At 64.1% G+C, this 56,401-nt stretch carries 53 protein-coding genes (2 of these 53 cut by a window edge); 25 read left to right on the forward strand and 28 right to left on the reverse strand.

Annotated features, from left to right (window positions below):
- The 11 genes from purQ to JHL16_RS02645 form a co-directional block, all read left to right on the forward strand.
- Positions 1-133, forward strand: the 3' end of a protein-coding gene (purQ, locus tag JHL16_RS02595) for a phosphoribosylformylglycinamidine synthase subunit PurQ (protein ID WP_200183339.1). It extends 530 nt beyond the left edge of the window; only the last 133 of its 663 coding nucleotides appear in the window; the start codon falls outside the window, past its left edge; it ends in the stop codon at positions 131-133.
- Positions 130-765: a glutathione S-transferase N-terminal domain-containing protein gene (locus JHL16_RS02600; protein ID WP_200183340.1), complete on the forward strand. Its 636-nt coding sequence runs from the start codon at positions 130-132 to the stop codon at positions 763-765. Before purQ ends, JHL16_RS02600 begins: the two co-directional genes overlap by 4 nt.
- Complete coding sequence (locus JHL16_RS02605; RefSeq protein ID WP_200183341.1) at positions 762-1,415, forward strand: Pr6Pr family membrane protein; 654 nt, start codon at positions 762-764, stop codon at positions 1,413-1,415. Before JHL16_RS02600 ends, JHL16_RS02605 begins: the two co-directional genes overlap by 4 nt.
- Before the next feature lie 77 nt (positions 1,416-1,492).
- On the forward strand, positions 1,493-3,697 hold the full coding sequence (gene purL / locus JHL16_RS02610) for a phosphoribosylformylglycinamidine synthase subunit PurL (protein WP_200183342.1): 2,205 nt from the start codon (positions 1,493-1,495) through the stop codon (positions 3,695-3,697).
- A 69-nt stretch (positions 3,698-3,766) separates the two neighbouring features.
- Positions 3,767-4,003, forward strand: coding sequence for a BolA family protein (locus JHL16_RS02615; RefSeq protein WP_137856951.1), 237 nt, complete (start codon positions 3,767-3,769; stop codon positions 4,001-4,003).
- A gap of 26 nt (positions 4,004-4,029) precedes the next feature.
- A complete protein-coding gene (gene grxD, locus JHL16_RS02620) occupies positions 4,030-4,350 on the forward strand; it encodes a Grx4 family monothiol glutaredoxin (RefSeq protein ID WP_137856952.1) in 321 nt (106 codons plus the stop codon).
- Between the two features lie 67 nt (positions 4,351-4,417).
- Positions 4,418-5,326: a DMT family transporter gene (locus JHL16_RS02625; RefSeq protein WP_200183343.1), complete on the forward strand. Its 909-nt coding sequence runs from the start codon at positions 4,418-4,420 to the stop codon at positions 5,324-5,326.
- Between the two features lies 1 nt (position 5,327).
- Entirely contained in the window at positions 5,328-6,236 is a 909-nt protein-coding gene (locus JHL16_RS02630; RefSeq protein ID WP_200183344.1) for a DMT family transporter, read from the forward strand.
- A gap of 48 nt (positions 6,237-6,284) precedes the next feature.
- The gene (locus tag JHL16_RS02635; RefSeq protein WP_200183345.1) at positions 6,285-7,529 is read left to right on the forward strand and encodes an MFS transporter; all 1,245 of its coding nucleotides are present in this window, start codon (positions 6,285-6,287) and stop codon (positions 7,527-7,529) included.
- The gene (locus tag JHL16_RS02640) at positions 7,526-7,909 is read left to right on the forward strand and encodes a hypothetical protein (protein ID WP_200183346.1); all 384 of its coding nucleotides are present in this window, start codon (positions 7,526-7,528) and stop codon (positions 7,907-7,909) included. The genes JHL16_RS02635 and JHL16_RS02640 overlap by 4 nt, the downstream gene beginning before the upstream one ends.
- Positions 7,910-8,044: 135 nt before the next feature.
- Entirely contained in the window at positions 8,045-8,314 is a 270-nt protein-coding gene (locus JHL16_RS02645; protein ID WP_200183347.1) for an usg protein, read from the forward strand.
- A 121-nt stretch (positions 8,315-8,435) separates the two neighbouring features.
- Here the strand turns inward: JHL16_RS02645 and JHL16_RS02650 are convergent, their stop codons facing one another.
- The 9 genes from JHL16_RS02650 to JHL16_RS02690 all read right to left on the reverse strand — a co-directional run bounded on the left by JHL16_RS02650 (position 8,436) and on the right by JHL16_RS02690 (position 18,061).
- Positions 8,436-9,194 carry an SDR family NAD(P)-dependent oxidoreductase gene (locus JHL16_RS02650; RefSeq protein ID WP_200183348.1) on the reverse strand — a complete coding sequence of 253 codons (759 nt, stop codon included), beginning with the start codon at positions 9,192-9,194 and terminating at the stop codon, positions 8,436-8,438.
- Positions 9,195-9,205: 11 nt separating this feature from the next.
- Entirely contained in the window at positions 9,206-10,696 is a 1,491-nt protein-coding gene (locus tag JHL16_RS02655) for an FGGY-family carbohydrate kinase (RefSeq protein ID WP_200183349.1), read from the reverse strand.
- Positions 10,697-10,716: 20 nt separating this feature from the next.
- Positions 10,717-11,052: a carboxymuconolactone decarboxylase family protein gene (locus tag JHL16_RS02660; protein ID WP_137856961.1), complete on the reverse strand. Its 336-nt coding sequence runs from the start codon at positions 11,050-11,052 to the stop codon at positions 10,717-10,719.
- A complete protein-coding gene (locus JHL16_RS02665) occupies positions 11,045-12,541 on the reverse strand; it encodes an acetoin dehydrogenase dihydrolipoyllysine-residue acetyltransferase subunit (protein ID WP_200183350.1) in 1,497 nt (498 codons plus the stop codon). The genes JHL16_RS02660 and JHL16_RS02665 overlap by 8 nt, the downstream gene beginning before the upstream one ends.
- On the reverse strand, positions 12,538-13,512 hold the full coding sequence (locus tag JHL16_RS02670) for an alpha-ketoacid dehydrogenase subunit beta (protein WP_200183351.1): 975 nt from the start codon (positions 13,510-13,512) through the stop codon (positions 12,538-12,540). The genes JHL16_RS02665 and JHL16_RS02670 overlap by 4 nt, the downstream gene beginning before the upstream one ends.
- Positions 13,513-13,515: 3 nt before the next feature.
- On the reverse strand, positions 13,516-14,538 hold the full coding sequence (locus JHL16_RS02675; protein WP_246770743.1) for a thiamine pyrophosphate-dependent dehydrogenase E1 component subunit alpha: 1,023 nt from the start codon (positions 14,536-14,538) through the stop codon (positions 13,516-13,518).
- 15 nt (positions 14,539-14,553) lie between these two features.
- Positions 14,554-15,546, reverse strand: a complete 993-nt coding sequence (locus JHL16_RS02680) for an ABC transporter permease (protein WP_200183352.1) — start codon at positions 15,544-15,546, stop codon at positions 14,554-14,556.
- On the reverse strand, positions 15,543-17,048 hold the full coding sequence (locus JHL16_RS02685) for a sugar ABC transporter ATP-binding protein (protein WP_200183353.1): 1,506 nt from the start codon (positions 17,046-17,048) through the stop codon (positions 15,543-15,545). The genes JHL16_RS02680 and JHL16_RS02685 overlap by 4 nt, the downstream gene beginning before the upstream one ends.
- 68 nt (positions 17,049-17,116) lie before the next feature.
- Positions 17,117-18,061 (reverse strand): substrate-binding domain-containing protein, encoded by a 945-nt coding sequence (locus JHL16_RS02690; RefSeq protein ID WP_200183354.1) that lies wholly within the window; start codon positions 18,059-18,061, stop codon positions 17,117-17,119.
- Positions 18,062-18,268: 207 nt separating this feature from the next.
- Here JHL16_RS02690 and JHL16_RS02695 point away from each other — a divergent pair, with 207 nt between their 5' ends.
- Positions 18,269-19,261, forward strand: coding sequence for a sugar-binding transcriptional regulator (locus JHL16_RS02695; RefSeq protein ID WP_348647156.1), 993 nt, complete (start codon positions 18,269-18,271; stop codon positions 19,259-19,261).
- Between the two features lie 288 nt (positions 19,262-19,549).
- On the opposite strand, the gene rpsD is transcribed toward JHL16_RS02695, so the two are convergent.
- Positions 19,550-20,167, reverse strand: a complete 618-nt coding sequence (gene rpsD / locus JHL16_RS02700) for a 30S ribosomal protein S4 (RefSeq protein WP_137860384.1) — start codon at positions 20,165-20,167, stop codon at positions 19,550-19,552.
- A gap of 319 nt (positions 20,168-20,486) precedes the next feature.
- Complete coding sequence (locus tag JHL16_RS02705) at positions 20,487-22,295, reverse strand: PHA/PHB synthase family protein (RefSeq protein WP_200183355.1); 1,809 nt, start codon at positions 22,293-22,295, stop codon at positions 20,487-20,489.
- 115 nt (positions 22,296-22,410) lie between these two features.
- Between JHL16_RS02705 and JHL16_RS02710 the strand changes: the two genes are divergently transcribed.
- Entirely contained in the window at positions 22,411-23,229 is an 819-nt protein-coding gene (locus JHL16_RS02710; RefSeq protein WP_200183356.1) for an RNA methyltransferase, read from the forward strand.
- Positions 23,226-24,047 carry a glutamate racemase gene (gene murI / locus JHL16_RS02715; RefSeq protein ID WP_200183357.1) on the forward strand — a complete coding sequence of 274 codons (822 nt, stop codon included), beginning with the start codon at positions 23,226-23,228 and terminating at the stop codon, positions 24,045-24,047. The genes JHL16_RS02710 and murI overlap by 4 nt, the downstream gene beginning before the upstream one ends.
- Positions 24,048-24,170: 123 nt before the next feature.
- On the opposite strand, the gene glpX is transcribed toward murI, so the two are convergent.
- From glpX to JHL16_RS02740, 5 genes are all read right to left on the reverse strand, one after another.
- Positions 24,171-25,130, reverse strand: coding sequence for a class II fructose-bisphosphatase (glpX, locus tag JHL16_RS02720; RefSeq protein WP_137860380.1), 960 nt, complete (start codon positions 25,128-25,130; stop codon positions 24,171-24,173).
- An 18-nt stretch (positions 25,131-25,148) separates the two neighbouring features.
- Positions 25,149-26,444, reverse strand: coding sequence for a homoserine dehydrogenase (locus tag JHL16_RS02725; RefSeq protein WP_200183358.1), 1,296 nt, complete (start codon positions 26,442-26,444; stop codon positions 25,149-25,151).
- Between the two features lie 194 nt (positions 26,445-26,638).
- Positions 26,639-27,640 carry a cytochrome d ubiquinol oxidase subunit II gene (gene cydB, locus JHL16_RS02730; RefSeq protein WP_200183359.1) on the reverse strand — a complete coding sequence of 334 codons (1,002 nt, stop codon included), beginning with the start codon at positions 27,638-27,640 and terminating at the stop codon, positions 26,639-26,641.
- A complete protein-coding gene (locus JHL16_RS02735; RefSeq protein ID WP_200183360.1) occupies positions 27,637-29,061 on the reverse strand; it encodes a cytochrome ubiquinol oxidase subunit I in 1,425 nt (474 codons plus the stop codon). The genes cydB and JHL16_RS02735 overlap by 4 nt, the downstream gene beginning before the upstream one ends.
- A 107-nt stretch (positions 29,062-29,168) precedes the next feature.
- Positions 29,169-30,419: an MFS transporter gene (locus JHL16_RS02740; RefSeq protein WP_200183361.1), complete on the reverse strand. Its 1,251-nt coding sequence runs from the start codon at positions 30,417-30,419 to the stop codon at positions 29,169-29,171.
- Between the two features lie 118 nt (positions 30,420-30,537).
- Here JHL16_RS02740 and JHL16_RS02745 point away from each other — a divergent pair, with 118 nt between their 5' ends.
- A complete protein-coding gene (locus JHL16_RS02745) occupies positions 30,538-33,600 on the forward strand; it encodes a CHAT domain-containing protein (RefSeq protein WP_200183362.1) in 3,063 nt (1,020 codons plus the stop codon).
- Between the two features lie 191 nt (positions 33,601-33,791).
- Here the strand turns inward: JHL16_RS02745 and tmpB are convergent, their stop codons facing one another.
- Positions 33,792-34,382 carry a (R)-1-hydroxy-2-trimethylaminoethylphosphonate oxygenase gene (gene tmpB, locus JHL16_RS02750; RefSeq protein ID WP_200183363.1) on the reverse strand — a complete coding sequence of 197 codons (591 nt, stop codon included), beginning with the start codon at positions 34,380-34,382 and terminating at the stop codon, positions 33,792-33,794.
- Positions 34,382-35,533 (reverse strand): 2-trimethylaminoethylphosphonate dioxygenase, encoded by a 1,152-nt coding sequence (gene tmpA / locus JHL16_RS02755; RefSeq protein ID WP_200183364.1) that lies wholly within the window; start codon positions 35,531-35,533, stop codon positions 34,382-34,384. The genes tmpB and tmpA overlap by 1 nt, the downstream gene beginning before the upstream one ends.
- A gap of 122 nt (positions 35,534-35,655) precedes the next feature.
- Here tmpA and JHL16_RS02760 point away from each other — a divergent pair, with 122 nt between their 5' ends.
- The 3 genes from JHL16_RS02760 to JHL16_RS02770 all read left to right on the forward strand — a co-directional run bounded on the left by JHL16_RS02760 (position 35,656) and on the right by JHL16_RS02770 (position 38,377).
- Positions 35,656-36,525, forward strand: coding sequence for a LysR family transcriptional regulator (locus JHL16_RS02760; protein ID WP_246770744.1), 870 nt, complete (start codon positions 35,656-35,658; stop codon positions 36,523-36,525).
- 75 nt (positions 36,526-36,600) lie between these two features.
- The gene (locus tag JHL16_RS02765; RefSeq protein WP_137860153.1) at positions 36,601-37,812 is read left to right on the forward strand and encodes an NADP-dependent isocitrate dehydrogenase; all 1,212 of its coding nucleotides are present in this window, start codon (positions 36,601-36,603) and stop codon (positions 37,810-37,812) included.
- Between the two features lie 88 nt (positions 37,813-37,900).
- Entirely contained in the window at positions 37,901-38,377 is a 477-nt protein-coding gene (locus tag JHL16_RS02770; RefSeq protein ID WP_200183366.1) for a GFA family protein, read from the forward strand.
- Here JHL16_RS02770 and JHL16_RS02775 read toward each other — a convergent pair.
- Positions 38,325-38,612, reverse strand: a complete 288-nt coding sequence (locus tag JHL16_RS02775; protein ID WP_200183714.1) for a DUF6356 family protein — start codon at positions 38,610-38,612, stop codon at positions 38,325-38,327. The genes JHL16_RS02770 and JHL16_RS02775 overlap by 53 nt on opposite strands.
- Before the next feature lie 111 nt (positions 38,613-38,723).
- Between JHL16_RS02775 and JHL16_RS02780 the strand changes: the two genes are divergently transcribed.
- The gene (locus JHL16_RS02780) at positions 38,724-39,179 is read left to right on the forward strand and encodes an Lrp/AsnC family transcriptional regulator (protein ID WP_200183367.1); all 456 of its coding nucleotides are present in this window, start codon (positions 38,724-38,726) and stop codon (positions 39,177-39,179) included.
- 117 nt (positions 39,180-39,296) lie between these two features.
- Here the strand turns inward: JHL16_RS02780 and JHL16_RS02785 are convergent, their stop codons facing one another.
- The gene (locus tag JHL16_RS02785) at positions 39,297-40,103 is read right to left on the reverse strand and encodes an IclR family transcriptional regulator (RefSeq protein WP_200183368.1); all 807 of its coding nucleotides are present in this window, start codon (positions 40,101-40,103) and stop codon (positions 39,297-39,299) included.
- A 106-nt stretch (positions 40,104-40,209) separates the two neighbouring features.
- Here JHL16_RS02785 and JHL16_RS02790 point away from each other — a divergent pair, with 106 nt between their 5' ends.
- Complete coding sequence (locus JHL16_RS02790; protein ID WP_200183369.1) at positions 40,210-40,974, forward strand: SDR family NAD(P)-dependent oxidoreductase; 765 nt, start codon at positions 40,210-40,212, stop codon at positions 40,972-40,974.
- A complete protein-coding gene (locus tag JHL16_RS02795; RefSeq protein ID WP_200183370.1) occupies positions 40,971-41,861 on the forward strand; it encodes a hypothetical protein in 891 nt (296 codons plus the stop codon). Before JHL16_RS02790 ends, JHL16_RS02795 begins: the two co-directional genes overlap by 4 nt.
- A gap of 12 nt (positions 41,862-41,873) precedes the next feature.
- Here the strand turns inward: JHL16_RS02795 and JHL16_RS02800 are convergent, their stop codons facing one another.
- The 5 genes from JHL16_RS02800 to JHL16_RS02820 form a co-directional block, all read right to left on the reverse strand.
- The gene (locus JHL16_RS02800) at positions 41,874-42,605 is read right to left on the reverse strand and encodes a phosphotransferase (protein WP_200183371.1); all 732 of its coding nucleotides are present in this window, start codon (positions 42,603-42,605) and stop codon (positions 41,874-41,876) included.
- A 149-nt stretch (positions 42,606-42,754) separates the two neighbouring features.
- A complete protein-coding gene (locus JHL16_RS02805) occupies positions 42,755-44,371 on the reverse strand; it encodes a GMC family oxidoreductase (RefSeq protein WP_200183372.1) in 1,617 nt (538 codons plus the stop codon).
- Positions 44,371-45,342 (reverse strand): mannonate dehydratase, encoded by a 972-nt coding sequence (locus JHL16_RS02810; protein ID WP_200183373.1) that lies wholly within the window; start codon positions 45,340-45,342, stop codon positions 44,371-44,373. Before JHL16_RS02810 ends, JHL16_RS02805 begins: the two co-directional genes overlap by 1 nt.
- A 14-nt stretch (positions 45,343-45,356) precedes the next feature.
- A complete protein-coding gene (locus JHL16_RS02815) occupies positions 45,357-46,835 on the reverse strand; it encodes a M81 family metallopeptidase (RefSeq protein WP_200183374.1) in 1,479 nt (492 codons plus the stop codon).
- A gap of 14 nt (positions 46,836-46,849) precedes the next feature.
- Positions 46,850-48,145: an aspartate aminotransferase family protein gene (locus JHL16_RS02820; RefSeq protein ID WP_348647157.1), complete on the reverse strand. Its 1,296-nt coding sequence runs from the start codon at positions 48,143-48,145 to the stop codon at positions 46,850-46,852.
- Between the two features lie 259 nt (positions 48,146-48,404).
- Between JHL16_RS02820 and JHL16_RS02825 the strand changes: the two genes are divergently transcribed.
- From JHL16_RS02825 to JHL16_RS02840, 4 genes are all read left to right on the forward strand, one after another.
- The gene (locus JHL16_RS02825) at positions 48,405-49,205 is read left to right on the forward strand and encodes an ATP-binding cassette domain-containing protein (RefSeq protein WP_200183376.1); all 801 of its coding nucleotides are present in this window, start codon (positions 48,405-48,407) and stop codon (positions 49,203-49,205) included.
- Positions 49,202-50,257: an ABC transporter permease gene (locus JHL16_RS02830; protein ID WP_200183377.1), complete on the forward strand. Its 1,056-nt coding sequence runs from the start codon at positions 49,202-49,204 to the stop codon at positions 50,255-50,257. Before JHL16_RS02825 ends, JHL16_RS02830 begins: the two co-directional genes overlap by 4 nt.
- A 120-nt stretch (positions 50,258-50,377) precedes the next feature.
- Positions 50,378-51,352 (forward strand): ABC transporter substrate-binding protein, encoded by a 975-nt coding sequence (locus JHL16_RS02835; RefSeq protein ID WP_200183378.1) that lies wholly within the window; start codon positions 50,378-50,380, stop codon positions 51,350-51,352.
- A 66-nt stretch (positions 51,353-51,418) separates the two neighbouring features.
- A complete protein-coding gene (locus JHL16_RS02840) occupies positions 51,419-52,213 on the forward strand; it encodes an SDR family NAD(P)-dependent oxidoreductase (RefSeq protein ID WP_210345935.1) in 795 nt (264 codons plus the stop codon).
- Positions 52,214-52,230: 17 nt separating this feature from the next.
- Here JHL16_RS02840 and JHL16_RS02845 read toward each other — a convergent pair whose 3' ends face one another.
- The 3 genes from JHL16_RS02845 to recA all read right to left on the reverse strand — a co-directional run.
- Entirely contained in the window at positions 52,231-53,394 is a 1,164-nt protein-coding gene (locus JHL16_RS02845; RefSeq protein ID WP_200183380.1) for a cyclic nucleotide-gated ion channel, read from the reverse strand.
- A gap of 62 nt (positions 53,395-53,456) precedes the next feature.
- Positions 53,457-56,114, reverse strand: coding sequence for an alanine--tRNA ligase (alaS, locus tag JHL16_RS02850; RefSeq protein WP_200183381.1), 2,658 nt, complete (start codon positions 56,112-56,114; stop codon positions 53,457-53,459).
- A 261-nt stretch (positions 56,115-56,375) separates the two neighbouring features.
- Positions 56,376-56,401, reverse strand: partial view of a recombinase RecA gene (gene recA, locus JHL16_RS02855; protein WP_200183382.1) — the 3' end only. The gene runs 1,036 nt beyond the window's last position; 26 of the gene's 1,062 nt are visible here — the last part of the coding sequence; the start codon falls outside the window, past its right edge; it ends in the stop codon at positions 56,376-56,378.

Raw genomic sequence — 56,401 nt, forward strand, 5'->3', positions numbered from 1 at the left:
GAACGACATCGCCGGCATCACCAACCGGGAGCGCAATGTCATCGGCATGATGCCGCATCCCGAGAACATGATCGAACCGCTGCACGGCAACAGCGATTGCCGTCCCCTGTTCGAGAGCCTGCTCGCGGCGTGAGCGCCGAGGTCACCCTCTACGGCGCTCGCTACAGCGTCTATGTGCGCGCCGCGCTGATGGCGCTCGAGAGCAAGGGCGTCTCCTACGATCTCGTTCCGGTCGACATCTTCTCGGGCGCCGACGATCTCGCGGCCTATCGCGAGATCCATCCTTTCGGCCGCATCCCGGCTCTGCGCGACGGCGACTTCATTCTTTATGAGACCGCCGCCATCAACCGCTACATCGATGAGGGTTTTCTGGGGCCGCGCCTGCAACCGGCGGAAACCCAGAGCCGCGCGCGCATGACCCAGATCATGTCGATGACCGATTCCTACGCCTATCGGCCGCTGGTCTGGGACGTCTATGTCGAACGCGTCTCCAACCCGCAGGAAGGCAAACCCACCGACGAGGCGCTGATCTCAGCCGCTCTGCCCAAGGCACGAACTTATCTCAAGGCCCTGCATTATCTCATGGGCCGCCAGGCTTTCCTGGCCGATGAGACGCCGACGCTCGCCGATTTCCACGCCGCGCCGGTGTTCGCCTATTTCCTCGAGGCGGCGGAAGGCCGCGCCGTCCTGGCGGAATTTCCGCGCGTCCAGAACTGGTGGTCGCGCATCCAGGCGACCGACGCCTTCAAGCGCGCGCACGCATGAGGCCGACGCTCGGCAGATATCTCGCGCTTCTGGGCCTCCTCATCGGCGCCGGCACCCTCCTCGCCCAGTTCGCGCTCACAATGTCCTTATCGCAGGCCAACGGCCGCACCGTGCTGGGATCGGTGATCTTTTTCTTCAGCTTCTTCACCATTCTCAGCAACCTGCTGGCGGCTTCCTGCTTCGCCGCTTTCGCCTTCCCCGGCTGCCGGCACGTCGCCGTCTTCCGCGCACCTAAGGTCGCGACCGCCATCGCGCTTTATATGCTGGTGGTCGCCGCCATCTATATCGCCATCCTCGAGGGCCTATGGGCGCCCCAGGGCCTCATGCGTGTCCTCGACACGCTTCTCCATTATGTGATGCCGGCTCTCTTCCTCGTCTTCTGGGTGGCGTTCGTGCCCAAGGGCGGCACCGCCTATGCCGATATTCCCGGATTTCTCGCCTTTCCGGCGCTTTATGGCGCCTATGTCATGATCCGCGGCGCCCTCACCGGCGACTATCCCTATCCGATCCTCGATGCCGGTACGCTGGGCTACCCCGCGGCGCTCGCCAATATGGCCGCCATTCTGGCCCTTTTCCTGATTCTCGGGCTGGCTTTCATCGCCGTCGACCGCTGGGCCGGAAAACGGGCCGGAACCGCCTCATCCGTTTGAGCTTTTTCGCGTGTTGTTATCCCCAGCCAAGCCCGCTAAAGCACGTCCTTCCCGTCACGCCCGTATCAGCCAAGGCCATGATCCCCAACGATATCAAGATCACCCCTGAACTCGTTGCCCAGCACGGGCTCAAGCCCGACGAATATGAGCGCTTCCGCAAGCTCATCGGCCGCGATCCGTCCATAACCGAGCTCGGCATCGTCTCCGCCATGTGGAACGAGCACTGCTCCTATAAATCCTCCAAGAAGTGGCTGAAGACGCTGCCGACCAAAGGCCCCAAGGTCATCCAGGGTCCGGGCGAGAATGCCGGCGTCGTCGATATCGGCGACGGCCAGGCCGTCATCTTCAAGATGGAGAGCCACAACCACCCCTCCTTCATCGAGCCCTATCAGGGCGCGGCGACCGGCGTCGGCGGCATCCTGCGCGACGTCTTCACCATGGGCGCCCGTCCCGTCGCTGCGCTGAACGCGCTGCGCTTCGGCAGCCCCGATCATCCCAAGACCCGCCATCTCGTCTCCGGCGTCGTTGCCGGCATTGGCGGCTATGGCAACTCCTTCGGCGTGCCGACGCTCGGCGGCGAGGTCAATTTCCACCCGCGCTACAATGGCAACATCCTGGTCAACGCCATGGCGGTCGGCCTCGCCGACACCAACAAGATCTTCTATTCCAAGGCCGAAGGCGTCGGCCTTCCCGTCGTTTATCTAGGCGCCAAGACCGGGCGCGACGGCATCCATGGCGCCACCATGGCGTCGGCCGAATTCGACGACAAGGCGGAGGAGAAGCGCCCGACCGTGCAGGTCGGTGATCCGTTCACGGAGAAATGCCTGCTCGAAGCCTGCCTCGAATTGATGGCGTCAGGCGCCGTCATCGCCATCCAGGACATGGGTGCGGCCGGCCTCACCTGTTCGGCGGTCGAAATGGGCGCCAAGGGCGATCTCGGCATCGAGCTCGATCTCGACAAGGTGCCGTGCCGCGAAGACGGCATGACGGCTTACGAAATGATGCTGTCGGAATCGCAGGAGCGCATGCTCATGGTGCTGCGCCCCGAGCAGGAAGAGGAAGCCGAGGCGATCTTCCGCAAATGGGGGCTCGACTTCGCCATTGTCGGCCAGACCACCGACACGCTGCGCTTCGTCATCAAGCATGAGGGCGAGGTGAAGGCCGATCTCCCGATCAAGGAGCTCGGCGATGAGGCGCCCGAATATGACCGCCCCTGGGTCGCGCCCAAGGTTAAGCCCCTCCTCAAGGCCGAGGACGTGCCGGCGCCCAACGATCTCAAGGCGGCGATCCTGAAGATCCTCGGTAGCCCCGACATGTCGTCGCGCCGCTGGGTGTGGGAGCAGTATGATCATCTGATCCAGTCGAATTCGGCGCAGATCCCCGGCGGTGACGCGGGCGTCATCCGCCTCGACGGCACGCCCAAGGGCCTCGCTGTTTCGACCGACGTGACGCCGCGTTATGTCGAGGCCGATCCTTTTGAGGGCGGCAAGCAGGCCGTGGCCGAATGCTGGCGCAACCTGACCGCCGTTGGCGCCGACCCGATCGCCGTCACCGACAATCTCAATTTCGGGAACCCTGAGCGCCCCGAGATCATGGGCACCTTCGTGAAGGCCATCGAAGGCATCGGCGAGGCCTGCCGGGCGCTCGACTTCCCGGTCGTCTCCGGCAATGTGTCGCTTTACAACGAGACCAACGGCCAGGCGATCCTGCCCACCCCCGCCATTGGCGGTGTCGGCCTTTTGCCTGATCTGACCAAGATGGCGACGGTTGCCTTTAAGGCAGACGGCGAAGCCGTTCTCCTCGTCGGCGGTCACGGCACCCATCTCGGCCAGTCGATCTATCTGCGCGAGGTGCTGGGCCGCGAGGAAGGCGCTCCGCCGCCCGTCGATCTCGCCCGCGAGAAGCGCCATGGCGACTTGATTCGGTCTTTCATCAGATCCGGCCAAGTCACTGCAGTACATGACATTTCCGACGGCGGCCTCGCTTCTGCCCTCATCGAGATGGCGCTCGCGTCCAAGACACTTGGCGCGTCAGTCGGTCCCCTGGACCATGTCGCCCTCTTCGGCGAGGACCAGGCCCGTTACGTGGTGACATGCCCGGCCAAGGAAGCCGCCAAGATCATCACCCAGGCCCATGTGAAGGGCGTCGATGTCATCCGCATCGGCACCGTGACGAAGGACGCCGGATTGATTGTCGAGGGTGCCGCTTCTATATCCTTGGACGACCTGCACAAAGCGCATGAAGGCTGGTTCCCGGCTTTCATGGGCGCCAAGGCAGCCTAAGCATCGGCCCGAAAAGCTGCAGACTTTTCGGATAAGCCGGTGCGAGAAACGATGAAGGAGACCTGAAGCATGGCCATGAACGCGTCCGACATCGAGCGGCTGATCAAGGAAGCTCTTCCGGATGCGCAAGTGGAGATCCGTGACCTCGCCGGCGACGGCGACCATTACGCGGCCAACGTGGTTTCGACCTCCTTTAAAGGCAAGTCACGTGTGCAGCAGCATCAGATGATTTACGCTGCGCTCAAGGGTAGAATGGGCGGCGAACTCCATGCCTTGGCGCTGCAGACCAGCGCGCCTGAAGATTGAGACCGGAATTTTATAGCGAGCGAAACATGACCGACATCAACACCTGGATCGACACCGAAGTGAAATCGAACGACGTCGTGCTGTTCATGAAGGGCACGCCGGACGCGCCGATGTGCGGCTTTTCCGGCCGCGTCGTGCAAATCCTCGACCATCTGGGCGCCGACTACAAAGGGATCAACATCCTCGAGTCGGGTGAACTGCGCCAGGGCATCAAGGACTATTCCAACTGGCCGACCATCCCGCAGCTCTATGTGAAGGGTGAGTTCATCGGCGGCTGCGATATCGTCACCGAGATGTTCCAGTCGGGCGAGCTCAAGACACTTCTCGCCGAGAAGACCGCCGCCTGACGCATGGCAGGCCCCAGAGGCCGCCAATTGACGTGACTTGAGGGTTCGGGCACTCGTTGCCCGGCCCATGGCCGTTCCTGCTTCAACCAGTCCCTCCTCCGCGTCGACGCTCGCTTTCCTGGCCTTGCTCGGAGCGGGTGTAGCGGTCGGCTTTTCGCCTAATCTGGCCCGTCTGTCGGACCTGGCGCCGCTCGCCTCAGGCTTCTACCGCCTCGCTCTGGCGGTTCCCGCCATCTGGCTCGCCATCATTCTGACCGGCAGCAAGCTCGAGCCTCTCTCCAGCATGCCGGTCAAGCATCGCTGGCGGCTATTCCTGGCCGGCCTCGCTTTCGCCGCCGATATCGCCTTCTGGCATCTGGCCATCGCCGAGACCACCATCCTCGAGGCCACGCTGCTCTCCAGCACCGTGCCGATCATGGTGTCCTTCGTCTCGGTCTTCGTCTTCGGCGAGCGGCCGAAACCCCTTTTCGCCCTCGGCCTGGCGCTGGCGCTGGCCGGTGTCGTGGTTCTGGCGCTGCAGAAGACGGGCGCGCCGCAGACGCCGCCCAACCGTCTCATGGGCGGCATCTTCGCACTGCTCGCCGCCTCCTTCTTCGCCCTCTATCTGCTGCTCATCGCCACCGTCCGCCAGAGCAGCTCGACCGGCACCGTCATGTTCTATACGAGCCTGATTTCGGCGCTGGCGATGCTGCCTTTCGCCCTGGCCATGAGCCCGACCATGCTGTCAGGCTCCCTCAATGGCTGGCTCACGCTTATCGGTCTCGCCGTCATCAGCCACGCCGGCGGCCAGGGACTGATGACCTTCGCCCTCGCCCATCTGCCGACTTCCTTCTCCTCGATGATGGGGCTGATGCAGACCGCGGTCGCGGCGATCGTCGCCTGGGTGTTGTTCTCCGAGCCTTTGACCTTGCTGATGCTGGTGAGCGGCGCCGCGATCCTCGCCGGCATCTGGATCTGCCGCAAGGCGACGGCGTGACATGACGCGGCTCAAACCCTTGGCCGCCTTGCTCTTCACCATGCTGATCTGGGGCGTCACCCCGGTATTCCTGCGCTCGCTTTCGGTGGGCCTCGGGCCAGCCGACGCGCTGGTCATCCGCTACACGCCGGTGGCGCTCCTGTCGCTGGCGATCCTGCTGGCGACCGGGGGCTGGCGCATCGCGCGCGCCGACTGGCCCCGCCTCCTCGTCATCTCGCTGCTCGGCCTGTTTGGCTACAGCCTCACCTCGGTCTATGGCTTCGCCAGCGTACCGGCCGGCGTCGGCGGTCTCATTTACGCAACACAGCCGCTGTTCATCGCCCTACTGGCCGCCATCATGCTGGGTGAGAAGCTCACGCCTCAGGTGATCGCGGGCTTCGCCCTGGCCCTCATCGGCACCAGCCTCCTCTTCTGGGACGATCTCGCCGGCGGCGGGACGGCGGGCTCCTCGATCACCGGCATGCTGCTCCTGGTCTTCGCCTGCTTTATCTGGGGCTTCTATTCGGTGCCGGCCAAGGCGCTCGTTCTGCGCTACGGCACCTTGAACACGACCACCTTGAGCCTGTTCATCGGCACCTTGCCGATGCTGGCGCTCGCGTCGCCGCGCACGCTGGAAACGGTCGCCGCCATGACGCCGCGGCTATGGGCCGAAATCGCTTTCCTGGCTTTCGCTTCGACCTTCATCGCGATGTTCTCCTGGACCTATGCGACCTCCCGCCTGCCGGCCGCGACCACCGGCGCCTTTCTTTATCTGATCCCGGTCATCGCGGTTCTCGCCGGCACCTTGATGCTGGAAGAAGCCGTGACGCTTAACATGGTCCTGGGCGGGCTGCTCATCCTGGGCGGGGTCGCCTTTGCCCAGCTCGGGCAGCGCCTGAGGCGGGTCCGGCATGAGCAGAACGCAGTTTGACCAACCTGCGGCTGCGCCTATCTTGCGTCGCCCAACTTTGAGGCAGTCATGACCGAAGCGTCCCTGAAGCGGCCCACGCCCTGGTATTACCTTCCCGCCGTAATCATCGTTTCCGGCTGCCTTGTCGCCATGGTCAATTTCGGCGTGCGCTCGACCTTCGGCCTGTTCACGACGCCGATCTCCGAATTGCATGCCTGGCCGCGCGAGATCTACAGCATCGCCATCGCGCTGCAGAATCTCCTCTGGGGTGTCGCCACCCCGATCGCCGGCGCCTTCGCCGACCGTTACGGCAGCGCCCGCGTTCTCATGGTCGGTGCCGTTTTCTACGCCATCGGCACCCTCATCATGGCAAGCGCCGGCACCCCGGCCATGCTCTATCTGGGCGGCGGCGTCCTCGTCGGCATCGGCATCGCCGCCTCGTCCTTCGGTATCGTCATGGCCGCCTTCGGCCGCCTGGTGCCGCCGGAGAAACGCTCCTGGGCCTTCGGCATCGCCACCGCCGCGGGCTCGATGGGCCAGTTCGTCTTCGCCACGTCGGGGGGCGCCCTCATCTCGGTCTTCGGCTGGTACGAGGCCTTGAACATCCTGGGCCTGTGCTCACTGCTCATCATCATCTTCGCCTATCCCCTGATGGCGCAGAACACGTCGAAAAGTGCGGTGCCTTTGGGCGAGACCGAAATGAGCATGCGCGAGGCCATCCGCTATGCCTTCCGCAACCGCTCCTACAATCTTCTCACCGCCGGCTTTTTCGTCTGCGGCTTCCAGCTCGCTTTCGTCACCGTGCATCTGCCGCCCTATCTCGCCGAGCACGGCATCAGCGCCAGCTTCGCCGGCATCGCCATGGGCGCCATCGGCCTGTTCAATGTCGTCGGGTCCTATTACTCGGGCGTCATCGGCGGCAAATATCCCAAGCGCATCCCGTTGAGCATCATCTATGTGCTGCGCTCGATCGCCGTGGTGGCCTTCATCACCATGCCGATCACCAATGTGTCGACGATCATCTTCACCGCTTCGCTCGGTGTCTTGTGGCTGTCGACCGTGCCCCTGACCATGGGCCTCGTCACCGTGATGTTCGGCACCCGTTACATGGCGACGCTTTATGGCTTCGTTTTCCTCAGCCATCAGGTCGGCTCGTTCTTCGGCGTCTGGCTCGGCGGCCGTCTCTATGACCAGTTCGGCTCCTATGATCCGGTCTGGTGGATGGGCGCAGCGCTCGGCATCTTCGCGGCGATCGTGCATTTGCCGATCCGCGAGCAGCGCTCCGACAAATTCGCGCAGCCGCAACCGGTATGACGGCGGACTGGCCCGGTCATCGCTTCGCGCTGGCCTTCGGCGCCATCATCCTCGTTCTGTGGCTCGTGGTGATGGCCGTCATGATGCGCCAGGCGGCCCTGCCTCCCGAGGCGGCGGGGCCCCTGCTCGCCGTCTTCGAGCCGGGCACCAGCCAGGACGACATCTTCACGCGCATCGTCGCCGCCAACGGCAAGCCGATGCGTAGCGCCGGTTTCGACTTCGTCTGGCTGGTCCAGGGCGCCGAGCCCGGCCTCGCCGGAAGGCTCGAGGCGCAAGGCGCCATCGGTACCTATGGCGAATTGCCCTTCAACACCTCGCTCGCCGGCTGCTTCGCTTTCGCCGACGCCAAGGTTGTCGAGGTCTTCTCGCTCCGGCCTTGACCGAGTTGGCAGCACTCTTCAAGGCACGCTGCCAACCTCTTGAAAAACAATTGTTAAATCAATCTTCATGACCTTGACCTAAGATCATCGCCGCAACATGTTTGGTTCGGCGCTGCTTATCCAGGAGGATTGGCGATGATCGACAGAGCCTTTGAAGGTCAGTTGCGTGGCTGGTCGCTGACGACCGCGGAAATCATGTACCGTCTCCCCGATCATCGCGACATCGTGCAGCTGTTCCTCTGGCAGGACTACGACATGGCGCCAAAATTCCCGCGCCTCATCAAGTTCCTGGATTTCTGGGCGCATAATCTCGACGGCCCCCTCTGCGAGGTCCGCGTTGCGCATTCCGCCATCGTCGGTCCGGCGGAGATGCGCTATGTCGGCAGCGAGTGGCGGCTTCACTAGCACAAACAACTCGTCATGGCCGCCCTTGAGGCGGCCATCCAGCGTTTCAATACAACAACCGCATGGCGTCAAGACTGGATGGCCGGGTCGAAGCCCGGCCATGACGGGCTGAGAGATCGCCTCAGGAGAACACGATTCCACCATCGACATTGAGCGTCTGGCCGGTGACGAAGGCGCTGTCGTCAGAGCAGAAGAAGGCGACCGGGCCCACCACGTCTTCGGGATCGCCGATGCGCGCCATGGCGGTCTTGGCGGACCAGGCGGCGCGGATCTGCGGATCGTCGAGATTGACGCGCCCCATGTCGGTGAGAATGATGCCCGGGCACACGCAATTGGCGGTGATGCCGATCGGTCCGAGCTCCTGCGCCAACACGCGGGTGAAGCCCATCACCGCCGCTTTCGACGCCGAATAATGCGCCTGCTCCGGCGCACCGTGTTTGCCGCCGATCGAAGCGATATTGCAGATCCGGCCATAGGCCTGTTTTTTCATCAGCGGCAATACCGCCTGGATGACCAGGAACGTGCCCTTGGCGTTCACATCCATGACGCTGTCCCAATGCGCCTCGGCGAGAGTCTCGACCGGCGAGGCGATGAGAATGCCGGCATTATTGACGACGGCGTGGATGGAACCAAGCTCAGCCACGGCTTTCGCCACCATCGCCTCGACCTCGGCCTTCGCCGATACATCGGCGTGAAGAGCCACGGCGCGAACGCCGGATGAGCGCGCTTCGGCGGCGACCTCATCGAGTGCCTTCGCCTGGCGCGGAATATCGTTCAAAGCGAGATCATAGCCGCGTTTGGCGAGCCCTAGCGCAATAGCGCGTCCAATGCCCCGGCTCGCGCCCGTCACTAGCGCCACACGCTTCTGTCCACCGCTCATTATTTTCTCCTTTACCCAAGCACGGATTTGAGCGCCGGATAGAGCGCCTTGTACCGTTGGTAGATGTCTTCATAGAGCTTCGCCTCGCGCGCGCGGGGTTCGACCATCCGGCCCGGCCGGACCATCGCCGCGATGCCGTCATCGATCGAGGCGAAGCGCCCTGCTCCATGTGCGGCCAATACCGCCGAGCCGGTCGAAGGCGCATCGGGCGATGCCGGAATGCGCACCGGCACGCCCGCCGTGTCGGCATGGATCTGAATCCACAAGGGCGACGCCGTGGCGCCGCCGCCGGCGGTGATTTCAGTGCTGCTGTAACCGCCGGCCTTGAAGGCATCGAGAATGGTGCGGGTGCCGAAGCCGATGCCTTCCATGACGGCGCGGAAAATGTGATGCGGCTCATGCGCCAGCGTCAGGCCGACAATGGCGCCGCGTGACAAAGGATCGGTATAGGGCGTGCGGTTGCCCTGGAAATGATCCTGCACGATGACGCCGTCACAACCGGGCTCAAGCGTCTCGGCCTTGCGGTTCATCTCGGCGAGATCGAGCGTCCCGCCGGTGAGGCGTTTCAGCCAGTTGATGATCGATCCGGTGGAGGTCTGGCCGCCTTCGACGATCCAGCGCCCCGGATAGACGATGTCGGGATAAGCGCCCCACACGCCCGGCGCATGGATTGGCGCTTCGGTGACGCCGAACTGCAGATGCGACGACCCGGTGATGAGCGCGAGTTGACCGGGCTTCGCGACACCAAGCCCGATCATGCCGATCAGCGCATCGGCGCCACCCTGTACGACCTTCACCTTGGTGCTCAAGCCCAGCTCGGCCGCCGCCGCGAGCGTCAGCGTGCCGACCACCTGGCCCGGCGCGATGACGCGTTGTGGCCATTTGCGTTCGAGCTCGGCGAGGTCCAGCTTCTCCAATATGCCGCGCGCCCAGCCGCCATCGCGGCTCGAATAATGCCAGCGCAGGCCGGCGTTATCGAGCGAGGCGCAGCGTTCGCCGGTGAGCCTGAGATTGAGGAAATCCTGATATTCGCAGATCGTCTCGGCGGCGGCGAAGATGGTCGGCTCGTTGCGTTTGAGCCACAACGCCTTGGGGATCATCCATTCGGCGGAGACCGGCCCCTTGCCGGCGCCATTGAGGGCGAGCCTGGTATCGCCGGTGGCGAGCACCGCGTCGGCCTCGGCATAAGCGCGCACATCCATCCACAGGAGCGCGGGTCTGAGAGCCCGTCCCTGCTTGTCGAGGGCTACGACGGTGCAGGATGTGGTGGCGAAGGCCATGGCTTCGATCTGGCCCGAATCGATACCCGCTTCTGCGATGGCGCCGCGCGTCGCCTGGATCAGCGCCCGCCACCAGTCTTCGGGATTCTGCTCGGCCCGGGCGCCCGGAGAGAATTTGGTCTCATAAGGCACCGCCTTGGAGCCGAGACAGGTACCGCTAAGATCATAGATGCGCGCCCTGAGGCTTTCGGTCCCGCCATCCGCCGTCAGATAATAGGCCATTCGCTCCTCCCTCTATTTTCTCACGCCAGGCCGCGAAATGCCTCCAGCGCCTTACCCGCATACATCACGGCAGGGCCGCCGCCCATCTCGACTGCCACTTCGAGCGCTTCGACGAGAGAGGCTTCCTCCGCCCCATGCCGGCGCGCCGCATCGACATGATAGAGGATGCAATCCTCGCAGCCCTTGGCGACCGAGATCGCCACCGCCATCAGCTCCTTCTGCGCGGCGCTGAACTGACCGGGCGTCGTGGCGACGCGGCTCACTTCGGCGAAACCTTTCATCACACCGGGGCTCGTTTTGGCGAAGAGGCCGAGCCGCGTCTTGGCGGCGGCGAGCGCTTGCTTGGGATCAGCCATGGGCAACTCCTGTCAGAAGGGAAATGGTTTCACGCGGCAGGTCCCAATGCGGCATGTGGCCGGCGGGAAGGAAATGTATTGCGACCGCCGACGGCAGGTTGAAGGCGTGGTTTGCCGGAATGACACGATCGTCCGTACCGATCAGCGCCTTGACCGGCAGGGTCTCGGCGAGCTTGGCGAGCGGCCTCAATATGTCGACCTTCTGACCTTGCGGCCCGACCAGAGCCTGCGCCAGCGCCTTGAGCCGGCCTTGCGCCAGCTGCGCCGCCAGCGTGGTCAGCGCCTTGTCGGACAGGCCGTCAGCCTTAGGCCCGAGCAGACGCAGAAGATGTGCCACTTCGCCCGAGGTCGTCGCTTCCGCCATGCCGTGGATGAAGCCGCCGTCGATCTCGCGGCCGGTGCCGGCCGGCGCGATCAGCGTCAGGCTCTTGATCTTGCCGCCGAGGCGCTCGGCGATCCCTGTCGCAACGGCGCCGCCCAGCGAATGGCCGACGAGATGCAACCCGCCCGGCAATCCATTGGCGAAACCTGTCATCGCCGTGACGAGATCATCAAGGCCCTGCGCTTCGGCCTCGGTCGCACCATGTCCCGGCAGATCCGGCACGATCGCCGTGTGCCCGGCACGCGCAATGCCGCTCGCTGTCGCCACCCAGCTGCTGCGGTCACCGGCGAAGCCATGGATCAGCAGGAAGGTCTCTCCCCCTTCTCCGAGCTTGTCGAAGGCGATGCCTGTCGGCGCCTGCGTGGCTTGTTCGACGTCACGCTGCTCGATGCGGCCACGCCGCCCCGTGCCTTTGATGTTATCAAGCGAGACACCGGCCTTGCGCGCCATGCGCCGGGCCACCGGCGTCGCACGCTGGCGGGCATCCGCCGCGGCCGGCTTGTATGTCTTGGGCGACGGTACCGGCTTGGCTTCCACTGGCGCGACCGGCGCGCTCACCGGTGTTTCCACCTCGCCGATCACTTCCGCGATCGGTGCGCCCACCGGCTGGCGCGACCCTTCCGCCGCCAGGATCTTCACGAGCTTGCCGTCGGACAAAGCCGGCACTTCCGCCGCCGTCTTGTCGGTCTCGATCTCGAGAATGGCTTGCCCGCGCGCATACGGAGCGCCCTCCGCCACCAGCCAGCGGATGACGACACCTTCCGTCATCGTCTCGCCGAGCCGCGGCATGGCGAGGATCGCCGTGCCGGCATCCGGCTGGGACTGCTGAGGCGCCCCCGCGGCCTCGCTATCCCACTCTTCGGATGCCGTCACGGTGACCTCGGCGATCGGCGCGCCGACAGCAACGCGATCGCCAGGAGCAACCAATGTCTTTTCGATAGTGCCGTCGCCGAGGGCCGGATATTCGACCACGGTCTTGTCGGTCTCGATCTCGAGGATCGCCGCGCCGCGCTGAAACTTCTGTCCCGGCGCCACCAGCCAGCCGACGATGGTCCCCTCATCCATCGTCTCGCCGAGGCGCGGCATGGTGAGTGTGCGCTTCGTCATGCGAGCATCCGTCCGGCCGTCTCGGCGATGAGCTGCGGGCCCGGCACCGAGCCGGTCTCGAGGCCCGTCGACACCGAGATCGGAATATCCTCGCCCGCCACCCGGATCACCGGCTCCTCCAGGAAATCGAAACATTCTTCCGAGATGCGTGCCGCGAGCTCGGCGGCGACGCCGGCGGTCATGGCCCCTTCCGACACCACCATGGCGCGGCCGACACGTTCGACATGTTCGCGGATCGTATCGAAATCGAGCGGATTGAGGGTTCGGAGATCGATGACCGTCGCCTCGATGCCCTTGGCCGCGAGTGTCTTGGCCGCCTCCATCACATAATGGAGCTGGCGCGAATAGGTGACGATGACGAGATCCTTGCCGTGCCGCCTGACCGCCGCCTTGCCCCAGGGCGGCACCGGCGCGTCGAGATCGACATCTTCCTTCATCGTATAAAGCGCCTTGTGCTCGATGAAGACGACCGGATCGGGCCTGGTCAGCGCCTGGCGCAGCAGATGATAGGCGTCCGCCACCGTCGCCGGCATCGCGAGGCGCAGGCCCGGCGTATGCATCACATAGGCTTCGAGGCTCTGCGAATGCTGGGCGCCGGCCGAGCGCCCCGTTCCGCCTTGCGTGCGCAGCACCATCGGCACGCCGATCTGGCCGCCGAACATGTAGCGGATCTTGGCTGCCTGGTTCGCCAGCTGGTCCATCGTCATGCCGAGGAAGTCGACATACATGAGCTCGGCCACCGGCCGGAGGCCCGTCATGGCGGCACCCACCGCCGCGCCGACGATCGAGGGTTCCGAGATCGGCGTGTCGATCACCCGCTCCGGGCCGAATTCCTTGATCAGGTCCTTGGTCACGCCATAGGCGCCGCCATAGCGGCCCACTTCCTCGCCGATGAGAATGATATCGGGATTCTCGGCCATAGAATCCGCCAGCGCCTTGCGCAATGCGTCGCGATACGTCAGTTCAGGCATTCTCTACTCCGTTGCGAGCACGCGGTTGAGACGGGTGCGGACCGGCTCGGGCTCCGGTTCCTCAGGGTCGAAGACATCGCGGAACATCGAGGCGAGCGGCGGCTCCTTCTGCGCGATGGTGAAGTCGATGGTGGCGTCCATCTCGGCGCCGATCTCGGCATCGAGCGTATCGAGGTCGGCTTCCGGCGTGAGCCCGCGCTCGATCAGCCGGGCGCGCGTGAAGGCGACCGGATCACGCTGCCGCCCCGTCTCCTCCTCACCAGCATCGCGATAAGGCGACTTGTCCTTCCGCGCATGGCCATAGAAGCGATAGCAGGAGACTGCCAGAAAACCCGGCTTGCCGGCGCGTGCGCCATCCACCACCCGGCGCGCCGCTTCCGCCACTTCCTCGACATCGAGACCGTCGACGCTTTCGCCATTGAGGCCGAAGGCGATGGCGCGCTCATGCAGATTGGTATTGGCCGTCGCCTGGTCGATACGCGTGCCCATGCCATACTGGTTGTTGATGCAGGCGAAGACGACCGGCAGGCCCCACAGCGCCGCCATGTTCATGCTTTCATAGAGAACACCCTGCCCGGTGGCGCCGTCGCCGAAAAAGGCAACCGACACCGCATTGTTACGCTTGTGGCGCGCCGCGAGGCCGGCGCCGACGACCGCCGGAATACCGCCGCCGACAATGGCATTGGCGCCGAGATGGCCGAGGCTCATATCGGCGATATGCATCGAGCCGCCTTTGCCGTGGCAATAGCCGGCTTCCTTGCCGCCGATCTCCGCCATCATCCGGTTGGGATCGGCGCCGCGCGCCAGGAAGATACCATGGCCACGATGATGGGTGGTGAAGGTGTCCTGCGGCTTCATCGCCGCGGTGATGCCGACCGCCGCGCTCTCCTCGCCGATCGAGAGATGCAGCATCGAGCCCGCTGTCTGGCCGCGCACGAACAATTCGCCGACGCGCTCCTCGAAGGTGCGAACGCGACGCATGGTGCGGTAGAGGCCCAGAAGATCGGAATTCGACTTCTTGCTCATGGATACTCCGGAAAATTACAGAAGATTGAGTTTCGTGGTGCGCGACACGATCGCAACCGCGGTCAGGATGATGATGCCTTTGACGATGGACTGGATGTAGGTGTCCATGCCGAGCAGGTTGAGCCCGTTATTGATGATGCCGATGAACAGCGCGCCGAAGAAGGTGCCGACCACCGTCGAGGTGCCGGGCCGCAGCATCGTCATGCCGATGAAGACCGTCGCGAGGCCGTCGAGCAGATACCGCTCGCCGGCATTGGGCTGGCCGGAGCCGAGACGCGAGGCGAGCAGCATGCCGGCCACCGTCGCGAAGACCGAGCACACGACGAGCGCCGCGATGCGGTAGAAGCGGACATTGATGCCCGACAATTCCGCCGCCTTGCGATTGCCGCCGACCGCATAGATGTAGCGGCCGAAGACGGTGCGCTCCATGACGAACCAGGCCAGTGCCACCGCGATCAGCATGAGCATCGCGAGGACCGGGAAGCCGCCGATGCGGCCTTGCCCCAGCCACAGATAGGCCTCGGGCAGGCCGCCATAGATGGCGCGCCCGCCGGTCAGGAGGAAGCTGATGCCGAACAGGATCGACGCCGTCGCCAATGTCGCGATGAGCGACGGAATGCCGATGATGGTGACGAGCACGGCATTGATGCCGCCGATCACCAGCCCGGCGCCGACGCCCGCCAGCAAGGCCAGCGGCAGCGCCACGTCCTTGGTGAGGAGCAGCGGCACCAGAATGCCGGCAAGCCCCACCGCGAAACCGACCGACAGATCCATCTCGCGCGCCGCGAAGCCGAAAGTGAGCCCGACGCCGACGATGGTCAGGATCGAGATCTGCTGGGCGATATTGAGGAGGTTCTGCGGCTGCAGGAAGCGGTCGACGGTGGCCGCGAAGATGACGAACATCAGCACCAGGACGACAAGGGTGCTGTAGCGCTGGATATGATCCTTGCGCAGGAAGCCCAGGACGAGCTCCTGGGAGGGGGCGGTTCCGGTGCTCGCGCTGCTCATGCGGCAACTCCTGACATGGCGCCGATGAAGGCGCTTTCTGAAAATTGCGGCCGCGCCAGTTCGGGGCGCGCCGTCTGATCGACGAAAGGCACGACGCGGTCGGCCATGGTTTCGATCTCGATGAGATCGGAAGAAGCGATGACGATGCCGACGCCCTGCCCGGCCAGCCTTCGCATCTCGGCATAGATCTCGGCCTTGGCGCCGATATCGACGCCTTCGGTCGGCTCGATGAAGATCATGACCCTGTAGCGGTCTTGCGCGCCATAGAGCCACTTGCCGATCGAGATCTTCTGCTTGTTGCCGCCCGACAGCGTCTTGAGCTCCTGCGCCGAGGAATGCGCCTTGACGTTCATCAGCCGCATCACGCGCTGGGCTTCCGCCTCTTCGCGCCGGCGCGACAGCACGCCTGTCGTCACCACCGCATGCTGGGGGTGCACCATGGCCAGGTTCTCGCGCAGGCTCCATTCGCCGATCAGCGCATTCTCCATGCGATGATCGGGCACCAGCGCCACGCCGGCATCGCGCATGGTGAGCGTCTTGTGGAGAGCGACGGCGCTGCCGCCGACCTCACATGTCGTGCAGGTGACGCCCGCCGGATTATAGAGCGAGCGGGCAAAGCCGAAATGGCCCGAACCGGTAAGTCCGATGAGGCCGACGATCTCGCCGGCGCGGATCTCGAATTGCGGCACCTCTATACGTCCGGCCTTCCAGCCGGCGATCCGCAGCACCACATCGCCGGTGGCACGCGTTTTTTCGGTCTGCGCCTTGGACGCAGTGTCGCCCGAACGGCGCAGCATGAGATCGACGAGCTGGCTTTCGCTCAAGTCTACGGCCTTCTCGGTCACCACATGGCGGCCGTCGCGCAGCACCGTGATGCGGTCGGAGAGCGCTTTGATCTCGGAGAGGAAGTGGCTGATCAGGATGACGCCGACGCCCTGCTTGGGCAGCCCACGGATGATCGCCCACAATTGCTCCTTCTCGCGCGCCGGCAGGGTCGCGGTCGGCTCGTCGAGGATCAGGAGGCGGACATCACCGCGCAGCGCGCGGACGATCTCGATCACCTTGCGGTCGGCCATCGGCAGGCTGCCGACCGGCTCGTCGAGATCGATGGAAACTTGCGGGAACCAGCGCTTCACCAGGGCGGCTGCTTCCGTTTTGAGGCGGCCCTGGGCAATGACGCCGGCGGTGCGCGGCTCGGCGCCGAGCAGGATATTGCCGGCCCCGCTCAAGGCCTGCACCAGGCTGCCCTCCTGGCTGACATGCGCGATGCCGCGCAGCAGCGCGTCACGCGGGCTCTTGAGCTTCAGTTCCTTGTCCGCGATGGCGATGCGGCCCGATGTCGGCTGCAGGCTGCCGCCCAGCACATTGACGAGGGTCGACTTGCCGGCACCGTTCTCGCCGATGAGTCCATGCACTTCATCGCGGCGGAACGTGACGCTCACATTGTCGAGCGCCCGCGTGCCGGGAAACTGCATGGTGATGTCAGTGAGGCGCGTATCCATGGCGATCATCGCGAAATTAAAAGGAGAAGGAGCGGCACTATAACAGCGCCGCTCCCGGATCATCGGACTTACTTCAGGAAGTCCTTGCAGTTGCGCTTGGTCACCAAGGGCGCGTCCATATAGACGGTCTTGGCCGGAAGAACTTCGTCAGCCGGCTTGCTGTTGACGACGATGGCCTCGATCCATTCGCCCACCTGCTTGCCCATGCCCTCGAAGGGCTGCGACACGGTGGCGATCATCATGCTGTCGGGCTTGCAGACTTCGGCGACCGCTTGCGGATGGCCATCGATGCCGATCACCTTCACGTCCGACAGGCCCGCCGCCTTGAGCGAGTTGATGGCGGCCTGCGCCGGCTCATCCCACGGCGCCCAGACGGCGTTGATGTCCTTGCCGAAACGGGCGGCATAGTCTTCCATCGTCTTCGAGGTGTCCTCGAAGAAGGCGGTGTAGTCGATATTGTGCTCGGCCAGCACCTTCACATCGGGATACTCTTTCAGCACATTGGCCATCACGTCGCCGCGTTTGCGGGTGCCGTGATGCTCGGCCATGCGCAGGAAGATGATATTGCCCTTGCCGCCGAGCTGGTCGAGCAGATAGGGCGACACGTCGGCCGACATGGCCCAGTTGTTGGTGGTGATGTCGACCAGCACGCCGTCGACATAACCCGAATCGACCGCGAAGACCGGGATCTTGGCGGCCTTGGCGGCATCGAGAGCGGCGCGCGAGGCTCTGAGATCCGACATGGAGATGATGATGGCGCCGACGCCGCGGCTCGCCGCGTCCTGGATGTTCGACGCCGTCTGCTCGCCCGAGCCGCCGCTGTCGAGCACACTGACCTTCCAGTCGCTCTTGTTGGTTTCCTTGAGCCAGGCATCGAAGCCCGCTTTCACGCGCTGCTCAGACTGAGCCGCGGCATTGGAATGTACCCAGGCGATATCGAGGGCGTTCGCTGGCGCCGCCATGGCCGCCGCCATAAGGGCAGCCGTGATCATTCCGGCAAGCCGGTTCTTCATGTCCAAAATCCTCCCATCGGGCAAAAAAGAGTTGCGCGCGGCGGGTGTTATTCCGTCCGCGGATATTCAGGTTAAGGGATGAAATACAATTGTCAATATGAAATACATTTGTATTTTAGCCTCACTGCCCGCCCTTTAAGTAGGGGTGGGGCTGGATCGAATCGGCCCAGTTCGCTCCAAGCAAACGTGCAATAAGAGGAAATGATCGTGCCGCAGGACCGAGACACCGCCCTTGAAGACGAGATGCTGATGGCGCGTGCCGCCTGGCTCTATTATGTCGGCGGCCTCAACCAGGAAGCGGCGGCGAAGCGTTTAGGGATAACCCGCGCCCGGGTGAACAAGCTGTTGCAGGATGCCCGCGAGACGGGCGTCGTCAGCATCACCATCAATCCCACCAATGTCGGGTTGCTGCCGGTCGAGGACTCGATCCGCGACAGATTCGGCCTCGATTTTTGCATCTGCACCCCTGCCCTTGGCTCAGACCGCAATGGCGCGGAAGCGAGCGACCTGCTGAAGGACTTCGCCTTCCGCGCCGTGGGTGCCGCCGCCGCGGCGCATCTGCGCACCCATCTCGCATCACGTGAGGACGCCATCATCGGTACCGGCTGGGGCCGCACCTTGCAGCAGATGACGCTGCAGCTCGCCGGTGTGCGAGCGCCCAAGGCGCGTTTCATCAGCGTCATGGGCTCGCTCACCGCCAATTCGGCCTACAACCCCTTCGAGGTGGTGCATGCCTTCGCGCGCGCCACCGGTGGTGAAGGTTATGTCATGCCCGTGCCGTTCATCGCCGACAGCGTCGAGGACCGCAAAGTGCTGCTGGCGCAGCGCTCGGTGCAGCAGGCGCTCGAGCTCGGCCGCTCGGCGAGTGTCGCTTATATTTCGATCGGCGAGCTCACCGAAGACTCGCTGCTGCGCCGCCAGAAGATGCTGACCGCCGAGGAAGTCGTCGAATTGCGCGCCGCCGGCGCCGTCGGCGACACCAATGGCATCTTCTTCGACGATGAGGGCCGGGCCGTCGATCATCCGCTCAATCAGCGCACTTTGGCGCTCGGGCTTCAGGAATTGCACAAGGCCAACGCGGTAGGCCTCATCGCCGGCCAGAGCAAATTACGCGCCGCGCATGCGTTCCTGAAAAGCGGCGCCGCCCGGGGTCTCATCATCGACGGCGATACGGCATTGCTGCTGATGAAGGAGATATAGGCCGACGCGGCCTTCCAACTTTCTCCCTCCGCCACCGAAGGTGGGGAGGGTGGCGCGCGGAACGCGCGACGGGTGGGGTGTCTCCACAAAACAGATCCGTCAGGCAGGACACCTGCAACCTCTTCGATCAAATGGATGAGCACTTGTCGGCGGAGAGACCCCACCCGTCCGCCCTGCGGGCGTCCACCCTCCCCGCGCTGCGCGCAGCGGAGGGAGAATCCCCGATTCCCCCAAAACAAAAACGGCGGGGAACCCCCCGCCGTCTGAAATCTTCGATAACAGAACCGATCAGCGCGAATAATATTCGACGACCAGGTTCGGCTCCATCTGCACCGGATACGGAACATCCGACAGGCCCGGGACGCGCGTCAGCTTGGCGACCATGGCCTTGTGATCGGTCTCGACATAATCCGGCACGTCGCGCTCGGCGAGCTGGGTCGCTTCGATGAGGACCGGCAGCTCCTTTGACTTCTGGCGCACTTCGATGACGTCGCCGGCCTTGATGCGCATGCTGGGGATGGTGACGCGGCGGCCATTCACCTTCACATGGCCGTGGCTCACGAACTGGCGCGCGGCGAACATGGTGGAGACGAACTTGGCGCGATAGACGATCGCGTCGAGACGGCGCTCGAGGAGGCCGATGAGATTCTGCGAGGTGTCGCCGGTCATGCGGGCGGCTTCCGAATAGATGCCGAAGAACTGGCGCTCGGAGATGTTGGCGTAGTAGCCCTTCAGCTTTTGCTTGGCGCGCAGCTGCATGCCGAAGTCGGAGAGCTTGCCCTTGCGGCGCTGGCCGTGCTGGCCGGGGCCATATTCACGCTTGTTGATCGGGCTCTTGGGGCGGCCCCAGATATTCTGGCCCATACGGCGGTCGAGTTTGTGCTTGGCTTGCACGCGTTTCGTCATTTGGTAGCTCCAAAGTCTCGAAATAATAAGGTGGCGGCCGGAAGCCGCCGGGTTATTAAGCGAGCCCTCCTCTGCCGGTTACCCGGCCGACAGGACCTTCGTTTCGCCAAGGAAAACCAGGTCCGCAGGCAAGCAAAAACACGAGACCTTATGTGGCCCCGTGCTGGGGCAGCATGTAATCCAACAGCTATTTGTTGTCAAATCACCAAATCCGAGCATCGGCCCGAAAAGTGCGCGCGGTTTTCGGGCAAGCCGATGCGCAAACAAAAGATAGAGCGCCGTGGCGATTCCAACGGAACGCCCTGCGCTCTATGGAAAACTATTCAGCTTTTACAAGCACATAGCTGCCGGGCGCATCCTCAAGCGCCGGCAGTTTGCCACTTCCTGGAACCCGGGCCTTCACTTTCTTGCCGGATCTGGGGGTGATCCAGGCGAGCCAGTCGGGCCACCAGGAGCCCGGATGCTCTGTCGCCCCCTTCAGCCAGTCCTCCAGTGTCGAGGCCCCCTTCTCATTCGTCCAATACTGGTATTTCTGCGCCTCGGGCGGGTTGACGACGCCGGCGATATGGCCCGAGCCCGACACCACCATCCGCGTCTCACCGCCGAAATTCTCGGCCAGCCGGAACACCGAGGCGAGCGGCGCGATATGGTCCTCGCGCGCCGCCAGATTATAGATGGGCAGCTTCACCTTCTTGAGATCGATGCGCACGCCGTCGAGCGTCATCTGCGCATGCGCCAGCCGGTTGTTGAGATAGCATTCGCGCAGATACTGGCTGTGCACGCCCGCCGGCATGCGGGTCGAATCGCTGTTCCAGTACAGGAGATCGAACGGCATCGGCTCCTTGCCGAGCATGTAGTTGTTGACGACATAAGACCAGATCAGGTCGTTCGAGCGCAGCATGTTGAAGGCATCCGCCACATGGCGCCCGGCCAGATAGCCCTTGTCCTTCATGCGCCCTTCGGCCCATTCGATCTGTTCGGTGTCGACGAAGACCTTGAGGTCGCCGGCCTTCTCGAAATCGACCTGGGTGGTGAAGAAGGTGACCGAATTGACCCGGTCGTCGCCCTTGGCGGCCAGATAGCCGAGCGATGCCGCGACGAGCGAGCCGCCGACGCAATAGCCGATGACATTGGCCTTGGGTGCCGCCGTCGCCTCGAGCGTCTTGTCGAGCGCGGTGAGGAAGCCGTCCCGCATATAATCGGCGAAGGTCTTGTGGCCGTGTTTCTCGTCCGGATTGACCCACGACACGACGAACACGGTGAGCCCCTGCTCGGTCGCCCAGCGCACGAAGGACTTCTTCGGGTTGAGATCGAGGATGTAATATTTGTTGATCCACGGCGGCACGATGAGCAGCGGGATCTCGGATACGCGCTCGGTCGTCGGTGAATATTGGATGAGCTGGAACGTGTCGTTCTGGAAGACGACCTTGCCCGGCGTCGTGGCCACATTCTTGCCGAGCTCGAAAGCCGACAAGTCGGTCTGCTTGATGCGCAGCCGGCCCCGGCCGGCCTTGAGATCGGCTTCGAGATTCTTGAGACCCTCGATCAGATTGGCGCCGTTGCGGGCCAGCGTCGTGCGCAGCACTTCCGGATTGGTGAGCGCGAAATTGGACGGCGACACCGCATTGGTGATCTGGTCGACATAGAAACGGGCTTTGTGGCGTGTGTGGTCGTCGATGCCGTCGGCATCCTTGACGAGATCTCCCGCCCAACGCGCCGAGAGCAGATAGAACTGCTTGAGGAAGTCGAAGACCGTGTTCTGCTGCCAGTCCTTGTCGGTGAAGCGTTTGTCGCCGCGCTCAGGCGCCGCGACCGGTCCCACTTCCTCGCCCAGGGCTTTACGCCAGGCCGACTGCCAGAGCTCGCCATAGCTCGCCCACAGCTTCATCTGGGCGTCCATCAGCTTCTGCGGGTCCGAGGCATAGGATTGGGCGACGGCCCCCAGCGTCTTCATGACCTGCTCGGCCGGCGTCACCTGGGACTCGAAAGCGGCCTGCGGGTTGGGCGGCGTTTCCGCCAGATTGCGGGCGATCTGGGCCGCCTGCTCGAAAACTTTCGCCATGTTCCGCGCGAATTGCGCGGGATCGGCGAGGCGGAAATCGGTCTGCGTGGTCTTACCGTCGTTCATGCACACCTCGAGGACACGGAATCCAATATTGACGTAAAATCCAAATCACGCAATCACAGATCGGCGCCGGGAAAATCCCGGTTTCTTCTATACAGGACAGGTTAAGACGACGCCCATGGCAGGCACCGACAAGACGCGTATTTCTCCCCTGGGGGCGGCCCCGGCGGTCATCCTGGTCAATCCCCAGCTTGGTGAAAATATAGGCACCGCCGCCCGCGCCATGGCCAATTTCGGGCTGCATGAGCTGCGCATCGTCGACCCGCGCGACGGCTGGCCCAATGAGCGGGCGCTCAAGACCGCCTCGGGCGCCGACTGGATCATCGAAAAGGCGACCATCCACGCAACCCTCGAAGACGCGCTCAAGGACCTGACTTACGTCTATGCCACGACGGCGAGGCCGCGCGGCATGATCAAGGAGGTCATGACGCCGGAACAGGCGGGAACCGACATGCGCCTGAGGATCGGGCGCAGCGAGAAGCTGGCGCTGCTCTTCGGGCGCGAGCGCTGGGGCCTCAACAATGACGAGGTCTCGCTCGCCGACATGATCATCACCGCTCCCGTCAACCCGGCCTTCGCCTCCCTCAACATCGCCCAGGCGGTCCTCCTCGTCGGCTATGAATGGTACAAGCACGAGGCGACCACCCTTGGCCACGCGACGCCCGAGCTCCCGGCCCTCGACGGTCCCGGCCTCGTCACCCCCGACACCCGTCCCGCCACCAAGGACGAGCTTTATGGATTCTTTCACCATATTGAGACTGAATTGGACCAGGCGGGCTTCTTCAAGACCGCCGAGAAAAAGCCAGGAATGATCCGCAACATGCGCAACCTCTTCGCCCGCGCCGAGCTCACCGAGCAGGAAGTGCGTTCGCTGAGGGGCATGGTCGCGTCGCTCACCCGCGCGCATTTGAAACGGAAAGGCACGACGGAAGAATGACAGCGCCTCGCATCCTTCTCTTCGACAGCGGCATGGGCGGCCTCACTGTCGCCTCGGCGGTACGCCAGGCCGAACCTGGAGCGACGCTCATCTATGCCGCCGACAACGCCGCCTTTCCCTATGGCGCCTGGGACGAGCCGCAACTCGTCAAGCGCATCGTCGCGGTCATCGGCAAGCTCATCGACGAGACGCGTCCCGACCTCGTGGTCATCGCCTGCAATACCGCGAGCACCCTGGCGCTCACCGCCTTGCGCGAGCGCTACACGGTGCCGTTCGTCGGCACCGTACCCGCCATCAAACCCGCCGCGGAGCAGACCAAGTCCGGCCTCATCGGCGTCCTCGCCACGCCCGGCACCGTCAATCGCGAATATACCAAGACGCTGATCCACACCTATGCCTTTCACTGCAAGGTGTTCCTGCACGGCGCCAAACGCCTGGCCGAGATCGCCGAGGCGAAACTCAAAGGCCAGAAAGTCGACCCTGACGAGTTGAAGCACGAGATCGCCCCGGTCTTCAGGAAGCGCGACCACAAGCAGACCGATGTCGTGGTTCTGGGCTGCACCCACTATCCTCTGCTGCTCGACGAGATGCGCGCCGTGGCCCCCTGGCCCGTGACCTATATCGATCCGGCGCCGGCCATCGCGCGCCGCGTCAGCGACCTCTTGCGCTCGGCCAAGATGAAGGACGCCCAGATGAACGGCGCTGCCGCCCACGGCACCGTCTTCCTCACCTCGGCCCGCGGCCGCGGCAGCGAAAGCCTCGCCGCCTATGCCGCCATGGGCTTCGCTGCGAACGAAGTGCTGGATCTGCCGGTTTAACTCCCGTCATCCCGGCGAAAGCCGGGACCCATTGAATAAGCGGAAGCGGGCGGCGCTGCCCGCATTGATGGAATTTTATGGATCCCGGCTTTCGCCGGGATGACGGCTTAGTGTGAGCGCTACTTATTCACCCGCATCGGCGCGGCGGCGGTTCTTGATCCAGCGCACTGTGCCGGTCGCCGAGCGCATCACCACCGTTTCGGTCGTCACATGCTCGCGGTCGAAACGCACACCGCGCAGGAGCGAGCCGTCGGTGACGCCGGTCGCCGCGAACATCACATCGCCCGAAGCCATTTCGTTGAGCGCGAACTTCTTATTGAAGTCGCTGATGCCCATCTTGCGGGCGCGCTCCTTCTGCTCGGCGCTCGAGGTCACGAGCCGGCCCTGCATCTGGCCGCCGATGCAGCGCAAGGCTGCCGCCGCCAGCACACCTTCGGGCGCGCCGCCGATGCCCATATAGATATCGATACCGGTCTCCACCGGATCGGCCGTGTGGATGACGCCCGCCACGTCGCCGTCCGAGATGAGGCGTACCGAGGCACCGGTCTCGCGCACACCCGAGATGATTTTCTCATGGCGCGGCCGGTCGAGGATGCAGGCGGTGATCTGCGCCGTGGGAACCCCCTTCGCCTTGGCGAGGCGGGCGATATTCTCCTGCGGCGCATAATCGAGATCGACGGTGCCTTCCGGATAGCCGCCGCCGATGGCGATCTTGTCCATGTAGGTGTCGGGCGCGTGCAGCAGGCTGCCGCCTTCCGCCATGGCGACGCAGGCGATCGAGTTCGGCATCGCCTTGGCGCACAAAGTCGTGCCCTCGAGCGGATCGAGCGCAATGTCGATGCGCCAGCTTTTGCCGCCGCCGACATGCTCGCCGATGTAAAGCATCGGCGCTTCGTCGCGCTCGCCTTCGCCGATCACCACGAGACCGTCCATCTCGACGATCGCATTCAGCGCCTGGCGCATCGCATCGACCGCCGCCTGGTCCGCCAGCTTCTCATCGCCCCTCCCCCGCCAATGCGCCGCGGCGATGGCCGCCGCTTCGGTGACGCGGGCGATCTCGATGGTGAGCATGCGGTTGAGCATCAGTTTTCCTCCAGGTGTTCAGAGCCGTTCGATACGGATGGTGCGGGGTTTCGAGGCGACATGGCCGTCTCTTTCGATCCGGCTCAGAGCCTGTCGCATGGACGAATCGAGTGTCTTATGTGTGACGAGCATGAATGACGCAATGGCACCTTCCTTGGCGGGCGCGCGCTGCACGATGCTCTCGATCGAGATCTTTTCGTCCGCCAGCACCTTGGCGATCGCCGCGACCGCACCCGGCTTGTCATAGAGCTCGAGTGCTACGTAATAGCCGCCCTCATGGGCGCGCTTCGGCGCCGCTTTGTATTTGCGCAATTCCTTGGCCGGCACGCCGAAAGCGGGGCGCAGATTGCCACGCGCGATGTCGACGATATCGCCGAGCACGGCCGACGCGGTCGGATGCGCGCCGGCGCCGCGGCCTTCGAGCATGAGATCGCCGGCGAAATCATTATGCACTACGACGGCGTTGAAGACGCCATCGGTGTCGGCGACCGGCGAACCCTTGGGCACCAATGTCGGATGCACGCGCTGCTCGATGCCTTCTCCGCTCGCGACCGCGACGCCGAGCAGCTTGATCTTGAAGCCCATCTCGCCGGCATTGCGGATGTCGGCGAGCGTCACCGCCTCGATGCCTTCGATGTCGATCGCGGCGACATTCACTTCCGTGCCGAAAGCCAGCGAGGTCAGGATGGCGAGCTTGTGCGCCGTGTCGAAGCCGCCGATATCGAAGGTGGGATCGGCCTCGGCATAGCCCAGCTCCTGCGCTTCCTTCAGCACATCGGCGAAGCTCCTGCCTTCTTGCGCCATCTTGGTCAGGATGTAGTTGCAGGTGCCGTTGAGAATGCCGAACACTTTGGCGGTCTGGTTGCCGGCCAGCGCCTCGCGCATCGTTTTTACGATCGGGATGCCGCCCGCGACCGAGGCTTCGAAATTGAGCGCTATGCCCTTGTCGTCGGCGAGCTTGGCGAGACCCGCGCCGTGATGGGCGAGCAGCGCCTTGTTGGCGGTGACGACCGGCTTGCCGGCCTGGAGCGCCGCCGTGACGGCGGCCTTCGCCGGATCTCCGTCGCCGCCCATCAGCTCGACGAAGACGTCGATCTTGTCCGATTTGGCGAGCGCCACCGGATCGTCGAACCAGGCGAGCTTGCTCAGGTCATGGCCGCGGTTCTTGGCCTTGTCGCGAGCCGAAACGGCCGTGATCTCGACCGGGCGTCCAGCCCGGCGCGCGACCAGCGCCCCATGCTTCGCCAGAAGGTCCAGAAGGCCGGTTCCGACCGTTCCGAGGCCCGCCACACCCAGTTTCAGAGAATTCGCCATGATGCCCAATCGAGGATTTGATAATGCGGCCGCCCTTATGGCGGGAACCGTGCCCGATGGCAAGAAAGGCCCCTATAGACCGAGGAAAAGCCGGATGACCATGGCTGCTGCCCCAACGGCCACTATGCCGGCCGCCCAGAGAAGCACGAACCACAGGATTCGCTGACGCCAGAGGGGCCCGGGCTGTTCCGTTCTCAATGATAGCCCTCGCTGCCGACCTTGCCGCGGAACACCCAATAGGCATAGGCGGTATAGGCCAGGATGATCGGCACCAGCACCACCGCGCCCACCAGAAGGAAGCCCAGGCTCTCTTGCGGCGCCGCCGCGTCCCAGATGGTGAGCGTCGGCGGCACGATATAGGGATAGAAACTGATGCCGATGCCGATAAAGGACAGGATGAAAAGCGCCAGCGAGGCGAGGAAGGGCGTCAGCTCTTCGCGCTTGAGGATGCCCTTGATCAGGAGATAGGCGGCGAGCGCCACCAGCAGCGGCACCGGAATGGTGTAAAGCATGCGCGGCCAGGAGAACCAGCGCTCCATATAGAGCGGCTCGAGGAATGGCGTCCACAGGCTGACGAGGCCGATGAGGAAAAGCGTCACGGGCCCGAGGACCAGCGCGAAACGATAGGAGCGATCCTGCAGCTTTTCGTCGGTCTTGAGGATGAGCCAGGTGGCGCCCAGAAGCGCATAGCCCACCACCAGAGCAAGTCCGGTGAACAGGCTGAACGGCGTAAGCCAGGTCCACCAGCCGCCGGCATAGGCGCGATCGGCGATCGGGATGCCTTGCACGATGGTGCCGAGCGCGATGCCTTGCGCGAAGGTGGCGACGATCGAGCCCGAAGCGAAGGCCCAATCCCACAGGAACTTGCCGCGTGTCGTGCGCCAGCGGAATTCGAAGGCGACACCGCGGAAGACGAGCGCCAGCAGCATGATGACGATCGGCGCATACAGCGCCGGCATGATGGTGGCGTAAGCGAGCGGAAACACCGCGAACAGACCACCACCGCCCAACACCAGCCAGGTCTCGTTGCCGTCCCACACCGGTGCCACCGAATTCATCATGCGGTCACGGTCGGCTTCCGCTTTGTAGAAGGGAAACAGGATGCCGATGCCGAGATCGAAGCCGTCCATCATCACATAAGCGAGGACGGCGAAGGCGATGATCGCGGCCCAGATGAAAGCGAGATCGAGGATCATCGGCGTCCCTCCGGATGGATTGCGAGCTCGCCCACCGTTTCGAGTGCCGGCGCCGGCACGATGCCGGCCGAGCGCAGATGCGCATCGCTCGGGCTGTCGGCCTCGCCCTCATGCGGCGGCTTGCTCATCAGGCGCAGCAGGTAGAACACCCCTGCCCCGAAGACGAAGAAATAGACGACCACGAAGGCGATGAGCGAGGCCGCCACCGCTTGCGCCGCGATCGGCGCGGCTGAATCGGCGGTGCGTAAGAGGCCATAGACTGTATAGGGCTGGCGTCCCGCTTCCGTCGTCACCCAGCCGGCGAGCACCGCGACGAAGCCCGTCGGTCCCATCAGCAGAGCCGCGGCATGCAGCGCCTTCGTGTCATAGAGCCGCCGGCGCATACGCCCCCACAGCGACCACAGACCGAGACCGAACATCAGGAACCCCAAGCCCACCATGATGCGGAACGACCAGAAGACGATGAGCGCATTGGGCCGGTCTTCCTTCGGCCATTCTTTCAGGCCGCGCACCACGCCGTTCCATTCATGGGTGAGAATGAGGCTGCCGAGCGAGGGAATGGCGATCTCGTAAAGTGTCTTCTCGGCCTCCATGTCGGGCCAGCCGAAGAGGATCAGTGGCGCACCGGCCCGCGTCTCGAAATGGCCTTCCATCGCGGCGATCTTCGCCGGCTGATGTTCGAGCGTGTTGAGGCCGTGCAGGTCGCCGGCGAGGATCTGGATCGGCGCCACGATGGCGAGCATCCACATCGCCATCGAGAACATCACCCCGGCGCCGTCATTCATCTTGTCGCGCAAAAGATGCCAGGCGCCGACCGCGCCGACGACGAGCGCGGTGGTGAGATAGGCGGCGATCACCATATGAACGAGCCGATACGGGAAGGACGGATTGAAGATGATCGCCCACCAGTCGGCCGGCACGAACTGACCGGCGGCATTGATCGTGTAGCCGACCGGCGTCTGCATCCAGCTGTTCGCCGACAGGATCCAGAAGGCCGAAATGAAGGTGCCGATCGCGACCATCAGCGTGGCGACGAAATGCAGGCCCTTCCCCACCTTGTTGAGGCCGAACAGCATGACGCCCAGGAAGCCCGCTTCGAGGAAGAAGGCGGTGAGCACCTCATAGCCCATCAGCGGCCCGATGATCGGACCGGCCTTGTCGGAGAACACGCTCCAATTCGTGCCGAACTGATAGCTCATCACCAGTCCCGATACGACGCCCATGGCGAAGGCGACGGCGAAGATCTTCTTCCAGTAATTGAACAGCGTCAGATAGGTGGTGCGCCCGGTCGAGAGCCACAGAGCCTCGAGCACCGCGAGATAGCTGGCGAGCCCGATCGAGAAGGCGGGAAACACAATGTGGAAGCTGACAGTGAAGGCGAACTGCCAGCGCGCCAGCAAGACCGGATCGAAACCATCCATTGCGCAAGCTTTCAGATACTAATTCTAATTCCGAACAAGCTGAGGCAATCGCCGCTTCGTTACAACACCATAACTGTCGCGCGTATCTTTGTCACTGTGGCTTTCTGTTACCTTTTACCATCGAGACGACGCACCAGGCGCAGCTGCGGAAACCACCAGGCCCAGAGCATGGCGACCGCCATCGTGCCGAGCCCGCCGGCGACGACCGCCGGCACCGCGCCGAACAGCGCCGCCGAAACGCCGGCGCGGAATTCGCCGAGCTCGTTCGAGGCGCCGATGAACACCATATTCACCGCATTGACGCGCCCGCGCACCTCATCGGGCGTCCACAGCTGGATCAGCGTCTCGCGCACATAGACGCTGATCATGTCGCAGGCCCCCGCCAAGGCCAGAGCGAGCACCGACAGCCAGATCATCGTCGACGCGCCGAACAAGGTGGTGAAGAAGCCGAAGCCGCCGACGAAGATGAACATGATGAGGCCGGCATGGTTGCGGATCGTGTTACGCGCCAGCCAGGCGGCAACGATGAGCGCGCCGACGCCGGGCGCCGCGCGCAAAAGCCCGAGCCCCCAGGGCCCGGCCTGCAGGATGTCGCGCGCATAAACGGGCAACAGCGCCATGGCGCCGCCCAGGAGCACGGCGAAGAGATCGAGCGAGATGGCGCCGAGCACGATCTTCTCCGACCACACATAGCGGAAGCCGGCGAACAAAGTGGCGAGGCTCTTCGCTTCACCCGACCGGTGCTGCGGCGGCTTGGGGATCAGCCCGACGAGCACCGCCGCGATGGCGAGAAGTGTCAGCGCCGTGCCGTAAGCCGCATATTCATGAAGCCCGTAGAGCAGACCGCCCGCGACCGGCCCGGTGATCGTGGCGATCTGCCAGGACGACGAGTTCCACGCGATCGCCGTCGAAAGCTCCGCCTGCGGCACCAGATTGGGCATCAGCGATTGCGCCGCCGGCCCCATGAAGGCGCGCGCAACGCCGAACAGCACCAGCAGTGCGAAGACCGGCCAGACGTCGCGCATGCCGCTCAAGGTGAAGACGACGAGCCCGGCGCAGACCACGGCCTCCAGCCCCAGGCAGATCGCGGTAATGGCGCGCCGGTTATAGCGGTCCGCCACCGCGCCGGTGACGAGCACGAGCAGCAGCGAGGGGAGGAACTGCGCCAGGCCGACAAAGCCGAGATCGAGGGGATTGCGCGTCAGGTCATAAACCTGCCAGCCGACCGAAACCGAGATGATCTGGGTGGCGAAGCTCACCAAGAGGCGCGCCAGCCAAAAATTGCGGAATCCGCGATGGCGGAATACGGAGGCTTGCGGCTGTGGGGATTGTGGTTCGGGAGATTCGGCGGCGGTCATTGCGGGGAACGATGCGCCTCGCTCACAAGCCTGTCAAAATCCTGCCCAGACCTTGCGTCAAATACCTCACTCCCATAGGCTTCTGGAAAGCAACACTTTGAGCTGCAGGTTCCTCTTTATGCGCCTTCCGGTACTGGCCGTTTTCACCCTCTTTCCGCTGCTTTTCGGCCCTGCCGTGCACGCCCAGGCTCCTGAAGGGCCGGAGCCTGCTCCCGCCCCTGCCTCCGAAACCGCCCCGACCGCGGTTCCGGAGGCCGATGCCGCGAAGCTCGCCTGCCCTGACGCCTTCCGCATCTACAGCGAGGCCGCCGGCGGCGACGACAAGGCGCTGCCATCTGTTCCGAAGACACCGGTGACCGGCACGCCTGATCCGGCCCAGGCAGCCGAGCGCAAGGAAGACAAGATCACCGCCGCGCAGAAACGCCTCGCCGACATGATCAAGAAATCCGGCGAGAAATCCGCCCGCACCGCGCAGGCCTATCGCCTGCTCGCCCGCGACTATCGCGACGCCGCTCAATATGAAGACGCGGTCAAGGTGCTCGAAACCGCGATGCGCATCACCAGCAAGCTGCCGAAGAAGAAAAGCACCGAGCTCGGCGACATCCAGATGGAGCTCGCCCAGACCTATACCAACAAGGGCGACCGCTTGAGCGCGCTGTCGATGTATGGCGCGGCCCGCAAGTCTTTCGAGGACGCAGTCGGCCCGAACCACCCGAAGGTCGCCCTCGCTTTGCACAATATCGGCAAGGTCGATCTCAACATGACGCAATATCAGGCGGCGCTCGAGGCCTTCCGTACCGCGCGCAGCGTCTATGAGGCCAATCTGCCGGACGAGACGAGCCATCTGGTCGAGCTCCTCATCGACACCGCCAGCATCCATGCCCGCATCGGCAACCGCGAAACCGGTCTCGCTTTCGCCAAGGAGGCGGCGGCGCTCGCCCAGGAGAAGCTCGGGCCGGAGCACCGCACCACCGCGCTGGCGCTGCATTTCACCGGCACCGTGAATCGCAGCATGGGCCGCAGCAAGGACGCCCTCGCCGATCTCGGCGCCGCCATGCGCGTCTATCTCGGCAATGAGGCGCGCACGCGCAAGCGCATTCCCGAAGTCCTCGACGATGTCAGCGTCGCTCTGGTGCGCACCGGCTGTCTCGACCGCGCGATCGAGGTCCAGACCTTGTCGATCGGCCATTATGCGGCGCTTTACGGCGAGAACCACAACCGCGTCGCCGCCGCCTATCACCGGCTCGGCGGCCTTTATCGCGAGACCGGCAAGTTCACCGAGGCGCGCGCACCCCTGTTCAAGGCCGCTTCGATCTATGAGCACATCTTCGGACCCAATCACCGGCGCATCGCCGATGTCTATAGCGATCTCGCGAGCTCGAGCGCCCGCATCGCGCTCAATTCCGAGGCGCTGCGTTATGGCTTCCGGGCATTGCGCATCAGGACCGCCAACAAGCAGGCTGACCCCGAGGATCTGCGCCAGAGCTACTGGTCGCTGTCGATCGTGCTCAAGCAGCAAGGCAATCTCACCGCCGCCGTCGCCTTCGCCAAGATGGCGGTCAACATCAATCAGGAGATCCGCTCGCAGAACCGCAACCTGCCGCCGGAAATGACGCGCGCACTCGCCGGGCGTTATCGCGAGCTCTATGAATATCTCGCCAATATGCTGATCGGTGCCGGCCGCCTGCAGGAGGCCCAGCAGGTGCTCGACCTCATCAAGCAGCAGGAGCTGTTCGACTTCGTCCGCCGCGACGCCAACGAGGCCCAGGCGGTCGAAGGCCGCGCCGCGCTCACCCCCACCGAGGCCGATCTCTCCGCCAAGATCATGGAGCTGGTCGAGGAACCCATCAGTGCAGCGAGCGAGATCGAGGCGCTCAAGAAGAAGCAGGCCGAGAAAGGCCTGACCAAGGAAGAGGAAGCGCTGGTGGCGATGCTCGAGCAGTCGCTTTCCGATCAGTTCCGCAAGCAGCAGACCGCCATCGACACCCTCCTCGCCGAGGTCGAGAACTCCAATCGCGAGATCGAGCGCGAGGTCAACAAGCTCGATCTCGATCTCGTCGACGCTACCCAGGAGCGCCTCAAGGCGCTGAAGGGCCGCGCCGTCGAATTGCAGATCGCCAGCCTCGACGATGCGCTGCACATCTTCCTCACCACCGAGCGCACCGGCATCTACAAGGAGGTACCGGTCGGCCGCAAGGAAGTGGCGCAGCTCGTCTTCCGCGCCTGGAGCTCCACCGCCAATCGCGATCCCGAGGCGCGCGAGCACCTGAAGCGGCTCTATGACATTCTGATCAAGCCGATCGAGCCCGAGCTCAAGGCATCGAAGGCTGAGGTCCTGATGTTCAACCTGGGCGGCGTGCTGCGCTACGCCCCGCTCGCGGCCCTTTATTCGGGCGATCACTATTTGATCCAGGATTACGCCATCGCGTTGTCGACCACCGCCGCCAATACGCGTTACGAGGCGCTGCCACGCGAGCGCGGCAAGGCGGCGGGTTTCGGCGTCACCAAGCCGCATGAGGGTTTCTCGGCTTTGCCGGGCGTCGCCGATGAGCTCGAGGCGGTCTTCGACGGCGCCGACACCAAGGGCTTCCTGGCCGGCAAGCCGTTGATGGATGAACGTTTCAACAGCCTGTCGATGGGCGAGGCGCTGAAGGCCAAGCCGCTTTATCTCCATGTCGCCAGCCATTTCCGCCTGGTGCCGGGCGATGCCGGCAATTCGGTGCTGCTTCTCGGCGACGGACGCCGGCTTTCGCTCGACGAGTTTCGGAAAGAAGAGCGCTTCCGTCTGACCGATCTCGATCTCCTCACTTTGTCGGCCTGTGAGACGGCGGGCGGTGTCGACCAGACCGGCGCCGAGATCGAAAGCTTCGCGTCCGTCGTGCAGAAGCGCGGCGCCTCCGCGGTGCTCGCCACCTTGTGGCCGATCGCCGACAGCTCGACCTCGCTTCTGATGGCGGAGTTCTACAAGCACTTCCTCGCCGCCGGCGAGGACAAGGCCACCGCCTTGCGCAAGGCGCAGATCGCCATGCTGAAGGGCGAGCTCAAGCCCAAAGGCGTCCTCACCGCCTCACGCTCCGCCAATGAGATGATCGAGACGCCGATCAACGCCTTGAGCGAAGAGCCCGGCTTCCAGCACCCCTATTTCTGGTCGGCCTTCATTCTGATGGGGAATTGGCTCTGATTTCCTACATCCCTCACTAGTTACCCCCTCTCCCGTCCGAAGGATGGGAGAGGGTGGCCGAAGGCCAGGTGAGGGCTCTTTGTCCGCACAAGGAATACTTCTGCAATCATTGACAAGACTGAAGGAAAGAGCCCTCATCCGCCCTATCGGGCACCTTCTCCCATGCTTCGCACGGGAGAACGGAAAGTCAGTCACTTCCCCCGCCCCACCGCGTATCGATCCACCACCCGCTGCAGCACCGGCACATAATGCCGGAAGGGCGGCGTCGCCATATCGGGGTCCTTGCCGCCCTCGTCCCACAGCCTGACCCGCACGGCCTCCTCATAAAACGGATTGCGCCGGAACTCCGCCACTTCGGCATCGTTCATCGGCCCGCCTTGCAATTCGAGCGTATGGCGCGACGCGATGCTGAGTTTGCCGTAGTAAGTCGTGTCCGTGGCGCAGAGATACCGTTTCGCCGCCACATGCAGGCGCACGCATTCGGTGATCACCGGCGGGAAGAAATGCTCGAGCACCTTGGCGCCCGCTTCGTCATGGTGATTGTCCTCGGTATCGTCCGGCGAATAAGGCCCGAACTCGCTCGTGTAATGACCGATGTCGTGCAGAAGTGCGGCGGCGACGAGCTCGTCGCTGGCGCCTGCACGCTCCGCCAGCACCGCGCCCTGCAGCATATGCTGTGACATGGTCACGGGCTCGCCCAGATAGGATTCGGCGCCGCGTCTTTCGAAGATGTCGGCGATGAAGGCGACGATCGAGGACCGGTCGAGGGAAAGCTCGCTCATCACGCCGCCTCCTTCTGCCCATGCTCGATCGCGGCGAGCGTCGACAGCAAGCCGTCCTTGTCGGCGTAGCAGCCCTGGAGCCAGCGTGTGCCGGAGCTCGAGAAGGATTTGCGCGCATGCAGCACACGCGTGTTGTCGACGATGAAAAGCTCGCCCGGCTTGAGCTTGAAGGTCACTTCCATCGCCGGGTCCTCGATGATCTCGGCGAAGCGGCGATAGGCGGCGTAGAAGTCCGCCATGTCGTCATAGGGAATGTCGGTGAAGGCCGCCGCCGAGCGGTTGTTGAAGCGGATGGCGATCATCTCGCCATCGGGCCCGAGCTCGATCATCGGCCGCTTGGACTGGAGCCGCACCCCGGCCGAGCCCGCATATTCGAAACGGGCGCAATGGCGCGTCAGCAGCGCAAAGCCGTGCGGGTTTTCCGCGCGCAGCCTTTCGCCCGCGCGAAAGCCGTCGACCACCACCGAGTCGCCGCCGTCGACCGTATTTTCGAGACAGCACAGCAATTGCAGCGTCGGCACCGGGTCGCGATAGGGATTGTCGGTATGGGCCTGGAGACCCAGATTGGTATAAGCGAGATTGTTCGGATTGACCTCGGCGCGCACCTCGAACCATTTGCCGTAATTGGTCTCGCGCACGAAGCCGAACATCTCAGCGACCTCGATGAGCGATCCGCTTTGCCGCGGCACGCCGGTCATTACGCCGAAGCCGAAGCGGCGGATCGCCGCCAGCCACTGACCGAAAGCGGCGCGGTCGGTCTTGCCCTGCTCATGCAGGATGACTGGTGTCTTCGCCTGAAGGCCCGCATCCCAGGTTTCGATCTCAGGCGCCAGCCAGCCGGCCTGGCGGGCCGGCGTTTGATCATAGGCATGCCGGACGAGCCACGCCGCCGGATAGCTGACGCTTTTGCCCTCGGGCGCGAAGGTCGCCGTGAGATCGCCCGCCGCCGAGATCTCGGCTTTTGTAAGCTTCGTGTCCGCCGGAATGTCGAGCAAGGTGATGAGGCGCTGCCCGTTGGTGGCACTGCGCGTGGCGCCGTCCGGTGCATTGTCGCGCAGCCACAGCGCGTGGAAGCGGGCGGTTTCGCCGGTGGTCCAGCCAAGCTTCACGGCTTTTCCGTCATTGATCAGGGTTGCGGTCTTGAGCTGCATTTGGGTTTCCGTGGGTGATGAGCCTGCTTGCATTTTCGATCACGACTTGCCAGAATTCAAACAATGGTAATTGAGCCTTTGGCCAAATTTTACTTATGACAGAGCGTGAATTCTCCCCACCGTTGATCTGGTTGAAAGCCTTCGAGGCCGCAGCCCGGCATGCGAGCTTCACCCTCGCCGCCGCCGAGTTGGGCCTCACCCAGGCGGCCGTCAGCCAGCAGATCAAGGCGCTCGAAAGCCGGCTCGGCGCGACGCTTTTCCACCGGCAGCAGCGGGGCGTTGCCCTCACGCCTGAAGGCTCGGCCTATCTGCCCCATATCCAGCAGGCCTTTGCCGGCCTTGCCCGCAGCACCCAGGAATTGTTTGGGCGGCGTAGCCGGCCGACTTTGACGATCCTGTCGCCGATTTCCTTCGCCGCTTTGTGGCTGGCGCCCCGTCTTCCTGTTCTGGAGCGCGAGGCGGAAGGGCTCGCCATCGACATCACCACCATGCACACGCCCGACCATTATGGGGCGAGCACGGCGGTCTTCGACATCCGCTTCGGCCTCGGCGACTGGCCGGGTCGCACCGCCTATCGCCTTACCACCGAAAGGCTGACGCCGGTCGCAGCTCCGGCCGTGCTCAAGACCGGCCGGAAACCGGCGCCCGACATCTGGCAGCGCCTGCCCCTCCTCGCCGTACATGGCGCGCGCGAAATGTGGCCCGACTGGTTCGCACTATCGGGCGAGCCGCCACGCGGGGTGGCGCGCTATCGCTTCGACAGCTTCATCGCCGCGATGGGCGCCGCCGAGGCCGGCGCCGGCATCCTCCTCGGCTCGCGCCCGCTTATCGACGGGGCGCTCCGCCGCAGGAGCCTGGTGACGCTGTCGAGCTTCGAGCTGCCCTCGACCGCGGGCCACTTCCTGACCCATGCCGCCGGCCGCAAGCTGAGCCCGGCCGAGACCGCCTTTCTCACAGCCCTCACCCGCGCCGCCGCCCCTGTTCTTGTGTGATCTACGGGGTTTGCTCAGCCGTCATGTGCTTGCTATAGGCACGCATTCTTCAAAAAGCAGTGTGAGGCAGGCTCCATGGCAAAGATTAAGGTCGCGAATCCGGTGGTTGAGCTGGACGGCGATGAGATGACGCGCATCATCTGGGATCTCATCAAGACGAAGCTGATCCACCCCTATCTCGACGTCCCGCTCGAATATTACGATCTCTCGGTCGAGAATCGCGACAAGACCAAGGACCAGGTCACCATCGACGCCGCCCATGCCATCAAGAAGCACGGCGTCGGCGTCAAATGCGCCACCATCACGCCGGACGAAGGCCGCGTGAAGGAGTTCAACCTCCAGCAGATGTGGAAGTCGCCCAACGGCACGATCCGCAACATCCTGGGCGGCGTCATCTTCCGCGAGCCGATCATCTGCTCCAACGTGCCGCGTCTGGTGCCGGGCTGGACCCAGCCGATCATCGTCGGCCGTCATGCTTTCGGCGATCAGTACCGCGCCACCGATTTCAAATTCCCCGGCAAGGGCAAGCTGTCGATCAAGTTCGTCGGCGAGGACGGCAAGGTGATCGAGCACGAGGTTTTCTCGTCGCCCGGCGCCGGCATCGCCATGGCGATGTACAATCTCGACGAGTCGATCAAGGAATTCGCCCGCGCCTCGTTGAACTACGGCCTCAACCGCAACTACCCCGTCTATCTCTCGACCAAGAACACCATCCTCAAGGCCTATGACGGGCGCTTCAAGGACATCTTCCAGGAGATCTACGACAACGAGTTCAAGGCCGAATTCGAGAAGCGCAAGATCACCTATGAGCACCGCCTGATCGACGACATGGTGGCCTCGGCGCTGAAATGGACCGGTGGTTATGTCTGGGCGTGCAAGAACTATGACGGCGACGTGCAGTCCGACACGGTGGCCCAGGGCTTCGGCTCGCTCGGCCTCATGACCTCGGTGCTGATGACGCCGGACGGCAAGACGGTCGAGGCGGAAGCGGCCCATGGCACGGTCACGCGCCACTACCGCCTGCATCAGCAGGGCAAGCAGACCTCGACCAACTCGACCGCGTCGATCTTCGCCTGGAGCCGTGGCCTCGCCCACCGCGCCAAGCTCGACAACAACGAGGCGCTCAAGAAATTCGCCGACACCCTGGAAAAGGTGACAGTGGGAACGATCGAGGACGGCAAGATGACCAAGGATCTCGCGGTCCTGGTCGGCCCCGACCAGGCCTGGCTCTCGACCGAAGGCTTCATCGACGCCGTCGACAAGTCGCTCCAGAAGGCGATGGCCTGATTTCCCACTCTTTGAGATGCGTTCGAAAGCCTGCTGACGAAAGTCGGCAGGCTTTCGTGTAAGAGGGCTCCGAAAAGAGGAGACGAACATGGCTCACCCGATCTTCACCGGCGGCTGTCAGTGCGGCGCGGTGCGTTATCGCATCGAGGGGGCCTTGGGCCGGGCCGGCATCTGCCATTGCCGCATGTGCCAGAAGGCCTTCGGCAGCTGGGGTGCGGCTCTGGTGTCGGTGCCGGTGGCGCAGCTCACCTGGACGCGCGGACAGCCGTCCGAATTCCGCTCCTCGGCCATCGTGGCGCGCGGCTTCTGCGCCCAATGCGGCACACCGCTTCACATGAAAGAAGATGGCGACCCCGTTTACGAGATCGCCATCGGATCGCTCGACGAGCCTGAGCGGGTGCCCCCGACCGAGCAAGCGGGCGTCGAAGCGGAACTATCCTGGTTTAAATCGTTAGGCAGCCTGACCCGCCAGGCGACCGATGATTATCGCAGCCCCGAGGATATGCAGAAGCTCAGGAGCTTGCAGCACCCTGACCATGATACGGAGACTTGGCCGTCGCGCTGACCGCAGCGCCCTGGCTCTGCACCATCAAGGCGCGCCGGGCCGCGATCTCGGCATGCATGTCCATGATCGCCTTGGAGGCGGTCGTCTCGCAAAGCGACGGCACAAAAGCGTGCAGGAAAGCCGCCGCCGAAGCCTTGAACAGCCGGCCGCTGAAGGTGAGCGCGAACAGCATGTGCTCGAAAAACCCCTCGCCGACCTTTTCCGGATGATTCAGGAAGATGCGCTGGATGATCATGGGAAACCCTCAGGCCGAAGTGATTGAATGCGCCCATAATCACACGAGATTTGCGAGAAAACGTCCCAAATATTACTGTCAATGATCTCAATATTGGGATAATATCCCAACATGCTGGACAAAACCGATCGCGCCATCCTGGCCGAATTGCAGGCCGACGCCACCCTCACCATCGATGCCTTGGCCGAGCGCATCCATCTGTCGCGCAATGCCTGCTGGCGAAGGGTGAAGCAGCTGGAGGAGACGGGCGTCATCAAAGCCCGGGTGGCGCTGCTCGATGCGGCCAAGCTGGGCCTCGGCCTCACCGCCTTCATCGCCATCCGCACCGCCCAGCATGAGGAGAAGTGGCTCGAAAAATTCTCCCGCGCGGTGCGTGACTTCCCCGAGATCATCGGCGTCTACCGCACTACCGGCGAGACCGACTATCTGCTCCAGGCGGTGGTCAACGACATCGCCGGTTACGACCAGCTCTATAAGCGGCTCATCACCCGCATCGCCCTCACCGACGTCTCTGCGAGTTTCGTGATGGAGAAGATCAAGGAGACGACGGCTCTGCCACTCGCCTAGCGCGGGATGCGAAAAAGTGGATGCCGGTTTTTCGCGGGAATCCCGCGCTAATTTTTGGAATCGATCACGTTCATGAGTTTGGGTTGATTCAACCCAAACTCATCGTGATCGAATAGCTCAGGTCACCGTGCCGCGCAGAATATCGGCGACGGACTTGCAGGTCGGGATCAGTTGCGCGCAGATCGTCTGCCTTATCGCGCCCACCATCCGGCTTTCCGGTGCCGACAGGCTGATCGCCGCGATGGCATTGCCTTTGTCGTTGAAGATCGGCGCCGCGATGCAGCACGAGCCCTCCTCGTCCTCGCCCTCATCGACCGCATAGCCAGTGGCGCGGATGATATCGAGCTGCTCGAAAAACCGCTCCCGGTCGATCGTGGTTCTGGGCGTGACGCGCGAAAGCAAAACGGGCAGCAGCTTTTCCGCCTGCGGGCGTGGCTGGAACGCCAGGATGACCTTGCCCAGGGCCGTGCTGTGCAGATGCCCGCCCGAGCCGATCTGCGCCTGCATCCTGAGCGAGCGGCGGCTTTCGATGATATCGAGATAGAGGATCTCCGACGCCGCGATCACGCCGAGATTCACCGTTTCATTGAAGCGGTCGCGCAGATCGAGGAGATAGGGCCGGCAAACCTGGCGCAGCATTTCGTAAGGGTTGCTCGAATGGGAGAGCCACCAGAGGCCGATGCCGGGCCGGTAGCGGTCGGTCGTTGCGTCATGCTCAATGAGGCGTTTGGTGGCGAGACTGCGCAGATAGCGGAAGACGGTCGTCTTCGGCAGATCCGCCAGCTTGACCAGCTCATTGAGGCTGATCGGCTGGGACGCCTCGCAGACGAGCTGCAGCACCTGCATCGCCTTGATCACCGGCTGGACGATATAGCGGTCTTCGCCCTCCAGAGGATTGATTGGCGTTTCAGCGTTTCTCTTCATAAAACAAACTTTTCTTGACACGGAACGGAGGCCTATGGTCTGCATAATGTCAGGACTTGCCCTCCAGGGCAAACGCCAGTTCCGGCCCCATCCTTAACAGGCGCATATGCGTGACCTCATCGACAAGCTTGCTCTGGTGACCGGCGGCGCCGGGGGACTGGGCGAGGAGATTTGCTTCGGTCTTGCCGAAGCCGGCGCCCGGGTCATCCTGCATGACCTTCCGGAGTCTCCCGCCGCGGCGGTGCGCGACCGGATCAACGCGCAAGGATTCCCGCATGCGGTCAAGATCCTCACCGGCGATCTCTCCGATCTCGAAGGGCTGAAAGCCGCCGTCGGAGCCCTGCTCGACTCTGTTGGGCCGATCGATATCCTGGTCAACAACGCCGCGATCAATCCGCGCGATCCGATCGAGACCTATTCGCTCGAGCATTTCACCCGCGTGCAGGCGATCAACGCCCATGCCGCCTTCGTGCTCTGTCAGGCGGTCGTGCCGGGCATGAAACAGAGGGGCTCGGGCGCGATCGTCAATATCGGCAGCCTCACTTTGTCCGGCGCCGTGACCGACATGGTGCCTTACGTCTTCGCCAAGGGATCGCTCCTCGGCCTGACACGCGCATTGGCGCGGGAGGTCGGCCCCGCCGGCATCCGCGTCAACATGATTTCACCCGGCGCCATCCCGACCGAGCTCGAGCGCCGCGTCTGGGCCGACCGTCTCGCCGAGATCGACGCCCAGGTGCTGGGACTTCAGTCGCTCAAATATCGCGGCTCCGCCCGCGACGTCGCCGAAGCGGTCCTGTTCCTCGCTTCGCCCCGGAGCCGCTTCATCACCGGCCACGAGCTGCATGTGAATGGCGGCTGGTATATGGGGTGACCCACACTATTGGCTGGGACCATGGCCTGCTTGCGGTGGATCGCTTTGGCGGCAGGCTCGGTCCGGTGCTTTTCGTGCTCCCCGACGGCCGCCAAGTGGCGCCGCTCGCGGTGGCGCCGTGGTTCAGCGAGAAGGTCGACCTTTCGCTTACACCCCTTTTCCACCGCCTGCGCGGTGAATGGCCATGTGTCCCCTTCGGCAAGGACGTCAGTCATGGTTATAGCGCGTCGCAGGAGTGGGACGTGCTGGAAGCTTCCGACAGCCGCATCAGGCTCGCCATCGCCTATCCCGACGCTCACCCGATCAGGCGCCTCGAGCGCATCATTCGTCCCCTGCCCGACCGGCCTGCTATCGACCTCGAGCTGATCATCGATACACGGGAGGACTGCCGGCTTCCGGTGGGCCTTCATCCCACGCTCGGTGCCGGCCCGTGGTTCATCGATCTGCCGCCCGAAACATCTGTGGCCACCCCGAATTCGATCATTGCCCCGATCGCAAGCGTTCCGACCTCCGATGGCGCATTCATCGACGCCCGTCACTTTCCACCCGATGTCCCCACCGAGGAACTGCTGCAGGTTCTCGAAGCGAATGGCCGCGTGGGCCTTATCAACAAAGGTGAGGGCTATCGCCTCGACCTCACCTGGAACGAGGCTCACTTTCCAAGCCTTCTTTTGTGGATCAGCCACCGCGGCTTGATGATGCCGCCCTGGAACGGACGCACCACGATGCTCGGGGTCGAGCCGGTCTGCTCGGCCTTTGATCTCGGCACCACGGTCGCGCAAGGCGACAACCCGATCAAGGACCGCGGCATCGCCACGACGCTCGCCTTTCGTGCCGGCGAGACTTTCAGGACGCAATATCGCCTGGCCGCTCAGCCGATACAGTGAGGAAGCCGCTGATTAAATGGCCCGAACCCGGGCCAGCCGCATGACGGCGTACTCGTCCTTCCAGCAGACGGCGGCCTGCCAGGCGGCCGATGCCTGTTCGGCAATGTCCCGTGCATCCGCGTCGAGATCGGCAGCATTGTGGGGCAGGTCAAGGTCGAGATCGGGGACGTCGACATGTGACTCGTCCCAATCGATGAGCGCGACCTGGTGAGCGGTCATGAGAATATTGCGTGGATTGACGTCACCATGGACGACGCATGTCGGACGGCCTGCGAGCCGCGCCCAGGCCACCCGGCATCGGGCAACACCCTCGGGCGGCATCGCGGTGAGATCGATGCGTGTCCCCCGGTCAGCTTGCAGCAGGTCGATGGAGGATCGCCAGCCCGGTCGCTGCGGCCAATCCTGCGTAAGCCGGTGCAGTTCCCGCAGCGTGTCGGCCACGCGACGCCAGTCACCCTCCGTCTCGGGCGGTCCGCCCGCCAGGCAGCGCATCACCACCAGACCCTCGACGAACAGCCGGCCATCCGTCGTCGGGATAGGCACCGGTACCGTCATTCCGTTGCGGTCGAGGTGCTGGAGGAGTCCGGTCTCCCAAGCGAGATCGGCGCCGCTCCGCGTGTTAAGACGGGCGACTGCAAGCTGCCCACCGACTTGCACACGCCAAACATCATTGAGGAGTCCGCTCGTGAGCCGTTCCAGGCGACGAGCATCTTTCCCCCAATGTTCGAGTGCTTCCCATCCCATTCACAAGACTTTCAAGGCTTCAGATCAGGTGGGCAAGGATATCGTCGACGACGCTCGGGACGTACCGGTTCCTGATGCCCATAGGCGCCATTTATCACGGCTTTCAATCTGGCGAAACGAGACGCTCATGCCAAAAGATGCGTCAGCGCCTAATCGACGCCCTTCATGATCGAAACGGCTCGCGAGGCGAGCGCCATCGTCGGCGCGTTGGTATTGGCGGTCACGATCTTCGGCATCACCGAGGCATCGACCACCCGGAGCCTGTCGATCCCGCGCACGCGCAGCTCGGGCGTCACCACCGCGTCGTCATCCTTTTCCCGGCCCATCCGGCAGGTGCCGACGGGATGATAATCCGTCTTCACCGTGCGGCGCATATGCTCATCGATCGCCGCGTCATCCGCCGCACCAGCACCCGGCAGAATCTCCTTGGTCACCACATCGCGCAGCGGCCGCGCCGCCAGGATCTCGCGCGCCACCCGCATGCCGTCGCGCAGATGCCGCATGTCGTCCGGATGGCCGAGATAATTCGGGTTGACCAGCGGCAGGTCGCGCGGATCGGCGGAGCGCAGGCGCAGCCAGCCCGTGGCGCGCGGCCGCATCAGCACCGCATGTAGCGTGACGCCGTCGATATCGGGCACGCCCCGCACATCCTCGTCGATATAGCTCGTCTTCGGCACACACCAGATCTGGACGACCGGATCGCCGCTGCCATCCTCCGGCACGTGGAAGGAGCAGGCCTCGACGCCGGTGGTGGTGATGCGCCCGCGCCCCAGCAGCAGATATTCGATACCATTGGCGATCTTGCGCAAGCCCTGATCCTGGCGGAAATAGCCATAATTGCCGGGCGCCGCCGCCGCGATCGGCGCGCCGCAATGGTCCTGCAGGTTGTTGCCGACGCCGGCGAGATCAGCCTCGACCTTGATCCCGAGCTTGCCGAGCGCATCCGCCGGCCCAATACCGGACAGCATCAGCAGCTGCGGCGAAGTGAGCGCGCCCGCCGCCAGGATCACCTCGCCGTCGGCGCGCGCCTGCTGTCGGCCTCCGGCAACCAAATAGTCGACGCCGACCGCGCGGCCCCGCTCTATCACGATGCGCTCGGCCCGGGCGCCGGTGACGATCTCGAGATTGCGATTGCCGCGGATCGGCGTGATGAAGGCATCGACCGCGCTGCAGCGGCGTCCGCCGCCTGTCGTCACTTGCGGATAGCCGACACCGGCCGGCGCACCGTTGTTGAAATCGGGCGTGTAAGCGACGCCCATGCCCTGCAGCGTGCGCACATACTTGTGGCTCATCTCGCAGATGAAGCCCGGATCCGAGACCCGCAACGGCCCATACGCGCCATGCCAGCCATTGTTGAATTTCTGGTTGCCCTCGAGACGCATGAAATGCGGCAGGATCTTCCGCCATGACCAGAGATCGCTCCCGGTCATGTCGCCCCAGATGTCGTAATCGGCGGCGCGCCCGCGCATATAGGCCTGCGCATTGATGCTGCTGCCGCCGCCCAGCACCTTGCCTTGCGGGATCATCTGCACCCGCCCGCCGAGCTGTACCTGCGGCACGGTGAAATGCTGGGTGAAATATTTCGTGCCGCCGAGGATCTGGCTGAAGCCGGCCGGTACTTTGAGTATCCAGTCCTTGTAATCGCCGCCCGCTTCGAGAAGGAGCACCCGCGCGCCGAATTCCGCAACCAGCCGCGATGCGGCGACACAGCCGGCGCTGCCGCCGCCAACGACGATATAGTCGTAGGTTTTCGCCGCCGCCACCATCAGCGCTCCCCAACAGGCCGCGTCGCCTGGTCCAGGCCACGCAGATAGCCGATGGCGAAGAGATGTCCCTGTATCGCATAGCCTTCGGGCCCTTCGCCTGCATCGGTGGCGAGCAGCGGCGCGTGATCGCTGCGCAGATAGCCGTCGAAGCCGATCTCATGCAGCTTGCGGAACACCGCGATCAGATCGGTCTGACCGTCATCGGGAAATGTCTCGATGAAATCGGTGCCCGTGCCGGAGATGTCGCGCACATGCACATAGGGAATGCGCTCCCGGTAGCGCTCGATGAGAGCGGTGATATCGGCACCCATCTCGGCGAAGCAACCGATGCAGAAGGTGATGGCATTGGCGGGGCTCGCCGAGATCGCCAGCAAACGATCGAAACTCTCCTGCCGGTCCATGATCCGCTCGAGCCCACAGAGCGGCGAGAGCGGCGGATCGTCGGGATGCATGGCGAGCTTGACGCCGGCCGCTTCCGCCGCCGGCACGACCGCTTTCAGGAAACGTTCGAGATTGTCCCACATGCGCTCGCGTGGAATCGCCGCCTCGTCATGCGGCATTGTCTGCGCCGTCACGTCGCTCAGGCGGAAGCCGCTGGTGCGGGCGCCCCCCCGCGTCGTCGCATCGAAGCGGGTGCGCACCACCATGGCGTCCTCGCTCACCTGTGGCATGAAATTATAAGCGATCACTTCGACGCCGAGCCGGCCGAGATGACCGATGATGCGCTTATAACGTTCGATCTGCTCATCCGCCCCCTCCTTGCCCATCACGATGCGGTCGATCGCCGGTCCCTGCTCGGCAATTTTCCACGGCAGGTCATGACGCTCATAGATGGCGCGGATCTCTTTCAACGCCGCGAGATCGCCCGGCAGGTCCTGCATGTCGTAATGGACGGCAAAGTCGCCTCCCAGTTGCCTCAGCGCCTTGAGGCGCTTTTCATTCGGCGGCGTGACGACCATGGACAGCTTCATAGGGGCTCCTCAGTTCAGAAAGGATCGAGCGGATAAAGCGGCCGCGTCGCCCGCGTGAAAGGAATACGGCGCATGTCGGGCGCCGTCGGCCCGGCCGTATTGGCCGAAATGATACGCGCCGCGAGGGGCCCGAAACTCTGGCGGAAATGCGCCGGGGACTTCACGAAGACGAGCGCTGCCTGATCGAGCGGCAGGCCTTGTGAGAAATACATCGCCTTGTCCCATTCCATCGACGGCTGGCTGCGGACCAGAAGCCGGATTGACCCGATTGCGATGACCGCCGTCGGCCCCATCGATAGTTCCAGGCCGTTAGGCCCGCCATCGGTCATCTTATAGATGCCGTCCGACAGCGACTGGACGCGGCCGCGAATGGCGATCGGCGCGCCATCCGTCTTCGAGAAATAATGCCCGACCGGTGTAGTGACCTCCGCCCCGGCGCCGGCCGAGATGGCGGCGGCGACGGCGCCCGGATCGCAGATGGTGAGATAGGACAGCCCCGATGCCTTGTCGGCGCCCAAAGCGAGCAGCGTCTTCAGCACCTCCGCGCTGTCCGCCGCCGAGCCGCCGGTCGGCGCATCGCCCGCATCGCTCACCAGCGTCATGCCTTCAGACGTGAGGCCGATACGGATGGCCTCCTCCAACGCCACGAGTTCGGGAAAGAAATCGGCGCGCCGCTGCCACGTCATCTCGGCCAGCTTCTCTGCCGCCGCCGTGGCGCGTTCCGCATCCTCGGCGCAGACCAGCGCCGCGAAGCCCAGATCCGGCACATCGATCCAGGGCTGCACCGGGAACAGCGCCGCATGAATCACCTCGCCGTCGCGCTCCATCCGCCGCGCCTCCTGGACGACCGGCAGCAGCGGTCCGTCGGTGGTGCGCGTACAGACGGGGCTCACCAGCAGCGGCCGCTTGGCGAGCGCCATCGCCGGCATCGGCCGTCGCCCCGCCACGACATCGAGCAGGATACGCGCCGTGCGCTGGCCGGTCTCGTACATGTCGATATGCGGATATTCGCGATAGCCGATATGGAACACATGGGGCTGCAGCTTCAGCGGCGTGATATGGCCGTGGAGATCGAGGCTGACGCCGATCGGCACCGACGCAGGCAGGATCCGGCGCAGGCGCTGGATGATCTCGCCGTCGCCATCCGGCTGGTCCTCGACGACCAGCGCCCCGTGCAGCGCCAGCAGAACGCCGTCGACCGGCCCCGCGGCGCGCAGGCGTTCCTCCATCTCACCAACCAGCGTGTCGAAGGCTTCGCGCGCCACCGTACCGCTGGCCGCCGCATAAGCGGCGATGAGCGGCACCGGCTCCGCTTTCGCGTCTCTCAAGACATCGAAAAAGCCCGGCACTTCGGTGCGCGCCGCGCCATAACCGGTGAGCATCTCAGTCCCGCGCAGGAGATAGTAGCTCTCGAAAGTCGCGACCGTCGTCGGCAAAGGCGAGAAGCTGTTGCTCTCCTGCATGAGGGACGCGACGGCGATGCGGGTCGGCATGGTCGGATGATCTCCTAGAGGCTGGCGAGCGCTCCCTTGAGGCTCGCAATAGTCTCGTCGATCACCGCATCATCATGCTCGGTCGAGATGAACCAGGCGCCGCGTTCGAGCACGCGCACACCGCGCTCGAGCAGCGCGGTGGTGAGGCGCACATAACCGGCGCGGTCGGTGGCGATGATGTCGCGATAATTGCGCGGCGCCGCCTTGAGCCCGAAGCCGACATGGAAGATCTGCGGAAAGCCGGTGACCGTCGCCGTCGCTCCTGCCGCCGCCAGCGCCGACCTGACACCCTCCATCAGGCGCGCCCCCCGCTGTTCCAGCTTTTCATAACTGCCCGGCGCCTTCAGCGCCTTCAGCGTCGCCACCGTCGCCGCCATCGCGATCGACTGCGAATTGTAAGTACCGCCATGCATCACCTTGCGGCCCGCGGCGAACTCGTCCATCAGCGCCGCCTTGCCGACGAGCCCCGCCACCGGGAAGCCGCTCGCCACCGCCTTGCCGAAGATGGTGAGATCGGGCGTGACACCGAGGCGCTGCTGCACACCGCCGGCGCTTACCCGGAAGCCGGTGATGACTTCATCGAAGATCAACACCGTGCCCACCTTGCTGCAGGCCTGGCGTACGCCTTCGAGATAGCCGGCGGCCGGGAAGATCGCGCCCGTATTGCACATCGCCGGCTCCATGATGAGAGCGGCGACGTCGCCACGGGCGAGGCGTTCCTCGACGAGATCGAGACGGTTCCACGACAGCACTTCGACGCGCTGACCGGCGAGGTCGTCCTGACCGGCCGTGCCGGACTGCGGTACGGGTGCCGCCTCCCCGCCCATGCGATCAGGCGCCGGCGCCACGCTCCACAGAACATTGTCGAGCCAGCCATGATAATGGCCCTCGAATTTCACGATCGTGCCGCGCCCGGTAATGGCGCGCGCCAGGCGCAACGCCGCCTGCACCGCCTCGCTGCCCGACGAGCTGAAGCGCACCCGCTCCGCCGAGGGCAGCATGCCGCACAATAATTCCGCCGCCTCGAATTCGACTTCGCTTTGACCGCCGAACAGGATGCCCTTGCCGAGTTGGGCCTGGACGGCCTCCACCACCGCTTGCGGCTTGTGGCCGAGGATCATCGGTCCCATGCCGAGATAATAATCGATCAGCCGGTTGCCATCGGCATCATGGAGATAAGGCCCCTCGGCATGATCGAAGACGAGCGGCGTCGGTGAGATGCCGAGCCGGAAATTGCTGCTGACGCCGCCGGGCAAGTACCGGGAGGCCAGCTGGATACGGTCGCGCGAATGCTGGAAGCTGAGAGTCACGATACTATCCCCACATGAAATCTGCCGACATTCAACATGCCTCGTCATTTCATGTCAAGAAAACTACGTTTCTTACGAAGGAACAGCAGCTCTGCGCATTTTGCCGGGTGAACCGAGTCCGGAATTTCAGCGATTCTCCCATATCATTGGCTGTTTGATCGATGAGGCGGTGACCTTCCGTCCGCATTTCACTTGACGGTCAATCCATCCTAATGAAATATATGTTTCGTCATGTGAACCATTGACAGGGAAAAACGGGGTGGGGACGGAACAGCCAGACGCGGCACCGCGGAAGTCCGAATTCGTCATCGAGGCGACGGACATCGTGAAGCGCTACGGCCATGTGCAGGCCCTGGGCGGCGCCAGCCTTCAGGTCCGCCCGGGCGAAGTCCTCGCTTTGGTGGGCGACAATGGCGCCGGCAAGTCCACTCTCGCCAAGATCATCTGCGGCGCCGTCGCCCCTGATTCCGGCACGCTGGCTTTCTGGGGCGAGCCGACGACTGTCACCTCTATTCGGCACGCCCAGGAGCTGGGCGTCGAGACAGTCTATCAGGATCTGGCGCTGGCGCCCGATCTGACCGTCGCCGAAAACATGTTTCTCGGCCGCGAGCCGATCAATCCCGGCTGGTTCGGCGGCCACCCGGCGCGCCTCGACCGCCGCCACATGCGCGCCAAGGCGGAAGAAGCGCTGCGCGGCATCGGCATCAGCACCCTCACCAGCGTCGACCGCACTGTGCGCGATCTCTCCGGCGGCCAGCGCCAGGCGATCGCCGTGGCGCGCGCCGTGATGTGGGCCAAGGCGGCGATCATCATGGATGAGCCGACCGCCGCCCTCGGCACCAGGCAGACCGGCATCGTCTACGACTCCATCCGCTCCGCCGCGACGCGCGGCCTCGCCGTCATCGTGATCTCGCACGACATTCCGAAGATGCTGAGCCTCGCCGACCGGATCGCCATCATGCGCCAGGGCCGCACCATATCGAACACCGAGGCCCGCCAGATGACTCTCACCGACGTCGTCACCTTGATGCTCGGCGGCAAGGCGACGGAAGCCGCATGAGCGAGATGACGCAGAACTCCCCGCCTCCGCCGGCGTTGCCGGGCGCCGTCCGGCGCTTCCTGACCTCGTCCCGCTCGACACCCATCGGCATGGCGCTCATCGTCATCGCCTTGATCATCATCTTCGGCGTGCTCTCGCCCAATGGCGCCTTCTTCCGCGTCAGCAACCTCACCACCATCGTTCTCAACGCCTCGGTGACGATGCTGCTGGCCGTCGGCGTGACGATGATCCTCGCCGCCGGCGAGCTCGATCTGTCGATCGGCGCCAATGTCGTGCTTTCCTCGGTGGTGGCGGCGAAGATCCTCGTCGCTTTGTCCGGCAGCTATGACGAGGTGCGCATCGGTGAATATCCGCATCTCGTGCCGGCGCTGGTGGCCGCCATCCTTGCCGGCATCGCGACCGGCGCCGCCTTCGGCGCGGTGAACGGCCTGCTCGTCACGCGCCTGCGCATCAATTCCTTCATCGTGACGCTGGGCACGCTCGGCATCGGCACGGGCCTCGCTTACGTGATCACCAACGGCACCAACGTGCCCTTCGTGCCGCGTGTCATCCAGACCGAATTCGGCATCCAGAAGCTGTTCGGCGTCGTTCCCTATCCGACGATCATCGTCCTCACTCTGTCTTTCATCCTCTGGTATGTGCTGCGCGTCACCCGCTTCGGCCTGCACACGCTGGCCATCGGCTCGTCGCGTGAGGCGGCCGAGCGCGCCGGCATCCGATCGGCCCGCCACATCTTCAAGCTCTTCGTCCTCGTCGGCGCCCTTGCCGGCGTCGCCGCCGCGCTCGATCTGGCGCGCTTCGCCACCACCAATATCGGCGGCCACCAGACCACCGCGCTCGCCGCCATCGCCGCCGTCGTGATCGGCGGCACCAGCCTGTTCGGCGGGCGCGCCACCATCGCCGGCTCCATGGTCGCATCCCTCATTCCGGTAGTGCTCGGCACCGGGCTGGTGATCCTCGGCGTGCCATCCTTCTACCAGCTCATCGTCGTCGGCGTGATCCTGATCATCGCCGTCTATATCGATCAGCAGAGACGGGAAAAGCTCAATTAGCATGCCCCGAAAAGTTGCAGACTTTTCGGACTAAGGCATGCGCTGAAAAGACGGAGCCGCAAGCCGCGACGCCCGGCTGGCCCCGTACGGTAATGGCGTTTAGACAGGGAGGTTAGACAGATGACTATGAAGATGAAGTGCCTTGCTCTTGCCTTTGGCCTCTCGACGGCTTTGGCGTCGGGATCGGCCTTCGCCGCGGGTGAGAAGATCGAATTCGTCGCCGGCATCGTCGGCATTCCCTTCTACACGTCAATGGAATGCGGCGCCCGCGATGCCGCCAAGGAGCTCGGCGTCGAGCTGAACTGGGCCGGCCCGCCGCAATGGGACCTCGCCTTGCAGATGCCGATCCTGCAGGCTTCGATCGAGCGCGGGCCGAACGGCCTGGTCCTCGCGCCCACCGATCCCAATGCGCTGGTCAGCATCGTCGAGGATCTCGTCACCAACAAGAAGATCCCGGTGGTGACCGTCGACGGCAGTCTGTCGAAGCCAGTCGACCTGCAGAATATCCGCACCGACAATATCGCCGCCGGCGGTCTGGCCGCCGAAGCGATGGCGAAGTCGATCGGCGGCGCCGGCACCGTCCTCGTCGTCGGCCTCGACCCGGGCGTCACCGGCAATGAGGAGCGCGTCTCGGGCTTCACCAAGGTGCTCAAGGAGAAATATCCGGACATCAAGGTGCTGCCGACCGAATATCCAGGCACCGACCAGAACAAGGCCGCCGAGATCGTCTCGGCCGCGCTGCAGGCCAATCCGGACCTGAAAGGCATCTACACCACGCATTCCAACGCCGCCGTCGGCACGTCTTCGGCGGTCATCGGTGCCGGCCAGCAGGGCAAGGTGAAGATTATCGCCTACGATGCGGATCCCGGCCAGGTGCGCGACCTCAAGGCCGGCGTCTATGACGCGCTCGTCGTCCAGTCGCCCTATCTCGAGGGCTACGACTCGGTCACGCTGGTGACCAAGATCCTGCGCGGCGAGATCGATCCGGCCAAGCTCGAGGACGTCACCCATCCGCCGATGGTCGTCGCCACGCGCGAGAATATCGACTCCCCGGAGGTCAAGAAGAACCTCTATGTCGATGCCTGCTCGAATTAGTCTGTGACAAGGCCGCTGGCGGGTTCACTCACCCGCCGGCGCCGCATCATCGAGGTCAGTATCCATATGTCCGCTCAACAGGACCGCGTCGCCATCGTCACCGGTGCCGGCACCGGCATCGGCCAGGCCATCGCTTTGGCGCTCGCCGAGAAAGGCCAGCGCGTCGTCATCACCGGCAGACGCGCCGAGCCTTTGCAGAACACTGTCGCCCGCGCGCCACAGCCCGGCCGGATCGTTGCCATGGCCGGCGACATCACCGATGCGGCCGATCGCGCCCGCATCGCCGCCGACACGATCCGTCAATTCGGCCGCATCGATATCCTGGTGAACAATGCCGGGGTCTCGTCGATCGCACCATTGCTGTCTTCGACCGAAGAGGAATGGCGCCGCGTCATGGCGACCAATGTCGACGCCGCCTTCTTCATGGCGCAAGCCGTGCTGCCGTCCATGCGCGAGCGCCAATGGGGCCGCATCGTCAATATCGGCTCCGTCTATGGCGTGCTCGGGCTGAACGCCGCCCTTTACGAGACCTTCACCGAGGATCCGCAATATGGGCCCAAGCGCCAGCCCGCTTATCACACCTCCAAAGGCGCCATGCTCAATCTGACCCGCGACCTCGCCATCGCCGTCGCCAAATGGAAGGTGACCGTCAACACCGTCAGCCCCGGCATGATCATCACCGACCAGTCGCGTGGCCTCCTCTCCGACGAGGTGAAGCGCAAATTGCCCGAGATGACGCCGCTCGGCCGTTTCGGCGAGCCGATGGAGATCGCTTATGCGGTCCGCTTCCTTGCTTCCGATGAAGCCGCCTTCATCACCGGCGAGGAATTGCGCGTCGATGGCGGCTGGACCATTTGGTGATCCAGCAACTCTAAGATTTAAGCGGGTTCGTCTTCCTGGATCTTCTGCCGGGCCGTCATCGCCGCCCGCAGCACCGCTTCGACGCGCGGATTCTGCTCCATGAACTTGACCACGTCGGCGGCGTCGAGCACCAGGAGCTCGGAGGTGCGCCGCGCGATCACCGTCGCCATCCGTTTGACCCGGCCCAGCACCGCGACCTCGCCGAAAAAGTCGCCCTCCTGAAGCGCGACCGACTGATGCGGCAGCACCACCTCCACCTCGCCCGACGCGATGAAGTACATGCTGTCGCCTTCATCGCCCTTGCGGATGATGATCGTGTTGGGCGGGAATTTGCGCGCCCGGAGCAGGCTGACGAGCTCGGCCAGAGCGGCGCCGTCGAGACCGGTGAAAGCCGGCACCCGCGCCACCATGCCGTAATTGACGATGAAGTCGCGCCGGCGGATTTCGGCCAGGAAGCCGGTGGCGATGATGGCGACCGGCAAGGCGAAGAAGATGAGCCCGCCCAGCATCACGAAGCCGGTGAACAATTTTCCCCAGGCCGTGATCGGAACCACATCGCCATAACCGACGGTCACCACGGTGACGACCGCCCAGTACATGGCGGCGGGAATGCTGCCGAAGCTCGTCGGCTGCACATCATGCTCGATGAGATACATGCCGGTCGCCGCGACCAGGAGCAGCCCCAGCCCGATGAGGCCCGCCGCCATCAGCGGGCGCCATTCATTGGTGAGCACCCGTCCGACCGTGGCGAGCGCCGGCGAATAACGCGCCAGGCGGAAGAAGCGCAGCACCTGGAAAATGAGCATGGCGCCCTGCGCCTGCGGCCGCAGCGCCAGCAGGAAAAGCGGCACCAGCCCCGCCGCGTCGAGCAGCATCAGCGGGCTCGTGACATAAGCGATCAGCCCGCGCCCATTCGCTCCGCCGAAGACCGGATGCTCGGCCGCCGTCCACAGACGCGCGGCATATTCGAGGAGGAAGAACAGGCCGCAGACGAGTTCACCCAGCCATAGCCCCTCCAGTTCGTCGGGATCGAGCCCTGGTACCGTCGAGCTGACGGCGCCCGCCACGCTGGCCAGGATGATCAGGATCGATGCGCGTTCGAACCACAGCGCCAGCCTGTCGCGCTTGATGCCGGGCTCGATGATCTCATATGCCCTGCGCCGGGCCGAGACCTGGGCCATGCGTCGTTCCTTTCGGCCGCGATTTCCAGATCCCGGCCGACAGGATCATACATCGAAAAGGATCAGGCCGCGACGGCGTTCCGGATGGCCTCGAGCGCCGCTTCGGCCTTGGATGCGTCGGGGCCGCCGGCCTGCGCCATGTCGGGCCGTCCGCCGCCGCCTTTGCCGCCCAGCACTTCCGAGCCGATGCGCACCAGATCGACGGCGTTGAAGCGCTTGGTCAGATCGTCGGTGACGCCGACGATGAGACCGGCCCTGCCCTCGTCATTGAGGCCGACCAGCGCCACGACGCCCGAGCCGAGCTTGGCCTTGCCGTCATCGACGAGACCTTTCATGTCCTTGGGATTGATGCCCTTGATCACCCGCGCCATCAGCTTGACGCCGCCGGCCTCGCTGATGCCATCATCGCCCTTGGCCGCGCCGCCGCCGAGCGCCAGCTGCTTCTTGGCCTCGGCAAGCTCGCGCTCGAGCTTCTTGCGCTCGTCCATGAGCGTTTCGATGCGCTGCACGACATCGGCCGGCGTCACCCGCAGCACCGAGGCCGCCGCGTGGATGCGCTTGTCCTGGGTGTCGAGATAGCGCTTGGCCGCTTCGCCGGCGAGCGCCTCGATGCGGCGCACGCCCGCCGCGGAAGCGCTTTCCGAGATGACCTTGATCAGGCCGATATCGCCGGTGCGCGCCGCATGGGTGCCGCCGCACAGCTCGAGCGAATAGATGCGGCGATTGCCTTCCGGCCTGATCCCCATCGACACGACGCGGACCTCGTCGCCATATTTCTCGCCGAACAGCGCCATGGCGCCTTCCGCGATCGCCTCGTCGACGCTCATCAGCCGCGTCGTCACCGCATCATTCTGCAGTACGATCGCATTCGCCATCGCCTCGACCTGGGCAATCTCTTCCGCCGTCATCGCCTTATTGTGCGAGTAATCGAAACGCAGGCGGTCCGGCTCGACGAGCGAGCCTTTCTGCGCCACATGCGAGCCCAGCGTCTCGCGCAGCGCCTCATGCAGGAGATGCGTCGCCGAATGATGCTGGCGGTTGCCCGAACGGCGCGCATGGTCGACATCGAGCTCGACCGCATCGCCGGCCTTGAACTGGCCCTTCTCGACCACGCCCTGGTGGATGAAGAGATCGCCGACGCGCTTCTGCGTGTCGGTGACGCGGAACAGCGCGCCGGCCGCGGTACGGATCACGCCGTGATCGCCGGTCTGGCCGCCCGATTCGCCATAGAACGGCGTCTGGTTGACGATGATCGCCCCTTTTGCCCCGGACTTGAGCTCGGATATCTCCTTGCCCTCGGCAATGATGGCCTTGATCACGCCTTCCGCCTGCTCGGTGTCGTAGCCGAGGAATTCCGTCGCCCCGACACGCTCACGGATGTCGAACCAGATCGTATCGGTCTTGGCCTCGCCGGTGCCTTTCCAGGCCTGGCGCGCATCCTCGCGCTGCTTCGTCATCGCCTTGTCGAAAGCTTGCGTGTCGACCGCGATGCCGCGCGGCTTCAGCGCGTCCTGCGTCAGGTCGAGCGGGAAGCCATAAGTGTCATAGAGCTTGAAGGCGGTATCGCCGGAAAACACATGGCCCTTGTCGAGGGCAGCGGATTCTTCATCGAGAATGCGCAAGCCCCGCTCCAGCGTCTTGCGGAAACGCGACTCCTCGAGCTTGAGCGTCTCTTCGATCAGCGCCTCGGCGCGGCCGAGCTCAGGGTAAGCGCCGCCCATCTCGCGCACCAGCGCCGGCACCAGCTTCCACATCAAGGGTTCCTTGACGCCCAGCAATTCGGCATGGCGCATGGCGCGCCGCATGATCCGGCGCAGCACATAGCCGCGGCCTTCATTGGAGGGCAGAACACCGTCGGCGATAAGGAAGGACGACGCGCGCAGGTGATCGGCGATCACCCGGTTCGACGCCTTGTATTTGCCGTCCGCCGGTACATTCGTCTCCTCGACGATCGCCGCGATCAGCGAGCGGAACAGGTCGGTCTCGTAATTGTCATGCGTGCCCTGCAGCACCGCCGAGATGCGCTCGAGCCCCATGCCGGTGTCGATCGACGGGCGCGGCAGATTGATGCGCTCCTCCTTCGTCACCTGCTCATATTGCATGAAGACAAGATTCCAGATCTCGATGAAGCGGTCGCCATCGGCGTCGGCCGAGCCCGGAGGGCCGCCCGGGATCTTGTCGCCATGGTCGAAGAAGATCTCCGAGCACGGGCCGCAGGGGCCAGTATCGCCCATCGCCCAGAAATTGTCCGAAGTCGGGATGCGGATGATGCGGCTCTCGGGCAGGCCGGCGATCTTCTTCCACAGGCCGAAGGCTTCATCGTCCTCGGAATAGACGGTGACGGTCAGCCGGTCCTTGATGAGGCCGTAATCCTTGGTGACCAGCGTCCAGGCCCATTCGATCGCGTCCGGCTTGAAATAGTCGCCGAAGGAGAAGTTGCCGAGCATCTCGAAGAAGGTGTGATGGCGCGCCGTATAGCCGACATTGTCGAGGTCGTTGTGCTTGCCGCCGGCGCGCACGCATTTCTGCGCCGTCGTGGCGCGGCTATAGGGGCGCTTCTCGGCGCCGGTGAACACATTCTTGAACTGCACCATGCCGGAATTGGCGAACATCAGCGTCGGATCGTTGCGCGGCACGAGCGGCGAAGAGGCCACCACCTCATGCCCCTGCTTCCGGAAGAAATCGAGGAAGGTGGAGCGGATCTGCGCAAGGCCGGTCATGGGAATAGGTCCAGGTTGAATTGGGGTGCGCTGTTTTAAGGATTGCGCGCCGCCCTGTCTACCGAGACATGGTCCTTGAGGCCTGATTTTGAAGGATTCTTCATGCCGAAAAGGCGCCCTCCCGGGGCAAGGAGGACGCCATCGGTGTGAGGCTCACACCAGTAACCGGCCTGGGGAAGTGGGGGGAGGCCGGAAGTCCAGTGCATGATCCGGAGAAGTGGGCTGCGGTTTTCCGAAATCATGCGCCAAAGTTGAGGAGTCTCAGTCGTCGGCATCCTCGGCCGAGG

The organism is Taklimakanibacter albus (assembly GCF_016595235.1).
GTDB classification, from domain to species: Bacteria; Pseudomonadota; Alphaproteobacteria; order Rhizobiales; family Aestuariivirgaceae; genus Taklimakanibacter; species Taklimakanibacter albus.

What these genes read in the sequence shown, in the direction of transcription:
- JHL16_RS02810 (WP_200183373.1), bottom strand. Translation starts at nt 45,342, where the DNA reads ATGAAGCTGTCCATGGTCGTCACGCCGCCGAATGAAAAGCGCCTCAAG.
- JHL16_RS02835 (WP_200183378.1), top strand. Translation starts at nt 50,378, where the DNA reads ATGACTATGAAGATGAAGTGCCTTGCTCTTGCCTTTGGCCTCTCGACG.
- JHL16_RS02765 (WP_137860153.1), top strand. Translation starts at nt 36,601, where the DNA reads ATGGCAAAGATTAAGGTCGCGAATCCGGTGGTTGAGCTGGACGGCGAT.
- JHL16_RS02770 (WP_200183366.1), top strand. Translation starts at nt 37,901, where the DNA reads ATGGCTCACCCGATCTTCACCGGCGGCTGTCAGTGCGGCGCGGTGCGT.
- purL (WP_200183342.1), top strand. Translation starts at nt 1,493, where the DNA reads ATGATCCCCAACGATATCAAGATCACCCCTGAACTCGTTGCCCAGCAC.
- JHL16_RS02815 (WP_200183374.1), bottom strand. Translation starts at nt 46,835, where the DNA reads ATGCCGACCCGCATCGCCGTCGCGTCCCTCATGCAGGAGAGCAACAGC.
- JHL16_RS02615 (WP_137856951.1), top strand. Translation starts at nt 3,767, where the DNA reads ATGGCCATGAACGCGTCCGACATCGAGCGGCTGATCAAGGAAGCTCTT.
- JHL16_RS02680 (WP_200183352.1), bottom strand. Translation starts at nt 15,546, where the DNA reads ATGAGCAGCGCGAGCACCGGAACCGCCCCCTCCCAGGAGCTCGTCCTG.
- JHL16_RS02665 (WP_200183350.1), bottom strand. Translation starts at nt 12,541, where the DNA reads ATGACGAAGCGCACACTCACCATGCCGCGCCTCGGCGAGACGATGGAT.
- grxD (WP_137856952.1), top strand. Translation starts at nt 4,030, where the DNA reads ATGACCGACATCAACACCTGGATCGACACCGAAGTGAAATCGAACGAC.
- JHL16_RS02635 (WP_200183345.1), top strand. Translation starts at nt 6,285, where the DNA reads ATGACCGAAGCGTCCCTGAAGCGGCCCACGCCCTGGTATTACCTTCCC.
- JHL16_RS02790 (WP_200183369.1), top strand. Translation starts at nt 40,210, where the DNA reads ATGCGTGACCTCATCGACAAGCTTGCTCTGGTGACCGGCGGCGCCGGG.
- JHL16_RS02690 (WP_200183354.1), bottom strand. Translation starts at nt 18,061, where the DNA reads ATGAAGAACCGGCTTGCCGGAATGATCACGGCTGCCCTTATGGCGGCG.
- JHL16_RS02670 (WP_200183351.1), bottom strand. Translation starts at nt 13,512, where the DNA reads ATGCCTGAACTGACGTATCGCGACGCATTGCGCAAGGCGCTGGCGGAT.
- cydB (WP_200183359.1), bottom strand. Translation starts at nt 27,640, where the DNA reads ATGATCCTCGATCTCGCTTTCATCTGGGCCGCGATCATCGCCTTCGCC.
- glpX (WP_137860380.1), bottom strand. Translation starts at nt 25,130, where the DNA reads ATGCTCAACCGCATGCTCACCATCGAGATCGCCCGCGTCACCGAAGCG.
- murI (WP_200183357.1), top strand. Translation starts at nt 23,226, where the DNA reads ATGACAGCGCCTCGCATCCTTCTCTTCGACAGCGGCATGGGCGGCCTC.
- JHL16_RS02675 (WP_246770743.1), bottom strand. Translation starts at nt 14,538, where the DNA reads ATGAGCAAGAAGTCGAATTCCGATCTTCTGGGCCTCTACCGCACCATG.
- JHL16_RS02625 (WP_200183343.1), top strand. Translation starts at nt 4,418, where the DNA reads ATGGCCGTTCCTGCTTCAACCAGTCCCTCCTCCGCGTCGACGCTCGCT.
- JHL16_RS02780 (WP_200183367.1), top strand. Translation starts at nt 38,724, where the DNA reads ATGCTGGACAAAACCGATCGCGCCATCCTGGCCGAATTGCAGGCCGAC.
- JHL16_RS02775 (WP_200183714.1), bottom strand. Translation starts at nt 38,612, where the DNA reads ATGATCATCCAGCGCATCTTCCTGAATCATCCGGAAAAGGTCGGCGAG.
- JHL16_RS02830 (WP_200183377.1), top strand. Translation starts at nt 49,202, where the DNA reads ATGAGCGAGATGACGCAGAACTCCCCGCCTCCGCCGGCGTTGCCGGGC.
- JHL16_RS02650 (WP_200183348.1), bottom strand. Translation starts at nt 9,194, where the DNA reads ATGAGCGGTGGACAGAAGCGTGTGGCGCTAGTGACGGGCGCGAGCCGG.
- JHL16_RS02785 (WP_200183368.1), bottom strand. Translation starts at nt 40,103, where the DNA reads ATGAAGAGAAACGCTGAAACGCCAATCAATCCTCTGGAGGGCGAAGAC.
- JHL16_RS02710 (WP_200183356.1), top strand. Translation starts at nt 22,411, where the DNA reads ATGGCAGGCACCGACAAGACGCGTATTTCTCCCCTGGGGGCGGCCCCG.
- JHL16_RS02605 (WP_200183341.1), top strand. Translation starts at nt 762, where the DNA reads ATGAGGCCGACGCTCGGCAGATATCTCGCGCTTCTGGGCCTCCTCATC.
- tmpA (WP_200183364.1), bottom strand. Translation starts at nt 35,533, where the DNA reads ATGCAGCTCAAGACCGCAACCCTGATCAATGACGGAAAAGCCGTGAAG.
- tmpB (WP_200183363.1), bottom strand. Translation starts at nt 34,382, where the DNA reads ATGAGCGAGCTTTCCCTCGACCGGTCCTCGATCGTCGCCTTCATCGCC.
- JHL16_RS02660 (WP_137856961.1), bottom strand. Translation starts at nt 11,052, where the DNA reads ATGGCTGATCCCAAGCAAGCGCTCGCCGCCGCCAAGACGCGGCTCGGC.
- JHL16_RS02655 (WP_200183349.1), bottom strand. Translation starts at nt 10,696, where the DNA reads ATGGCCTATTATCTGACGGCGGATGGCGGGACCGAAAGCCTCAGGGCG.
- JHL16_RS02805 (WP_200183372.1), bottom strand. Translation starts at nt 44,371, where the DNA reads ATGGTGGCGGCGGCGAAAACCTACGACTATATCGTCGTTGGCGGCGGC.
- JHL16_RS02725 (WP_200183358.1), bottom strand. Translation starts at nt 26,444, where the DNA reads ATGGCGAATTCTCTGAAACTGGGTGTGGCGGGCCTCGGAACGGTCGGA.
- rpsD (WP_137860384.1), bottom strand. Translation starts at nt 20,167, where the DNA reads ATGACGAAACGCGTGCAAGCCAAGCACAAACTCGACCGCCGTATGGGC.
- JHL16_RS02840 (WP_210345935.1), top strand. Translation starts at nt 51,419, where the DNA reads ATGTCCGCTCAACAGGACCGCGTCGCCATCGTCACCGGTGCCGGCACC.
- JHL16_RS02705 (WP_200183355.1), bottom strand. Translation starts at nt 22,295, where the DNA reads ATGAACGACGGTAAGACCACGCAGACCGATTTCCGCCTCGCCGATCCC.
- alaS (WP_200183381.1), bottom strand. Translation starts at nt 56,114, where the DNA reads ATGACCGGCCTTGCGCAGATCCGCTCCACCTTCCTCGATTTCTTCCGG.
- JHL16_RS02630 (WP_200183344.1), top strand. Translation starts at nt 5,328, where the DNA reads ATGACGCGGCTCAAACCCTTGGCCGCCTTGCTCTTCACCATGCTGATC.
- JHL16_RS02800 (WP_200183371.1), bottom strand. Translation starts at nt 42,605, where the DNA reads ATGGGATGGGAAGCACTCGAACATTGGGGGAAAGATGCTCGTCGCCTG.
- JHL16_RS02640 (WP_200183346.1), top strand. Translation starts at nt 7,526, where the DNA reads ATGACGGCGGACTGGCCCGGTCATCGCTTCGCGCTGGCCTTCGGCGCC.
- JHL16_RS02645 (WP_200183347.1), top strand. Translation starts at nt 8,045, where the DNA reads ATGATCGACAGAGCCTTTGAAGGTCAGTTGCGTGGCTGGTCGCTGACG.
- JHL16_RS02740 (WP_200183361.1), bottom strand. Translation starts at nt 30,419, where the DNA reads ATGACCGCCGCCGAATCTCCCGAACCACAATCCCCACAGCCGCAAGCC.
- JHL16_RS02735 (WP_200183360.1), bottom strand. Translation starts at nt 29,061, where the DNA reads ATGGATGGTTTCGATCCGGTCTTGCTGGCGCGCTGGCAGTTCGCCTTC.
- JHL16_RS02745 (WP_200183362.1), top strand. Translation starts at nt 30,538, where the DNA reads ATGCGCCTTCCGGTACTGGCCGTTTTCACCCTCTTTCCGCTGCTTTTC.
- JHL16_RS02845 (WP_200183380.1), bottom strand. Translation starts at nt 53,394, where the DNA reads ATGGCCCAGGTCTCGGCCCGGCGCAGGGCATATGAGATCATCGAGCCC.
- JHL16_RS02685 (WP_200183353.1), bottom strand. Translation starts at nt 17,048, where the DNA reads ATGGATACGCGCCTCACTGACATCACCATGCAGTTTCCCGGCACGCGG.